Raw genomic sequence first — 54,410 nt, forward strand, 5'->3', positions numbered from 1 at the left:
CGATGCCGCCGGTGGCAACGGCGCCCGTGCCGCCCATGCCGCCCGGATCAATGCAGGCGGGAGCCGCGCTCAGCGGCGTCGAGGCGAGCAGCAAGGGTCCGCATAGGAAAGCGATCGCGTACAGGAGGCGAGAAGCAGTGCTCATGACGAACTGGCCTTGGTCGGTGGGACGCCTGGCGGCGGGCTGGGTTCAGTGTAGAAATACAGGCCGATGGTGATGCGCTGCCGGGCGTCCGGGGCCGGAGCGTCCCGCTCCTCCAGTTCGGCGGCCAACTGGTTGAAGCCGATCAGCACCTGCATGCCTTCGGCCTGAACGGCTTCGCGCAGTTGGCAAACCGCGGCGGGGGACAGGCTGTCGTAGTGGACGCTGCGCTCGAAGAAGGGCGCCCCGCTCTCTGTCAGGTTGTGCACGGCGGCGCAGGCATGGTCGTGCAGGTTGTGTTGGAAGTAGGCGGCCTTCTCGTCAAACCCCTTTTGTGGGATGAACGCCTTGGTCTCCAGGTGGACGCGGTCCTGGTCGTCCAATCGCACGACGCCCAGGCGCAGCCACTCGTCGAGCACGACGCGGGCACGAATATCCTTGCTGACTTGAGCCACCAGCGCGTCGAACGAGCACTGGTCATTCGTGCTGGCCAGGCGCGCCAGGGGCAGCGGACTGCCGGGTCGCTCGCAGAAGGGTGTGCTGTTCAACCAGACACTGACCAGGTGGGCCCCGAACGAGATGATTTCGGGCAGCGCAACGTCCGGCTCGTCCGCCTTGGCCCGCAGGCGCCGGACATCCTTGCGATGCACGCCGGTCAGCAGGCTGACCCGGCTGTCGGTCGGGGGCTTGTCGTCGAGACGAAACTCGCGCTCGGCAACATCGACGAATATCGCCTTGAGCAACTCGGCAAAGCCGTTATAGGTGACCCCCTTCTTGAGCATCAGCCTCACCAATGGGCGCATCACGTGTTGCAGCGCCGGCAGCAGAGAAGGGGGCAGAGTGGGCATTCGCATGTACGGCTTACCTTGGGACATTGGTGTGCGGGGAGGCTTTCTGAGCGCCCGGGCCGCGGTTTCGCTTTGCCATTTTCCGCGCCTGCACCTTCATCGCCTAGGGTGTTGCAGCCATTTGGGTCAGCGGCCCGGTTGCTCGTGTGCGGATCAGGGTTTTGCTGCACACCACTGGAGAGTAAGGTGCCACGGCCTCCGATACGCCGTGTCGCGCGACGCGACTCGGCCCTCAAACGCCCCGGTACCGCTCCATCAGTGGGCCAGCGAACTCATTCCAGAGCGCGCTGGCCCAGCTGCCCTGCCTCGGCCAGGTCGACATCCGGTGCCTTGGGGCGCCGCCTGATTCCGCCGTCAAACGACGACTCCGCCGCTCGCCCGAGGGGGCTTAGTTGCTGGTCGGGGCCGCCGCACTCGACGCGCTCACCAGGTCTTCGAGTGCTTCTCTGGCTGCGTCGGCTGCGTCCTCAGCCGCTTCTCTGGCTGCGTCGGCAGCGTCTTCGGCAGCCTCCCGGGCTGCGTCGTCGGCGTCGTCGTCAGGCCCTCTGGCCGCATCTGCCTCGGCCTTGGCGGCGTCCCGGGCCGCATCAGCCTCGGCCTTGGCGGCGTCCCTGACAGCATTTGCCTGGGCTTTGGCAGCATCCCGCGCGGCATCTGCCTCGGCTTCCGGTACGCCAGCCGCTCGGGCAGCGTCCCGGTCTGCGTCTGCGGCATCTCTGGCGGCGTCCCTGGCTGCATCCGCGGCATCTCTGGCCGCGTCTCGGGCTGCATCTGCGGCGTCTCTGGCGGCTTCCCGGGCTCCATCACGGTCATGTCCATGCCCATGACCGTGGCCATCGCCCGAGCCTCCGTGGCCGCTGCCACTATGTCCGCCTCCTCCGTGTCCGCTGCTTCCCGAGCCTCCACTGCCGCCGCTTCCGCTACCTCCGCTTCCGGAGCCGCCGCTTCCAGAGCCACCGCCTCCACCGCCGGAGCCGCCGCTTCCGCTACCTCCACTACCGGATCCACCGCCACTGCCGCCATCCTTGGCGTAGACGCTGGAGAAACCGCCAATGTAATCGGGAACCAGAACCGTTGATGCCGATAGGACTCCGCCAATGGCCAGGGCCAACAAACATTTCTTGAGCAGCATGATGAACCTCCGCTTTGCGTTGCCTGGTTACGTCCGTATCGAAGTCAGCAACCAGTTAATTTCCCGCCGCCCATCGGGCGGTCCGCCAACCAGCGCGGCCAACTATCTGCAGTGAATGGCGACTGCGGTCTCCGCAAGATCCTTCTGAGCCAGCTAGCATCATGGTGTGGGAAATTTTCCCACACCATGAGATTAGACCTGTCAGTCCGAGTGTCAACGACCGATCATCAGGACTCCCCGCGTTGGGGGCTTTCTAGTGCCAGCCCACCACCTCGGGTGGGTTGACCGCGGCAGCCGGTTGCGCGCAGGCGCGATTTTGCCTGGCCTGCTGCCTTGTTGAGGGGGAGGGATGCCGCAGGGTTGAATCAGATGATCAAGATGCAGAAATCGAGCAATAAAAAAGCCGGCTTGTGGCCGGCTTTTAGGGGGTGGTCAGGGCTTATTTTTGGTAAGCCGCGACCGCCTTGTTGATCAGGCCGCGGGCCTCTTCGGCGCCGCCCCAGCCTTCGACCTTGACCCACTTGCCCTTCTCCAGATCCTTGTAGTTCTCGAAGAAGTGCTTGATCTGCTCGATCAGCAGGGCCGGCAGGTCGGTGTATTCCTGAACGTCCTTGTACAGCACGGTCAGCTTGTCGTGCGGTACGGCGACCAGCTTGGCGTCGCCGCCGGCTTCGTCGCTCATGTGCAGCACGCCGACCGGGCGGGCGCGGATCACCGAGCCCGGCGCCACCGGGTAAGGGGTGACCACCAGCACGTCGAGCGGATCGCCGTCGTCGGCCAGGGTGTGGGGGATGTAACCGTAGTTGGCCGGGTAGAACATCGGGGTGGCCATGAAGCGGTCGACCATCAGGCAATCGGTCTCGTGGTCGATCTCGTATTTGATCGGCGCATGGTTGGCCGGGATCTCGATGGCGACGTAGATGTCGTTCGGCAGGTCTTTGCCTGCTGGAATCTTGCTGTAGCTCATGGGGCGACTCCCGGGGATGGGCCAAAAAAGTGGCGCGATTATAGGCACATTCCCCGGCGCTGGCTATGCCGGGCTGTCTAGCCATTGGTGGCGGTCGGCGTCTCTTTGGCGTGGCTACGGTAGTCCGGGTGAGTTTCTTGCAGGCGCTGCAGGCGCGTCAGCGGGTCCTGCCGGTAGAACTGCGCGAGTTGCGCGTAGACCGCCGGAAAGGCCTGGTGCAGGAGGTCCGGGGCGCTGAAGAAGTATTCGCTGGTGACGGCAAAGAACTCCGTCGGGTCTTCGGCGGCATAGGGGTCGATGGCAGTGCTGGCATGGGGATCGGCATCCAGCTGGGTGTTGAGTCGGTCGTAGGCGTCCTGCATGGCGCCGGCCCAGTCCTGGATGCGCATGTCGCGGTGCAGCGGTGGCAGGCCGTTGGCATCGCCGCCGAGCATGTCCAGCTTGTGCGCCAGTTCGTGGATCACCAGGTTGTAGGCGTCCCAGCCGCCACTGGCCTGCACACCGGGCCAGGCAAGAATCACCGGGCCCTGCTGCCAGGCCTCGCCGCTGTGCTCGCCATCCCACTCGTGGACCACGCCGCTGGCGTCGCGGTGGCGCTGCGGGCTGACGAAGTCGTCCGGGTACAGGACGATCTCGTGAAAGCCCTGGTACCAGTTCAGTTCTTCCAGATGCAGCAGCGGCAAGGCTGCCTGGGCGGCCAGGGCCAGGCGATCGACCGTGTCCAGCTCGACGCCGGGCAGGGCGCTGAGGTGCTTGTCATGCAAAAACAGCACGGCGCGCTCTTGCAGCAGGCGGATTTCGTCCTCGCTGAGCCCGTCGAGTATCGGCAGGCGGTGGGTCACGGCGACCCAGGTGTCGGGTTCGACCGGATGACGGGCAAGGATGCGCCGGCGGCGCCAGGCGCGATAGGACCACATGCAGAAACGGCTCGGGTTGGCTGATGGGCCCACCTTAAGCGGCGCCCGGATGGGCGGCAAGTGGCGGCGCGTCGGCACAAAGGCTGCAACGGACTGAGCGACTATGACCGCGAGGAGGACTGGCGATGTCGATAGAACGCCTGGATCATCCTGTCGCGAGCCTGGTGCACGGCCCTGGCATCGACCTGCCGGGCCAGGCCGCGCGGGTGCGCGCGATGTGGCTGGACGGACGCGAGGGGCGTGCGCCGGTGCTGCTGGTGGCCCTGCTCTGGGCGCGCGAGTGCGCCGAAGTGGTGCAAAGCCTGGAGCATTATCTGGATGCGCTGTTCGCCGATTTCCGCTGTACGCCGCAAGGCTGGAGCGAGGCGCAGGCTGCGCGGCAGGTGCTGGCGGCGCTCAACCAGCAGCTGTTTCGCCGGCAGCGCAGTGGTCAGCGGATTCCACAGCTCAATGCCGGGGTGCTGTTGCTGCAAGCAGGCGACGCGCACTTTCTCCAGGCCGGGGCCATTGGTTTGCTGCGCGATCAGGACGGCGTCCTGCATAGCCTGGTCGGGCGCGACGGCCTGCAGCTGGGCGCGCAGGCCGAGCTGGCGCTGGTGCAGCACCGCCTGCCGCTGAGCCCGGGGCAGGTGCTCTTGCTGGCGCCGCAACCGCTGCTCGCGGTAGGCGACCTGCAGGGTTTTCGTGACGGCTGCGTGGCGCTGTCCGGCGAGGGGTTGGCGGCGTTGCTGGCGCCCTGGTTGGGTGCGCCCGGTGCGGCAATGTGCTTGCTGTCCGGCGCTGTGGACAACTCGGCGCCGGCGACTGTTCGGGAGCAGTGGCCGGCGGTGCCGGCGACGGTGGGAATGCGGCTGGATGGCTGGACCCTGCTGGAGGCGTGCCCGTACGGTCCGCCCGGGCGACTCTACCGCGCCCGTGAGGACGGCGGTCGCGAGGGGCTGCTGTGGCTTGCCGAGCAGGCGGCCGATGAGGCCTTCTGGCAGCGCGAATGGGCGCTGCGCCGCAGCCCGGTGGTCAGCCTGCCGCAGGTGCTGTCGCCGCACCAGCCGCGTCGCCATGCCTTTCTCCTGCTCGAGGCGCCGCCTGCCGACGTACAGAGCCTGAGCGACTGGAGCGCCGCCCATGGCAGCCCGGAGGCAACGGCGCTGCTGGTCCTGCTCGATCAGCTGATCGCCGCGGTGCGCGCCCTGCAGCGGCGCGGCATGCAGGGCCTGTGGCTGGACCCGAGGTGCATTCTGGTCAATCCCCAGGGGCAACTGCTGTTGCTGCCGGAGCAGGCCGCGCTGCTGCCCGGGGTGCCCCGTCAGCGCCTGCCGGTCGAGGCGATACCGCTGGCGCCGGAGCTGCGCGGATCGGGCGCGGTGGACGGGCGTGCCGATCAATTCGCCCTGGCCGCGCTGGTCTATTGGCTGTTGGGCGGCCGCTGGCCGGAGGTGGCCTGTGCAGGCACGGGTGAATCGACGCGTTATGTGCCCCTGGCGAGCTTTATGGCCGGGCTGCCGGCGGGGTGGGACGGGGTGCTGGCGCGGGCCCTGGCGCCGCAGCCGGCGGCACGCTTCACGGCGCTGTCCGAATGGCGTCAGGCCTTGCATCAACCCCTGGGGCTGAAACCTGTCGCGCGCGCTCAGGCGCCCCGGCAGGCCTGGCGTCTGGCGCTGGTGGGGGCTCTATTGCTGCAAGTCGGACTGGGTTTGTGGTTCAGCCTGCTGGGCGGGCCTTAGAACGCCTGAGGCCGCACCGGCCCTTGGCCGCATCCCTGCGGCGCTGGCGCAAGCCGAGCGGACGGCTCAGTCGCCGTTGATCGGCAGTACGTAGTTCTTGAACTGAGTGTCTTCGTGGAAGCCGATGGACTCGTAGACTTTCTGTGCCACCTCGTTGTCGCTGCTGGTGGATACACGCATGCGCACGGCGTTGGTCTCCTTGGCCATCTTCTTGGCGGTCTGGATCAGGCGGTCGGCGACCAGCTGGCGGCGGGCATCTTCGGCGACGTAGATGTCGTTGAGAATCCACACGCGCTTGAGCAGCAGCGAAGAGTAGCTGGGGTAGAGCTGGCAAAAGCCGAGCAAACGGTCGTCATCGTCGGCCAGGGCCAGATAGATCACCGACTCCTTGCGGCGCAGGCGGGTCTCCAGGAACTTGCGCGAGGAGTCCGGGTAGGGCAGTTCGCCGTAGAATTCGCGGTACTTGACGAACAGCGGGGTCAGCAGGTCCAGGTGCTCCAGGGTGGCTGGGACTATGCGCATGGCGGCCTCGACTTCAGGGGATTGGGCAGGTGCCGGCAGTGCTGGTGCGATGCCGGTGAACGTGGCGATGCTGCCTAAGGCTTTTTGAAAGCGCAATCTAAGCAAGCGTTTGATCTATGTGCTGAAGGTCGGAGCATAAGGCGAGTGCCTGCCGGCCCGGAGGTGATGTTCGAGGTGGTCGCTGCCGGCCTGGGGGGCATCGAGTCGGCGGCGGAGTTCGGCAGCAGTCGCCCCATGTGAGATCTGCCCATCGTCGATTGTCCGCGGTACATGACCGAGGCCCTGGTGTGCCTGCGCGAGCGGGGCGCGCGGCGGCTGATTGCGACCTTTCTCGAACTGTTGCGGTCTCAGTTGGGCGGCTGAGCCAGGGGCCGCCTCGGCGGCCGCTGTGCTAACCTGCGGCGAGTTTCTACCGGGCCCGATCGGGCCTGTTTCAGGGGTTATCCATGCATATCCATATTCTCGGCATCTGCGGCACCTTCATGGGGTCGCTGGCCGTCCTGGCCAAGGAGCTGGGCCACCGGGTCACCGGTTCCGACGCCAATGTCTACCCGCCGATGAGCACCCAGCTCGAGGCCCAGGGCATCGAGCTGACCCAGGGCTACGACCCGGCGCAGCTGAGCCCGGCGCCGGACCTGGTGGTGATCGGCAACGCGCTGTCGCGCGGCAACCCGGCGGTCGAATATGTGCTCAACCAGGGCCTGCCCTACGTCAGCGGGCCGCAGTGGCTGGCCGACCATGTGCTGCAGGGGCGTTGGGTGCTGGCGGTGGCTGGCACCCACGGCAAGACCAGCAGCTCGAGCATGCTCGCCTGGGTGCTGGAGCATGCCGGCATGAGTCCGGGCTTCCTGATCGGCGGGGTGCCGCAGAACTTCGGCGTGTCCGCACGCCTGGGCGGCACGCCGTTCTTCGTGGTCGAGGCCGACGAGTACGACAGCGCCTTCTTCGACAAGCGCAGCAAGTTCGTCCACTACCGCCCGCGCACCGCCATCCTCAATAACCTCGAGTTCGATCATGCGGATATTTTCCCTGATCTGGCGGCTATCGAGCGGCAGTTCCACCACCTGGTGCGGACCATTCCGGGAGACGGCCTGATTATCCATCCGCGCAGCGAAGCGGCGCTTGCCCGGGTCATCGACATGGGCTGCTGGACCCCGGTGCAGACTACTGGCGAGGACGGTCAGTGGCAGGCGCGCCTGCTCAGCGAGGACGCTTCGCGCTTCGAGGTGCTGTTCGAGGGCAAGCCCGCCGGCATGGTCGACTGGCCGCTGACCGGCCGCCACAACGTCGCCAACGCCCTGGCGGTGCTGGCCGCGGCGCGCCACGTCGGCGTGCTGCCGGAGCTGGGCTGCGCGGCCCTGTGCCTGTTCAAGAACGCCAAGCGGCGCATGGAGAAGGTCGCCGAGGTCCGTGGCGTGACCCTCTACGACGACTTCGCCCATCACCCCACGGCCATCGCCACCACCCTCGACGGGCTGCGCAAGCGCATCGGCGACGGCAAGCTGATCGCCGTCATCGAGCCGCGCTCCAACTCGATGAAGCTCGGTGCCCACCGCGATGGCTTGCCGGCCTCGGTGACCCAGGCCGACTCGGTGTACTGGTACGCGCCGCCCAACCTCGGCTGGGACCTGGCGGCGACCGTCGCATCGAGTTCGGTGCCGACCCAGGTCTGCGACTCCCTGGAGGCGATCATCAAAGGGGTCACGGCCGAGGCCGCGCCCGGCACCCAGGTGGTGATCATGAGCAATGGCGGCTTCGGCGGCCTGCACGGCAAGCTGGCCGCGGCACTGGAGGCATAGGATGAGCGGACCCGAGCGCGTCACCCTGGCGATGACCGGCGCCTCCGGCGCCCAGTACGGCCTGCGCCTGCTCGACTGCCTGGTGCAGGAGGATCGCGAGGTGCACTTCCTGATCTCCAAGGCGGCGCAGCTGGTCATGGCCACCGAAACCGACGTCAGCCTGCCGGCCAAGCCCCAGGCCATGCAGGCCTTTCTCAGCGAATACACCGGCGCCGCCCCCGGGCAGATTCGGGTCTACGGCAAGGAGGACTGGATGGCCCCGGTGGCTTCCGGCTCCGGCGCGCCCGGCGCGATGGTGGTGGTGCCGTGCTCGACCGGCACCTTGTCGGCCATCGCCACGGGGGCCTGCAACAACCTGATCGAGCGTGCCGCCGACGTGGTGCTGAAGGAGCGTCGCCAGCTGATCCTGGTGCCGCGCGAGGCGCCGCTGTCCAGCATCCACCTGGAGAACATGCTCAAGTTATCGAATCTGGGCGTGACCATACTGCCGGCGGCGCCGGGCTTCTATCACCAGCCGCAGACCATCGATGACCTGATCGATTTCGTGGTGGCGCGCATCCTCAACTGCCTGAACATTCCCCAGGACATGCTGCCGCGCTGGGGCGAGCACCATCAGGTCAGCGGCGATGACTGAGCGGGCCGGCCGAGCAGCCCTGGTGCTGCTGGCCATGGCCGTGCTGGGCGGTTGCGCCAGCGTGCGCACCCTGGATGCGGCCAAGCCCGGCGCCCCGGTGATCTACGCCGGCACCCGCCTGGACTGGTATGCGCTCAACGGTGGTTGCTGTCCGGTGGATCGCTTCGGCGCAGAGGCGCCGCCCTATGCTGGCCTCGACCTGCCGGCCAGCGCCCTGCTGGACACCCTGTTGTTGCCCTTCTCCCTGGCCGTCGAGCTGGGCGTGAGCTTGGGTGTCAGTGGCGGCCTGTAGCCGCGCTCACCAGTGTTTCAGCCAGCGGTTCCAGCGGTACAGGCCGCGGGCAAAGCCGTTGTAGCCCCAGCGCGCCAGCAGGTGGACGCCGGGCAGGCGCAGCAGTCGACCGAGCCAGCGTTGGCCACGGGTGCGCTGGAACAGTTCGGCGAAGGCATCCACGCCGACCGCGACGTGCCCTGACTCGTCCTTGAGGTAGAGGCGTTCGCGCACCTGCTCCAGCCCACTGTCCAGCTCCTCGACGGCTTCTGGCCGCTGGTGCACGTCGATCCAGTCGATGGCGCAGCTGGCGCCGCGTGCCATGCGCGCACGCTGGTCCTCGATACCGGCTTTGCAGACCGGGCAGGCGCCGTTGTAGAAAACCCTGAGTTTGCTCATGGAGTTACCCGCCAAACGCAGTTGTCGCAGCCATCAGCCTGGCACGGATCGGCGCCTCAGGCATCCTGCCGCCGGACGAGGAGCAGGACGCGTTGCCCGGGGTTAGGGTTCGATCGCGTCCGGGGTGAGCGGCGGGGCGCCGCCTAGCCGCGCTGCGCTCGACCAGTCCTGCAGGTGTCCCACCACACGGGGTGCGCCAAACAGATAACCCTGGAACCTGTGGCATCCCAGCTGCAGCAGGGCATCGCGCTGCTCCGGCGTCTCCACCCCTTCGGCGATCACCGCCAGCTCCAGGCTGTTGGCCAGGGCAATGATGGTGCGCACGATGATCGCGTCGTTGCTCGACAGCTGCAGGTCATGCACGAAGGAACGGTCGATCTTCAGCTGGTTCAGGGGCAGGCGCTTGAGCTGGCTGAGTGAGGAGTAGCCGGTGCCGAAGTCGTCCAGGGAGAACTGTATGCCCTTGTTCTTGAGCTGGTTCATCTTGACGATCAGGGCGTCGACGTCTTCGACCAGCAGGCTCTCGGTCAGCTCGAGCTCCAGGCGCAGCGGGTTGGCGCCGGTCTCCTCCAGCACGGCCAGTACCTCGTTGACGAAGTCGGGGTGATGAAACTGCCGCGCGCTGACGTTGACGGCCAGGCTCAGTCCCGCCCATTCGGGGTTGCGGGCCCAGGCCGCCAGCTGCTGGCAGGCGCTGCGCAGGACCCACTGGCCCAGGGGCAGGATCAGGCCGCAGCGTTCGGCCGCCGGGATGAACTCCATCGGCGGCACCAGGCCTCGGCTCGGGTGTTGCCAGCGCACCAGCACCTCGGCGCCCAGCAGGCGTCCCCTATGGTCCACCTGGGGTTGATAGTGCAGGACGAAGTCGTTGTGCTGGAGGCCCTTGCGCAGTTCGCTTTCCAGCGTGGTGCGCACGGTGATCCGCGCCTGCATCTCCGGGTTGAAGAACCTGAGGGTATTGCGTCCCGCCGACTTGGCTTCGTACATGGCGAGGTCGGCCCGCTTGAGCAGATCTTCCACCGAGCTGCGGGACTCTGAGAGCAGGGCGATGCCCAGGCTGGCGGTGCAGATATGTTGGCGGCCGAGCAGGGTGTAAGGCTCGGCCAGCGCCTGAAGCGTCTTGCTGGCCACATTCTCGATCTGCGCCAGGGCCTCGTCCGGGCGGGCGCTCAGGTCCTCGATCATCACCACGAACTCGTCGCCGCCCAGGCGTGCGACGGTGTCCTCGGTGCGCGCCTGGCCGCCCAGGCGTTGGGCGACCAGCTGGAGCAGCTGATCGCCGACGTCGTGGCCGAAGGTGTCGTTGAGGTCCTTGAAGTTATCCAGGTCGATGAACAGCAAGGCGCCTTCGCCGCAGCGCCGCGAGCGGCGCACCAGGGCGTGCTGCAGACGATCGAGCAGCAGGCGCCTGTTGGCCAGGCCGGTAAGCGGGTCGTAGAACGCCAGGCGGTGGATTTCGTCGCGGTTCCTCTTGTGCTCGGTGATGTCGGTGGAAATACCGCACAGGGCGTAGATGCTTCCATCAGGATGGCGCAGGGGCAGCTTCACGGAGAGGAAGGTCCGCTCGCCGTCGGTCTTCAGGTTGTGGTTGGTTTCCTCTTTCTCGACCCGTTCGCCGAGCTCCAGCACGCGTCGATCATTGTTCTGCAGGTTGTGGGCGGTGGCCGCGTCGAAAAACTCCTCGTCGGTGTGTCCGACCACTTCCTCCGGGCGCTTGCCGAACAGCTCGCAGACCTTGCGGTTGGCATACTGGTAGCGCAGCTGCTGATCCTTGATGTAGATGTAGGCCTCGACGCTATCGAGGATGGTGTTCAGGCGAGCCTCGCTGGCCCGCAGGTGCCAGGTCTTTTCGGCGACCTGGCGGCGCAACAGCATGGCCCCGCCGAAGGTCGTCAGCAGCAAGGCGATCAGGCCCGCCAGCCCCCACCAGATAGCGGGCGGAACCTGCGTGCGCAAACCTTCCGGTTTCCAGCGCTGCAGGGTCTGGCGGTAGAACGAATCGGGCGCCTGTTCCCAGGCCCGCAACTGCTGGTCGATGGCGCCCAGCAGGTCGGCGTTCGCGCCCTTGCGCGTGGCGTAGAACATGCGCAGCGGCGGGAACATGAGCGGCGTGCCGAACAGACCGTACTCGCCGGCGTAGCGGTCGCCGAACTGCTTGTTGGCCACCGCCGCGTCGGCCAGGCCGCTGCTCACCAGGGCAAAGCCCTGGTCGAGACTGGCGACCGGCAGCAGGGTGGCCCGCAGGTCGCTGCTGGGCAGGAAGCCCAGGAGGTAGTCCTGCTGGATGGAGCCTTCGAGCACGGCGATGCGGCGGTCCTTGAGATCCTCGGGTGACAGCAGCTCGAGGTTCTTGCGGCTGTAGAGCTGCGACCAGCTGTACAGGGCGGGTATGTGGTGGAAGTCGAACCGCTTTGCGCGCTCTTCGCTGTAGGCCACATCGGGCAGCAAATCCAGTTCGCCACGTTGGAGCAGGCTCAGGCAGGTCTGCCAGTCGCAGGGCACGACCCGCAGGCGCCAGTCTTGCTGGCGCGCCATCTCCACCAGCAACTCGCCGAAAATACCGGAAGGCTGGCCGTCGTGGCTCAGGGCGATCTTGGGCAGGTTGTCATAGACCCCGACCCGGACGTCTCGGGGTTGCGCCCAGAGGTCGCAGGCGAGTGCGGACAGCAGGCTCAGGGTACTGGCGATGGCAAGGCGACGGGCGCGGTGGGACAGCATAGGCCGCCTCTCTGAGAATCGCCCATGGTTTAGGGGGTTATCGCATGAGACGATCGAAATAGCAGTAGTGTCAAGTGGCCAAGCTGCTGCGGCCTATTGCGCCCAGCCGGAATACACGTAGGTCATCGGCCTGGGGCCTTTCAGGTAGCGCGTCTGCAACGCCCCGACGTGAAAGCCGCCGGCGGCGATCAGCGCCGGGATATCGCGATCCAGGTGGCAGCCTCCCGCCAGAGGTTTCCAATAAGGCGTCAGACGCTGCTGCCAGCGGACCACGCCGGCGTCCGGCGCCAGGCCGTGTTCGCAGAACAGCAGGCGGCCGCCAGGCTTGAGCACCCGGCGCATTTCCCGCAGCGCGGCCACGGCATCGGGGATGGTGCACAGGGTAAAGGTGCAGACGATGCTGTCGAAGCTGGCGTCGGCGGCCTGGATCTGCCCCAGCTCCAGGGCAATCATTTCCACTGGTATGGCGATCTGCGCGGCGCGCTGTCTGGCCAGCTTCTGCATGGCCGCGCTGGGGTCGACGCCGACGATGGCGCTGACTTGCCGCCCATCGTAGAAGGCCAGGTTGAGGCCGCTGCCGATGCCGATCTCCAGCACCCGGCCATGGGCCTGGGGCACGATCTGCGCGCGCGTCTGCATGACCTCGCCCAGGCCACAGGCGAAGTCGATCAGGTGCGGCAGTAGATAGCGGTCATACAGCTGCATGGCCTTGCCAGCAGCCATCAGACGTCTTCGCCCGGCTCGGGCTCGCCCTCGTCGTGCTCGTTGTCGCCGCTGATGGCGGCGAGACACTTGACCAGATGGCGCTCGTCGCCTTCGCTCAGGCTCCAGCTGTCGTGTTCGGCATCGAAGCTGGCGGCCATCACCGCGCCCAGGGAGAACTGCCAGTGGCGGAGGGTGCGACCGTCCAGGCCTTCGGCCTTGAGCAAGGGTTTGCGCTGACTGTCGGCGCCGGCCGAGCCGGCGCTGACCTGGGCCAGCAATTCGTTGTCCAGGCTGAACTGCCAGGCATACAGGCCGTCGACTTCAAGCATGTCGGCGGCTTGCAGGGCATCGATCAGGCTGCTGTGGGGTGTGCTCATGTCGGGGCTCTTTTCCAGTTCGGGAGGGGCCTAGCGGCCGAGGCGGCGCAGGCGGTCGGACTCGATCACCCGCACGCCGTCGTCTTCTTCCAGGGCCAGGCGCCAGAGGGCGCGGGCCAGCACGGTGGCCTCGATGCCGCCGTACTTGCCGGGCAACCAGCGCAGCAGCGGCGCGGCAAGGCGTTCGCCGAGGCGGAATTCGCGGCGTGGGCCGAGCAGCAGGGACGGCCGCACCAGGGTCAGCTGCGGCCAGTCCTGCGCCATCAGGGCCTGCTCCATTTCACCCTTGATCCGGTTGTAGAACACCGAGGACTGCGGGTCCGCGCCCAGGGCGCTGATCACCAGCAGGTGGCGGGCACCCAGCTCGCGGGCGCGCTCGGCGAAGGCCAGCACCAGGTCATGGTCGACGGCGCGAAAGGCTTCCTGTGACCCGGCCTGCCTGATCGTGCTGCCCAGGCAACAGAACGCCGTGTCGATAGGGCCGCTGAGTTGCGGCAGCGACTCGAGCAGTTCGCCGACCGGGTTGTCCAGGTGCGGGTGCTCGGCCAACGGCCGCCGGCTCGGCGCCAGCACGCGTTCCACCGTGGGCTCGCTGAGCAGGCGGTCCAGCAGGTGCTCGCCGGTCAGTCCGGTGGCGCCGGCGAGAAGGATGCGCTGGGGCGTCAAATACATAGAGTTCGGATCTCCGCTGGTTATCGCTCAGCTTAGTGGCTGCTCGTCGATTTGTCGGTGGGCGCCGCGCCCAAGGCGGGCTTGGCCTGCTGCCGGCGGTACTCACGCCAGTGCGCAAGGACCGCTTCGGGGGCCCAGATCTGCGGCTCGGAGGGCTCGAAGCCGTCGGCCTCCTCACGCACCGCGACCTGCGCCTTGGCCAGTTCGAAGGCCTGCTGCAGGTCATCGGTCTGCTGTAGCGCCTCGGCGAACAGCGCCCGGCCGAAATAGGTGAAGTCGTTCTCCTCCGAGCAGCCGAAGGACACCCGGTCGGCACGGGCGGCGGTCATGACCAGGGTCTTGTCGTCCTTTAGCTTGGGAATGAAGCCGCCGGAGTAGCAGGCCGAGATCACCAGCACCTTGTGTCGCTCGCGCAACGGCTGCAGCAGGGTGGCCAGCTCGTCGGCGGGCAGGTCGGCCAGCTGCAGGCGCGGCTGGTAGAGGTTCAGCTCGTGCTGGCGCGAGCCGTGACTGGTCAGGTAGATGAATACCAGGTCTTCCGGGCCGCTACGTTCGGCCAGGGCCTGCACCGCACGGCGCAGGCTCTCGCGGGTGGCCAGTGGGCGGTCGGCGAGGTGGTCGCGGTGGTTGGCCAGGGTCAGGCTGCCGTAGGCGGCGAAGCGCTCGCCGAGCAGGCGGGCGACGTAATCGGCCTCGCGCAGGAACACGCTCTGTTTGCCGTCGCCGGCCAGGGTCAGGGCGTAGAGTTCGATCCGCGCAGTGGAGAGGGGCAGCGCGGCGATGGCCTCCTCGAGCAGGCGGCCCTGTTCCAGCAGGCCCAGCTCCAGCGCGTCGGGCAGGCGGCGTCCCTGCTCGTCGCGCACCCAGCGGCCGCGCTGCCAGCTGCCGGCCTGCGTGCTGCCATCGGCAAGGGTCAGGGTGCCGGTGCCGGCGTATTCGCCATGGGCAAACTCACCCTCGTAGTGGCTGCCGTCGGGTAGGCGCAAGTGCCCCTGGCCGTGATAGCTCCAGTTGCCGAACTGGCCTCGGTAATGCTCGCCGTCGGCGCCCTGGAACTGGCCGGCACCGCTCAGGGCGCCGTCGACGAAGTGCCCGCTCCAGGCATCGCCGCTGGCGCTCTGGTAGCGGCCTTTGCCGTGGAACTGGCTGTTGCGGAACGCGCCGCTGTAGAGGTCGCCGTCGGCGCCCTGATAGCTGCCCTGGCCGTGCAGCTGTCCGCTCTTGAATTCGCCGCTGAAGCGGCTGCCGTAGGCGTCGCGGCGCAGGCCATGGCCGTGGGGCTGGCCCTTGCGGAACTGGCCCTGGTAGCTGCTGCCATCGGCCCATTCGAGGCTGCCCTCGCCGTCGAACAGGCCGCGCTTGAACTCGCCGCGATAGACCTGGCCGTTGTGCTCGAGGGAGCCCTCGCCGGCGAATCGACCCTCGACGAAGCCGCCCTGGTAGTGGCTGCCGTCGCGCTGGCGCAGGTTGCCCTGGCCATGAAAGGTGCCGAAGCGGAAGTCGCCGACATACTGCTCGCCATTGGGCCCGCGCCATTCGCCGGCGCCGTGCAGTTGGCCATCCTTGAAGGTGCCGCTGAACCAGCTGCCGTTGCGGTAGTCGAGTCGCCCGGGGCCCTGCAGCAAACCGTCGACCACCGCGCCGCGGTAGCGCCCGCCGTCGGGCAGGATGGCGTCCGGCGGCAGCAGCGGCTCCCCGTCGCCGCAGGCGGCGAGCAGCAGGGCGAAGCTGAAGGGAGCCAGGTTGGCGAGCAGGCGCATGTCGAGCATCCGGTTCTAAGCGATGACGGCAGTATGCCGCAAAGTGCGGCGCGCGCGGTGCTGTGCTGCACAGGGCGGAGGTGTGACGAGGTGCTCGCGGCCAGGCGCGAGCACCCCGACGGGGTCACGGGTTCAGACGAAGCAGAGGGTCAGCGGTTCGGCGATATAGGCCGGTTTTTCCTGGCCCTCGATCTCCAGTACGACGCGGGCCTTGAGCAGCCACTGGCCGGGGTTCTTCTCGTTGGCATCGGTCAGGCTGACTGCCAGGCGCACCCGGGAACCGACCTTGACCGGCTGGATGAAGCGCACGCTGTCGAGGCCGTAGTTGACCGCCATCTTCAGGCCCTGGGGCATGATCATGAGGCCTTCCATCAGCTTGGGGATCAGCGACAGGGAGAGGAAACCGTGAGCGATGGTGCCGCCGAACGGTGTCTGCCTGGCCTTCTCCGGATCGACGTGGATGAACTGGTGGTCGCCGGTGCATTCGGCGAATTGGTTGATGCGATCCTGGTCGATGGTCAACCAGTCGGAGCGTCCGAGCTCCTTGCCTACATAGTCTTTGAGTTGTGCGACGGGTACTGACGACATACGTCCTCCATGATGAGAAGGGCGCCTGGTTCTACAGAATAGAAACGCCCGTACCAAGATCACCATGGCGCAGGCGCCGGGTCAAGCGCAGCGCTTCGTCGAATGGCAGGGTATAGAGCGACCGAGGGGCGGCCTATAATGGCCGCGTTTTTGCCCGGGAGCCGCTGCTGTCAGGCATTGCCCTTTACGCTCCTTGTCTGCGCCCGCCCGCGGCGGGCCGACCCCGGTTTCGGAGAATTTTCATGCTGTTACGCGGCCTGTCCTGGCTGGTGTTGTGCCAGTTGCTCGGCACTGCGCTGAATGTCCTGCTGCTGCCAATGCTGCCGGGGCCCATCATCGGCATGCTGCTGCTGCTGGTTTTTCTGCTGTTGCGCGGCGAGGTCGGCGAGCCGGTGCAGCTGGCGGCCGGCAGTCTGCTCAAGTACCTGCCGTTGTTGCTGGTGCCGCCGGCCGTTGGCGTGATGGCCTATGCCGAGGCGATAGTCGCCGACTTCTGGGCGGTGGTCGGGGCGCTGGTGTTGTCGCTGGTGCTGTCGGTGGTGTTCGCCGGCTGGGTGATGCAGAAGCTGATCGAGCGCCAGACGCGCCGTCGGGAGGACGCATGACGGCCGACTGGTATGGCGCCTGGCAGGCGGTGACTCATCACCCGTTGTTCGGCGCGGGGGTGACCCTGGGTGCCTATCAGCTGGCCGCCGCGGCCTACGAGAAGACCCGCTGGGTGTTCCTGCAGCCGGTGCTGGTGTCGATGCTGATCGTCATCGCCGTGCTCCTGTTGTGCGGCTTGAGTTTTGCCGAGTACCGGGCGAGTGCCGAGGCGGTCAGCCTGTTCCTCGGCCCGGCCACGGTGGCCCTGGCCGTGCCGCTGTACCTCAACCTGCGGCGCATCCGTCAGTTGTTCTGGCCGATCATGCTGACCCTGCTGATCGCCGGCGTGGTGGCCACCGCACTCGGGGTTGCCTTGGCCTGGGTGTTCGGCGCCGAGCGGATCATGCTGATGAGCATGGCGCCGAAGTCGGTGACGTCGCCGATCGCCATGCTGGTGGCCGAGCAGGTTGGCGGCATTGCCGCGCTGGCTGCGGTGTTCGTGATGATCACCGGGGTGCTGGGGGCGATCTTCGGCCCTTCGTTGCTGCGCCTGGCCGGGGTGCGCCACCCTGCGGCGCTGGGCATGGCGCTGGGCATGACCGCCCATGCCGTGGGCACGGCGCAGGCGATGCAGGTGAGCGAGGAATGCGGCGCCTTCGCCGCGTTGGCCATGAGCCTGATGGGCATGCTCACCGCGGTATTGTTACCCTTGGCGGTAGTGCTGCTGGCGTAAGGAGGCCCGATGAACCTATCCCTGTTCCCCTTGAATACCGTGCTGTTTCCGGGCTGCCTGCTCGACTTGCAGATCTTCGAGGCGCGCTACCTGGACATGATCAGCCGCTGCATGAAACAGGGCGAAGGCTTCGGCGTGGTGTGCATCGTCGAGGGCGAGGAGGTCGGTGAAGCCGCCAGCCAGTTCGCCGCGATCGGTTGCGAGGCGCTGATCCGTGATTTCCAACAGCGGCCCAATGGCTTGCTGGGGATTCGCGTCGAGGGCGGCCGGCGCTTTCGCGTGCAGCGCGCCCAGGTGCTGCCGGACCAGCTGACGCTGGGCGAGGTGGACTGGCTGGAGGACGGCCCACAGCGCCCCCTGCTCGCCGAGCACGCCGACCTGGCGGCGCTGCTCAGCGCCCTGGCCGAGCACCCGCTGGTCGAGGGGCTCGGCATGGGCGGCGCGGTCGATGATCAGTCCGCCCTGGCCAATCAGTTGGCCTACCTGCTGCCGTTGTCCGCCGAGCAGAAACTGCAGCTGCTTTCCCTCGACGAGCCCCAGGCGCGCCTGCAGCTGTTGCAGGTGGCGCTCGACCAGCTGCAAGGCGAGCTGGGCGCCTGAGCGCCGGGCCCATCCAGCAGGCGGGCTCAGTAGCGGTACAGCAACAGGCCTTCCGACAGGTGCCAGGTGGCGACGGTGCCGAGCAGCGCCAGGCAGGCCGGCAGGATCAGCCACCAGACCCGCGCCGGCAGCGCCGGCAGCGGTGAGCGCCACTCCACCAGACCCAGCGTCAGGCCGCAGAGGCCCGCGGCCAGCAGCGCGCCGGCGATGATGTCGCTCGGCCAATGAACCCCCAGATAGACCCGCGAGAGGGCAATCGCCAGCGCCGGCAGGCCGGCCAGCAGCAGCCAGGCCAGGCGCAGGCGTGCCGGCTGGCCACGGCCGGCGAGAATGCCCAGTAGCAGGAACAGTGCGAATGCCGCCGAGCTGTGCCCGCTGGGAAAGCTGAAGCTGCCCAGGGGCTCCAGCAGCACGTCCGGGCGATGGCGGGCGAACAGGTTCTTCAGTGCGCTGTTGGCCAGCGCCGTGGCGAGCAGGGCGGTGCCGGCGAGCAGAGCCGGGCGCCATTGTCGGGCGAGCAGCAGCAGCAGGCAGAGCAGCAGGCCGGTGGCCAGTTGGGTGGCGAAGTCGCCGAGGCGGGTGACCAGCACCATCAGCTCGTCCAGGCTGGCGCCGCGCTGTTCCTGGAGCAGGGCCAGCAGGCCCTGGTCGAGCTGGCCCAGGCGCGGCCAGCCGATGATCAGGCCGAGCAGCAACAGCAGGCTCAGTCCCGCCGCCAGCAGGCTGCTGTGCTTATAGCCGCTCAGGCTGCTGTGCGCGCTGACCACCAGCAACAGCGCCAGGCCGCCGGCGAGCAGCAGGGCCTGCCCCCAGAACCCGGGCGGCAGCGGCAGGCGCAAGGCCGCGCCGGTGGCCCAGCCCGGCAGCAGGTAGGCCACTGCCCAGCCTGCCGCGGCGACCAGGCTGACCGCGGCGAAGCGTCCGACCGGCATGTTGAACATGCCGGCCACCATTGGCAGCATCGGTCGCAGCGGGCCGATATAGCGGCCGACCAGCAGGCTGGCGACGCCGTAGCGCCGAAAGTAGTGCTCCGCCCCGGTCAGCCATTGCGGGTGGTGGCGCAGCCCGGGCAGGCGGCGGATGTCCTGGTGGAAGTAGCGCCCGGCGGCATAGGACAGGGCATCGCCGAGCAGGCCGCCGCAGTAGGCCAGGGCCAGGGTCTGCCACAGGCCCAGGGCGCCGCCGCCGGCCAGCACGGCGACGGCGAACAGCAGCACGGTGCCCGGCACGATGATCCCGGCGATGGCCAGGCACTCGACGCAGGCGATCAGGAACACCGCCAGCCCCAGCCACTGCGGGTGAGCCCCGAGCCAGCCGGTCACGGCATCGAGCCACTGGCTCATGGCGCGGCCTCCGGGCTGGCGAGCCGCCAGTAGTCGCGGCCTTCGAGCTGGCCCCGGCGCAGCGGATTGCGGGTGCAGAAGCGGGCGAAGGCGGCATCGACGAAACGGTAGGGCAGGTGCTCGTCGCGTCCGGCAGGAATGCCCAGGCGCGTGGACTGGATGATCTGCGCGGGACGCTCGCCGACATCCTCGACGAACAGGCGCAACGGGTCGAAGCGCTGGGCATCCCAGTCCGGCACCTTCAGACCAAGCGCACGGCACAGCAGGGTCTGGCCGGCGCAAAGGCGCTCCGGCGGCCTTGGCCGGCCCTGGGCGTCCGGGTTGTTGGTCTGCATCCGCGCCAGGCTGGCGGCGCCCGAGTGGTGGTCGAGCCAGGGCCGGGCCGACTTGATCAGCACCGCATTGCCCGGCCCCTGGGCGCTGAAGTTCAGCGAGTCGCCGCCGCGCGCGTAATACATGTAGATGTGCCCGCCGTCGGCAAACAGCGCACGGCGCTTCTCGGTGTAGCCCAGGGAGGCGTGGCTGCCTTTCTCCGCGCAGTAGTACGCCTCGGTCTCGATGATTTGCGCGCTCAGCCAGAGCCCGTCGACCCGGTGGCGGATCACCTTGCCGAGCAGTTCGCGGGCCAGGGTCTGGGCATCACGGTCGAAGAAGGCGTCGCGCAACGGCTGGGCGTCGGGCCAGGGCAGCGAGAGGGCAGCGTTGTCGGGCATGCGGTCGGCGGATCCACGGGAGCAGGTGCCCGACATGATAATGAGTAAGTCCGCCTATGGGCGCGGCCAATGCCTGAAAAGTGCGGTCGCGGCCCCTCTGCTACGCGTCAGGTCACTTTGCGCAGGAGCACCTCTTCGATCCTGTCGGCGCGATCGGCTGGGGGCTCGCCGGTCAGTTCGCTGATCAGTTCCCAGTGCTGATCGAGTTCGTGGCTCAGCGACTCCAGCCGAGCGATCATGCGCGAGCCGGCGCCGCGCACGCCAGGGTCCGAGCTGCGCAGCAGGTCGAAGGACAGCGAGGTCATCGCCGCGGTCATGTGGGTCAGGCTGCGAGAGGTGAGGGTGAGGAGTTCGGTGAGCTGCTGTTCTTTTCGAGTCATGTCGGTCTTCCTTGGCCGGTATGGTCAGAGCGGTGGCGGTGCGGCGAGCCAGGCGGCGAAATGGCTGAGCGCCATCAATAGAGAGGCGATAACCACGACTTTCTGCCGCATGGGCGAGTTCGCTTTCGCGAGTCATGCACATCCGTGTATGGCTCGATGCTATCACGGCGTGCCGTGAAACCGCGCGCTCTTCTGGGCACCTATCCGTCAGCGGCGGACGGGCCCGCAAGACGCTCCGTCTGCTATCTGCCCGGTGCCGCTGTGCGTGGACCTGCTGCGCGGCTATAATCAGCGGCTTTTCCTACTGCCAGGCCCCCCGAGACCATGACAGAGTCCGTGCTCGACTATATGACCCGTCTGGGCCGCGCGGCCCGCGAAGCCTCGCGGGTAGTCGCCCGTGCCAGTACCGCCCAGAAGAATCGCGCCCTGATCGCGACCGCCGAGGCCCTCGACGCCGCTCGTGGCGAGCTGGCCGAAGCCAACGGCCAGGACCTCGCCGCCGGCCGCGCCAATGGCCTGGACGCCGCGTTGCTGGACCGCCTGGCTCTGACCCCGGCACGGATCGACGGCATGATCGAGGGCCTGCGCCAGATCGCCGGTCTGGCCGATCCGGTCGGCGCCATTCGCGATATGAGCTACCGTCCGTCGGGTATCCAGGTCGGCAAGATGCGCGTGCCCCTGGGGGTGATCGGCATCATCTACGAGTCGCGGCCCAATGTGACCATCGACGCCGCCAGCCTGTGCCTGAAGTCCGGCAACGCCACGATCCTGCGCGGCGGCTCCGAGGCCATTCACTCCAACCGCGCCATCGCCGCCTGCATCCAGCGCGGCCTGGCGGCGGCCGGGCTGCCGGCCGCCGTGGTGCAGGTGGTGGAAACCACCGATCGCGCGGCGGTGGGTGAGCTGATCGCCATGCCCGAGTTCGTCGACGTGATCGTGCCGCGTGGCGGCAAGGGGCTGATCGAGCGCATCAGCCGCGACGCGCGAGTGCCGGTGATCAAGCACCTGGACGGCATCTGCCATGTCTATGTCGATGCCCTGGCCGATATCGGCAAGGCGCAGCAGGTCGCGTTCAACGCCAAGACCTACCGCTACGGCATCTGCGGCGCCATGGAGACCCTGCTGGTCGACCAGGCCGTCGCGGCTGCCTTCCTGCCGGGCATGGCGCAGATGTTCGCCGAGAAGGGCGTCGAGTTACGAGGCTGCGAACGCACACGTGCGCTGATCGAGGCCAAGCCGGCCACGGAAGAAGACTGGAACACCGAATACCTGGCGGCGATCCTGTCGATTCGCGTGGTCGACGGCCTCGAGCAGGCCATCGAGCACATCAATCGCTACGGCTCGCACCACACCGACAGCATCGTCACCGAGCATCAGGGACATGCCCGGCGTTTCCTCGCCGAAGTCGACTCCAGTTCGGTGATGCTCAACACGCCGACTTGCTTCGCCGACGGCTTCGAGTACGGCCTGGGCGCGGAAATCGGCATCTCCACCGACAAGCTGCACGCCCGCGGCCCGGTCGGCCTGGAAGGCCTGACCTGCGAGAAATATGTGGTGATCGGCGACGGTCAACTGCGCGGGCAGAATGCCTAAGCGTAGCGACCCCCGGCGCATTGGGATCTTCGGCGGCACCTTCGATCCGGTGCATATCGGCCACCTGCGCAGCGCCCTGGAGGTGGCCGAGTTCATGGCCCTCGACGAGCTGCGCCTGGTGCCCAGCGCACGGCCGCCGCACCGCGGCGCGCCGCAGGTGTCGGCCCAGGATCGTCTGGCCATGGTGCAGCTGGCCGTGGCGGACCTGTCGCCGCTGTGCGTCGATGACCGGGAGCTCGGGCGCGACAAGCCGTCCTACAGCATCGATACCCTGGAGTCGCTGCGCGCCGAGTTGGCCGTCGACGATCAGCTGTTTCTGGTGCTGGGCTGGGATGCCTTCTGCGGCCTGCCGAGCTGGCATCGCTGGGAGGCGTTGCTGGACCACTGCCACATCCTGGTGCTGCAACGCCCGGATGCCGACAGTGAACCGTCGGAGGCGCTGCGCAACCTGATCGCGGCGCGCAGCATCAGCGACCCGCTGACCCTGAACGGGCCGGGCGGGCAGATTTCCTTTGTCTGGCAGGCGCCCCTGGCGGTGTCGGCCACGCAGATCCGCGGGCTGCTGGCGAGCGGCAAGTCGGTGCGTTATCTGGTGCCCGACGCGGTACTGACCTATATCCACGCGCACGGGCTGTACCGTGCGGTGAACTGAACACGAGGCATACGAGTTACCTATGAAGAATCAAGTAATGCGCAGCGAAGACCTGGTCAAACTGGCGATCGCCGCCCTGGAAGAGATCAAGGCCCAGGACATCACCACCATCGATGTGCGGGAGAAGACCAGCATCACCGACTACATGGTGATCGCCAGCGGCACCTCCAGCCGTCACGTCAAGTCGCTGGTCGACAACGTGCTGGAAAAGGTCAAGGAACAGGGCGTGCGCCCGATCGGCAGCGAAGGTCTGGACAGCGGGGAGTGGGCCCTGCTCGACCTCGGCGACATCGTCGTGCACGTGATGCTGCCGACCGCGCGCCAGTTCTATGACCTCGAGCGTCTGTGGCAGGGCGCCGAGCAGAGCCGCGCGCAGCATGGCGTGGATCACGAGTAAGGACCGCCCGCGGTGCGCATCAAACTGATCGCCGTCGGCTCGCGCATGCCGCGCTGGGTGGAGGAGGGCTGGCAGGAATACGCCAAGCGCATGCCCGCCGAGCTGGCCCTGGAACTGGTGGAGATTCCCCTGACCACCCGGGGCAAGAATGCCGACGTGGCGCGGATGATCCGGCAGGAGGGCGAAGCCATGCTGGCCAAGGTGCAGCCCGGGGAACGCATCGTCACCCTGGAGGTCGAAGGGCGGCCGTGGAGCACCGAGCAACTGGCCGTCGAGCTGGACAAGTGGCGCCTGGATGCGCGCACCGTCAACCTTATGGTCGGCGGGCCGGAAGGCCTGGCGCCGGAGGTGCAGGCGCGCAGCGAGCAACGTTGGTCGCTGTCGCCACTGACCCTGCCACACCCGCTGGTGCGCATCCTCATCGGCGAACAGATCTACCGCGCCTGGACCGTGTTGTCCGGTCACCCTTACCACAAGTAACAGCAGTCGCCGATGCCCCAGCCGATCCGCCTCAAGGACCACGAAAAAGACGCGCGCCTGATCCGTGCGCGTGCGTTCGTCGGTGCTCTGTTGGTGGTGCTGCTCACCGCGGTTCTGGTTGCCCGTCTCTACTACCTGCAGGTGGTGCAGTACGAGTACCACTCGACCCTGTCGGAAAACAACCGGGTGCACGTGCAGCCGATCCCGCCCAACCGCGGGCTGATCTTCGACCGCAACGGGGCGATCATCGCCGACAACCGGCCCAGCTTCAGCCTGACCCTGACCCGCGAGCGGGCCGGCGACTGGGAGCAGGTGCTGGATGTGATCGTCGAGGTGCTGGGGCTGAGCGAGGACGAGCGCGCGCTGTTCGAGAAACGCGTGCGCCAGGGGCGCCGACCGTTCGAGCCGGTGCCGGTGCTGTTCGAGCTGTCCGAGGAGCAGATCGCCCGCGTCGCCATCAACCAGTTCCGCCTGCCCGGCGTCGAAGTGGTCGCCCGTCTGGTGCGCCACTATCCGCTGGGCGAGCACTTCGCCCATTCGGTGGGCTATGTCGGTCGGATCAACGAGAAGGAACTGAAGGAGCTCGACCCGGTGGCGTACAGCGGTACCCACCATATCGGCAAGACCGGCATCGAGCGCTTCTATGAAGACCAGCTGCACGGCGAGGTGGGCTACGAGGAAGTCGAGACCAATGCCCGCGGTCGCGTGTTGCGGGTGCTCAAGCGCACCGACCCGTTGCCGGGCACCGATATCGTGCTGACCCTCGATGCCCAGCTGCAGAAGGCCGCAGAGGAGGCCCTGGGCGGCCGCCGTGGCGCCGTCGTGGCGATCCAGCCGGCCACCGGTGAGGTGCTGGCCATGGTCAGTCAGCCGAGCTTCGACCCCAATCCGTTCGTCACGGGCATCAGCTTCAAGGCCTATGCCGACCTGCGCGACTCGATCGACCGTCCCCTGTACAACCGGGTGCTGCGCGGCCTCTATCCGCCGGGCTCGACCATCAAGCCGATGATGGCGGTGGCCGGCCTCGACGCCGGGGTGGTGACGCCCACGTCGCGGGTGTTCGACCCGGGCTTCTACCAGTTGCCCGGCCATACCCACAAGTATCGCAACTGGAACCGCAGCGGCGATGGCTGGGTGAGCATGGAAATGGCCATCGCCCGTTCCAACGACACCTACTTCTACGACCTGGCCCACAAGATGGGCATCGATCGCATGCACGACTACATGACCCGCTTCGGCCTGGGGCAGCGGGTGTCGCTGGACATGTTCGAGGAGACCGCCGGTCTGATGCCCTCGCGCGACTGGAAGCGCGCGCGCTATCGCCAGCCCTGGTACCCGGGCGAGACCCTGATTCTCGGTATCGGCCAGGGCTACATGCAGACCACGCCACTGCAGCTGGCCCAGGCCGTGACCCTGATGGCCAACCGTGGCAAATGGATTCGTCCGCACCTGGCCAAGAGCATCGAGGGGCGCCAGCCGGTCGACAGCGAACCCATGCCGGATATCGTCCTGCGTGACCCCAAGGCCTGGGATCATGCCAACTTCGGCATGGTGCAGGTGATGCACGGCGCCCGCGGCACCGCCAAGAAGGTCGGCGACAGCGCGGTCTATCGCATCGCCGGCAAGAGCGGCACGGCCCAGGTGGTGGCGATCAAGCAAGGCGAGAAATACGACCGCAGCAAGGTGCAGGAACGGCACCGTGACCACGCCCTGTTCGTTGCCTTTGCCCCGGTGGAGAACCCGCAGATCGCCGTGGCGGTGATGGTGGAGAACGGCGAGTCCGGCTCCGGGGTGGCGGCGCCGGTGGTCAAGCAGGTGATGGATGCCTGGCTGCTGGATGAAAACGGCCAGTTGAAGGCCGAATATGCGCCGCCCCTGAGCGCCGAGGTCAGTGAACGATGAACAGCAGTTTCGATCGCACCCTGTCCAGCGAGGACGTCCTGCGTCGCCGCGCCAGCCTGCTGCAGCGCCTGCACATCGACGGCCTGCTGTTGTTGCTGCTGCTGACCCTGGCGGCCGGCAGCCTGTTCATTCTCTATTCGGCCAGCGGCAAGAACGTCGATCTGCTGATCAAGCAGGCCACTTCCTTCGGCATCGGCCTGGTCGGCATGTTCATCATCGCCCAGTTCGAGCCGCGCTTCATGGCGCGCTGGGTGCCGCTGGCCTACGTCGGCGGCGTCGGCCTGCTGGTGGTGGTCGACGTCATGGGCCACAACGCCATGGGCGCGACCCGCTGGATCAATATCCCCGGGGTGATCCGCTTCCAGCCTTCGGAGTTCATGAAGATCATCATGCCGGCGACCATCGCCTGGTACCTGTCGAGCCGCAGCCTGCCGCCGAGCCTGAAGCACATCGTCATCAGCCTGTCGCTGATCGTCGTGCCCTTCGTGCTGATCCTCTTGCAGCCGGACCTGGGCACCTCGCTGCTGGTGATCACCTCGGGCGCCTTCGTGCTGTTCATGGCCGGTCTGCAATGGCGCTGGATCATCGGCGCGGCGGCGGCTGTGGTGCCGATCGCGGTGGGCATGTGGTACTTCGTTTTGCGCGAGTACCAGAAGCAGCGGGTGCTAACCTTCCTCAATCCGGAGAGTGATCCGCTGGGCAGCGGCTGGAACATCATCCAGTCGAAGGCGGCGATCGGTTCCGGTGGCGTGTTGGGCAAGGGCTGGCTGCTCGGCACCCAGTCCCATCTGGACTTTTTGCCGGAAAGCCACACGGACTTTATCATCGCCGTGCTGGCCGAGGAGTTCGGCCTGGTCGGGGTGTGCCTGCTGCTGCTGCTCTACGTGCTGTTAATCGCCCGCGGCCTGGTGATTACCGTGCAAGCGCAGACGCTGTTCGGTAAGCTTTTGGCCGGGGCGTTGACCATGACGTTCTTCGTCTACGTATTCGTCAATATCGGCATGGTCAGCGGGCTGTTGCCGGTGGTGGGGGTGCCACTGCCGTTTATCAGCTACGGCGGTACTTCGCTGATCACGCTGCTCTCTGGATTTGGAATTTTGATGTCGATCCACACCCATCGTAAGTGGATCGCTCAGGTTTGATTGGGGTGACTATTTCAATGCACACACTGCGCGGCTGGGCTGCACGACACGCACCCTGGCTAGGATTGGCCGGGCTGTTCGGACTCGCTCAGCCGGCGCTTGCCGGCGACTACGAAGACTCGCCGCAGGTGGCCGAGTTCGTCGCCGAGATGACCCGCGACTACGGCTTCGCCGGCGAGAAGCTCGAGCAGCTGTTCGCCCAGGTGGAGCGCAAGCAGTCGATTATCGACGCCATCTCCCGTCCCGCGGAGAAGGTCAAGCCTTGGAGCGCCTACCGGCCGATCTTCATCACCGAGGCCCGCGTGGCCCGGGGTGTCGAGTTCTGGAAGCAGCACCAGGCGACCTTGGACCGCGCCGAGCAGGAGTACGGCGTGCCGCCCCAGGTGATAGTGGCGATCATCGGCGTGGAAACCTTCTACGGTGGCAATACCGGTGGTTACCGGGTGGCCGATGCGCTGTTCACCCTGGCCTTCGACTACCCGCCCCGGGCGCCCTTCTTCCGCAAGGAGCTGCGCGAATTCCTCATGCTGGCGCGCGAGGAGCAGGTCGACCCGCTCAGTGTCACCGGCTCCTATGCCGGCGCCATGGGCCTGCCGCAGTTCATGCCGAGCAGCTTCCGCGCCTACGCGGTGGACTTCGACGGCGACGGCAAGGTGAATATCTGGAGCAACCCGGTGGACGCCATCGGCAGCGTGGCCAGCTACTTCAAACGCCACGGCTGGCAGCCTGGAGAAACGGTGGCGAGCCGCGCCAGCGTCACGGGCGAGTCGGTCGAGCAAGGCCTGAGTCCGGGGCTCGACCCGGTGCACAATGTCGGCGAACTGCGCCGCTTCGGCTGGTCCAGCGCCGAGACCCTGAGCGACGAACTGCCGGTCACCGCGTTCCGCCTCGACGGCGCCGAAGGGGCCGAGCACTGGCTGGGCCTGCCGAACTTCTTCGTCATCACGCGCTACAACCGCAGCGTCATGTATGCCATGGCGGTCAATCAGCTGGCTGAGTTGCTGGTCGACGCCCAGGGGGAGCAATGATGCGCACACGGCCCATCAAGCTTGCCGCCTGGGGCGCCCTGGCGCTGTTGCTGGCGAGCTGTACGAGCACCCGCGCGCCGCAGCCGGTGGCACCGCTCAAGCCCGGCGCAGCGATTTCCGGGCCCGGCGACTACAACCGCCCGCACAAGGACGGCGCCCCCTGGTGGGACATCGACGTCTCGCGCATCCAGGACGCCGTGCCGATGCCTCACTACGGTCCGGTCAAGGCCAGTCCCTACACGGTATTCGGCAAGCAGTACTACCCGATCAGCGACGCCCGTCGCTACACCGCCGTGGGCACGGCCTCCTGGTACGGCACCAAGTTCCATGGCCAGGCCACCGCCAACGGCGAGGCCTACGACCTGTACGGCATGACCGCGGCGCACAAGACCCTGCCGCTGCCCAGCTACGTGCGGGTCACCAACCTGGATAACCAGCGCAGCGTGATCCTGCGGGTCAACGACCGCGGGCCGTTCTATTCCGACCGCATCATCGACCTGTCCTTCGCGGCGGCGAAGAAGCTCGGCTATGCCGAGAGCGGTACGGCGCGGGTCAAGGTCGAGGGGATCGACCCCCATGAGTGGTGGGCGCAACAGGGCCGACCGGTGCCGCTGGTGCTCGCCGCGCCAAAGCAGGCGGCCGCGCCCAAGGTGATGCCGCAGCCGGTGGCCGAGCCGCTGGAGCAGTATTCGCCACCGCTGCAGCAGCACGCCGCCGCCGTCCTGCCGGTGCAGATCGACGCAAAAAAAAACGCTTCAGTCGGAGCCTCTGGCCTGTATCTCCAGGTGGGAGCCTTCGCCAATCCGGACGCTGCGGAGCTGCTCAAGGCCAAGCTGAGCGATACCGTGGCTGCCCCGGTGTTCATCAGCTCAGTGGTGCGCAACCAGCAGATCCTGCATCGGGTGCGCCTGGGGCCGATCGCCAGCCGGGGCGAGGCTGAGCAGCTGCAGGACAGCGTGCGCCTGGCCAACCTGGGCCAGCCGACGCTGGTCAAGGCGGATTGATACGGCACTAATCGACTGCCAGCCTGACTAAGCACTGAGCCGCAGCCGGTCACCGGCGCCGACGCGGCTCAACCATTTTGCCCTCGCGGGCCTGTTCCACCCCTTAGCAATCTCGAGAGACGGATGAAAACCACCAGCTTTGCGCAACGCATTTTCCTGTCACTTCTGCTGCTCACCGCGCCGGCCGCCTGGGCCGCGCAGATGGTGATTCCGGCGCCGCCGCAGCTGGCCGCCAAGTCCTATGTGCTGATGGATGCCGCCAGCGGCAATGTGCTGATCGAGCACAACGCCGACGAGCGCCTGCCGCCGGCCAGCCTGACCAAACTGATGACCGCCTACCTGGCGACCCTGGACATCAACCGCGGTCAGATCAAGGGCAGCGACCTGGTGCGCATCAGCGAGAAGGCCTGGCGCATGGGCGGTTCGAAGATGTTCATCGAGGTCGGCAACGAGGTCGCGGTCGACGACCTGCTGCGCGGCATCATCATCCAGTCCGGCAACGACGCCAGCGTGGCCATCGCCGAGCACATCGCCGGCAGCGAAGAGGCCTTCGCCGACATGATGAATGCCACCGCCGAGCGCCTGGGCCTGGACAACAGCCAGTTCCGCAACGCCACCGGCTGGCCGGATCCGGAGCACTATTCCTCGGCCAAGGACATGGCCAAGCTGGCGCGTGCGATCATCTACGAGGATCCCCAGCACTACGCGATCTATGCGCAGAAGGAGTTCCTCTGGAACGGCATCAAGCAGCCCAACCGCAACCTGCTGCTGTGGCGCGACAAGACGGTCGACGGCCTGAAGACCGGTCACACCGAAGAGGCCGGCTACTGCCTGGTGTCGTCCGCGGTGCGTGACGGCATGCGCCTGATCTCCGTGGTGTTCGGCACCAACAGCGAACAGGCCCGCGCGGCGGAAACCCAGAAGCTGCTGACCTACGGCTTCCGCTTCTTCGAGACCCGCACCTTCTACCAGAAGGGCGCCGAGCTGGCCCAGGCCCAGGTGTGGAAGGGTACCGCTCGTCAGGTCAAGGCCGGTCTGGCCGGCGACCTGACCCTGACCCTGCCGAAGGGCCAGCTGGACAAGCTGCAGGCCGGCATGACCCTCAACCCGCAGCTGATGGCGCCCATCGAGCAGGGCGCGGTGATCGGCAAGGTCGAGGTCAAGCTGGGTGAGGAGGTGGTGCACAGCGCCGACCTGGTGGCCCTGGAGTCGGTCGACGAGGGTGGCCTCTTCCGCCGCCTGTGGGATAGCATTCGCCTGTTCTTCTACGGACTGTTCAACTGATTTCGCCCATGGACGCCCCGGTACCCGGGGCGTCCTGCTTTGGACGGGCCACAAGCCCGCTGACCCTATGACCGATACTGACGTTCAAGCTCCGAAAATCGAGTTCCCCTGCCCGCGCTACCCGATCAAGGTGATCGGTGAGGCCGGCGAGGGTTTCGCCGACCTGGTGGTGGAGGTGGTCCAGCGCCACGCCCCCGACCTCGACGCCTCCACCATGGTGGTGCGCGACAGCCGCAACGGCCGCTTTCTCTCCGTGCAGCTGCTGATCACCGCGACCAGCGTGGATCAGCTGCAGGCCATTCATGTGGATCTGCGCGCCACCGGCCGCGTGCACATGGTGCTGTAGTGGCGGCAGCCGAACTGGTCGTACGCCATCTTGGCGTCGTGGACTATCTGCCGACCCTGGAGGCGATGCGCCGGCTGACGGCTGAGCGCGACGAGTCGACGCCCGACGAAATCTGGCTGTTGCAGCACCCCCGGGTGTTCACCCAGGGCCAGGCCGGCAAGCCCGAGCATCTGCTGTCGCCGGGCGACATTCCGGTGATTCAGGTGGAGCGCGGCGGGCAGGTCACCTACCACGGGCCGGGCCAGCTGGTGGCCTACCTGATGCTGGATCTGCGCCGTCTGGACCTGGGCGTGCGCGAGCTGGTGACGGCGATGGAGCAGAGCCTGGTGGATGTGCTGGCCAGCTACTCCGTGGTGGCGGCACCCAAGGCCGATGCGCCGGGCGTCTACGTCGAAGGCGCGAAGATCGCCTCCCTCGGCCTGCGCATCCGCAACGGCCGCTCTTTCCATGGCTTGGCGCTGAACGTGGACATGGACATGTCGCCGTTCTGGCGGATCAACCCCTGCGGTTACGCAGGGTTGAAGATGGTGCAGCTGAGGGATCTGCTCGACGCGCCGCCCGCGCTCGACGAGGTAACGCAACGCCTCGAGCAGGCCCTACGCCGACGGCTGGGCTACGCGACCCCCTAGCCGCTGGGGTGGAGGGCGGTTTACCCAGCCACCGTGTCGGACTTCGTGGCGGATGAAAAAGCACCATCCGCCCTGCGACGGCACTAGTTCAGGTTGAGCGCCGGGATGATGCTCGGGTCGGCGTCCTGACCCGGTACCGGGATCGGTGCGGCCAGGGCCAGGCCCAGGTTGTTCTTCTCGAACACCTTGTCGGCGCGATAGCTGGAGCGTACCAGCGGGCCGGCGGCCACTTCCATGAAGCCCTTCTGCAGGCCGATCTCGCGGAACCGATTGAACTCTTCCGGGCTGACCCAGCGCTGCACCTTCAGGTGGTTGCGTGTCGGTTGCAGGTACTGGCCGAGGGTGAGGATGTCGACGTTGATGGCGCGCAGGTCATCCATGGTCTGCAGGATTTCCTCGTCGGTCTCGCCCAGACCCAGCATCAGGCTGGTCTTGGTCAGCACATCCGGGCGGTGGCGCTTGGCGTGGGCCAGTACGCGTAGGGTCTTGTCATAGCCGGCACGTGGGTCGCGCACCTCATGGGTCAGGCGCTTGACCGTCTCGACGTTCTGCGCGAACACCTCGAGGCCGGAATCCACCACGCGCTCGATGGCCTGCAGGTCGCCGTCGAAGTCCGGGGTCAGGGCTTCCACCACCACCTGTGGGGTGTTGTCCTTGATCGCTCGTACGCAGGCGGCGTAGTGGCTGGCGCCGCCGTCATCCAGGTCGTCGCGATCCACCGAGGTCAGCACGATATAGCGCAACGCCATCAGCTCCACCGACTTGGCAGTGTTCTGCGGCTCCTCCAGGTCCAGCCAGCCGTTGGGGTTGCCGGTGTCCACCGCGCAGAAGCGGCAGGCACGGGTACAGACCGAGCCCATCAGCATGATCGTGGCGGTGCCGTTGGACCAGCATTCGCCCATGTTCGGGCAGTGCGATTCCTGGCACACGGTGCTCAGGCGGTGTTCGCCGACATTGCGCTTGACCGCTTCGAAGCGGCTGCCGCCGGGGGCCTTGACCCGCAGCCATTTGGGCTTGGGTTCAAACACCTGGGGCTCGGCCGAGGCACGGCGCTTCTGGCCATCCTTGATCGCGGTAATGCCCTGAACGGTGCGGAATTTGTCGCCGCTGGCAACGGGTTTTGGCGAGGACGTGTCTGACATCGGAAATCTGGACTCCGGTAGAGGCTCCATTGGCGAGAGGCTTGTGGCCGCCGCGCAGTCTATCACACTAGGTATTTTTACAAGCCGGCGGCCGTCTGACGGCTGGTGTGTTGTGCCACGCGCGGCCAGTGCCGAATGGTGAACCGATCCGGCCTGAGGGGTAAACAGCTTCCGTGGGCCGCGTATCATCAACGGCGTCCGGCCGGGATTGCCGTTTACCGAACACTGCCTGCAATCGTCGCGGAGTCATCTGACGGAGCGGCGGCTCGTCTTGCGATGCCGATCCGAGGGGGCGAGGAGGTCGTCTGGCTTGCCGCTGATTGAAAAAAGGCGACCCGCGGGTCGCCGTGTTTCTGCCTTGCGCTCAGCGCTGGCGCAGCTGTTGCAACAGCTCGTAGCTGGGGTAGCCGTCCGCCGGCTGGCCGAGGCGCTGCTGGAGGGCGCGTACGGCCTTGCGCGTGTTGGCACCGATGATGCCGTCCGCCGGTCCCGGCTCCAGGCCGTTGCGGGCCAGCAGCTCCTGCAGCTCGACACGCTCGCTGCGTCCCAGTTGGCGGTCGGAGCGGGGCCAGGCGGCTTGTACGCCGGGCTGACCGTCCAGGGCATCGGAGAGCAGGCCGATGGCCAGGGCGTAGGCGGTGGAGTTGTTGTACTTGAGGATGCTGCGGAAGTTATTGAGCAACAGGAACGCAGGCCCCCGGTGCCCGGCGGGCAGGAGCAGGCTGGCCATGTTGTCTTCGCGGGCATCGACCGGATTGACCGGGGTGACGCCGAGCGCGCGCCATTGCGTGAGGGTGCGGCGTACTTCCGGGTCGGCCAGGGCATAATCGAACGACGGCGGCAGGCTGACCTCGAAGCCCCAGGGCTGGCCATTGTCCCAGCCCGAGTTGTGCAGGTAGTGAGCGGCGGAGGCCAGTGCATCGGCTGTGGAGTGCCAGAGGTCGCGGCGGCCGTCGCCGTCGAAGTCCACTGCGTACTGATTGAAGGTGGTCGGCATGAATTGGGTCTGACCCATGGCCCCGGCCCAGGAACCTACCAGCTGCTGGGTTGGGCTGTCGCCGGCCTGGAGGATCTGCAGGGCCGCCAGCAACTGGCTGCGCCAGAACACCTGGCGACGCCCGTCGTAGGCGAGGGTGGCGAGCGAGCGGATCACGTTGTTGCTGCCGATGTTGCCGCCGAAGTTGCTCTCCAGTCCCCAGATGGCGATCAGCACTTCATGGTCGACGGCGTAGGCGCTGCGGATGGCCTTGAGGGTGGGGCGGTGCTGGACCTTGAGCAGGCGGCCCTGGGCCACGCGGGCGGTGGAAACGGCGCCATCGATGTAGTCCCAGATCGGGCGGCTGAACTCGGGCTGATTGCTGTCGGCGGCTATGACCCTGGGGTCGAGCGTGACGCCGGCGAAGGCCCGGTCGAACAGCTCACCTTCAATACCGGCGGCGATGGCATCGCTGCGCAGCAGGCTGCGCCACTCGTCGAAACTGAGCAGTGGGGCGGCGACCGTCTCTGTCGGGTTGATGGCGGTGGTCATTGCCGCTGCAGTGGTGGGCGCCAGGGGTTGCGCGGGAACTTCGGCGCAGGCGCTGAGCAGGACGAGCAGGCAGGCCGTGGCGGTATGACTCAGGCCGCGAAGGAGCAGGTAGGGCATGGTGGTCTCGGGGCGTTTTGCAGGCGCTTACCTTAGCATGGATGAGCACCGATTCGGGCTGTGGCGGGCCTTTCAGGCGGCCACAAAGAACGAAGCCTCCCAGTTTGGCTGGGAGGCTTCGCGGCGATAACTGCCTTTGCCCTTGCGTGGTCTTTCCTGGCGACAGCGAAACAGCGGCTGGGCGATCAGTGACTTGGCCTTGTTCGGGCCGTGGGTGTTTTGCTTGCTCATGGGCGGACCTCTTCGTTAGCCCGGCGTTGGCGGGCGTGCCGATGATGCAGCCTGGTCCAGGCGAAGTCCAGCCAGCGGCCGGGCGGAGGGGTCAGCGGCCCGGGTCGGCGGGAATGGCCAGGCGCTGGCCGCAGAGCGTCAGGGTCAGCAGGTTCAGCCCGTTCCAGGGATCGCCGGGCGCCTGCCCCTTGATCTGTGCGTCGATGCGCTGGGCATCCTGCAGCAACTGGCCCCAGCGCGCCGCCGAATGGCGTTGCAGCGCCTTGCTCACCAGCGGCCGGCGTTTGTCCCAGACCGGCGGGCGGGCCGCGCTGAAGGCCTTGTCCAGAGGCATGCCCTGGGCGTATTGCTGGGCGATGGTGGCGAGCAGGCGCATTTCGCGGGCCAGGGCCCAGAGAATCACCGGCGGCTCGACCCCCTCGCCGCGCAGGCCCTCGAGCATGCGCAGGGCATGGGCCGATTCGCCGTTGAGTGCCGCGTCGATCAGACCGAACACGTCGTAGCGGGCGCTGTCGGCCACCGCCGCGTGCACGGTGCTGGCGTCAACCTGGGCGCCGTCGGCGAGCAGCTTGAGCTTCTCGATTTCCTGGGCGGCGGCCAGCAGGTTGCCTTCGACCCGCGCGGCGATCATCTCCACCGCTTCCTGGCTGGCGCTGAGTCCGGCCTGGGCCAGGCGCTGGCGGATCCATTGCGGCAGCTGGGCGGCATCGACCGGCCAGATCTGCACGAACTGGGTCTGGGCGCCGTCGATCAGGGCCTTGGCCCACTTGGTCTTCTGCGTGCTGCCATCGAGCTTCGGCAGGCTGACCAGTAGCACGGTGTCCTCGGCCGGCCGCGCCAGGTACTCGAGGAGCGCGGCCGCCCCCTTGTCGCCGGGCTTGCCGTTGGGGATGCGCAATTCCAGCAGGCGTTTCTCGGCGAACAGCGACAGGCTGGCACCGGCCTGGAGCAAGCTGCCCCAGTCGAAATTGCTCTCGGCGTTGAATACCTGGCGCTCGCCGAAGCCCTGCTGGCGGGTCGCGGCGCGAATGGCGTCGCCGGCCTCCTGGCACAGCAGGGCCTCGTCGCCACTGACGACATACACCGCTGCCAGGGGCCCCTGGAGGTGCTTGCTGAGTTGTGCGGGGCTGAGCTTCATCGGCTAGGCGATGCGGGGCCGTCGAAACGGCCCCGCGGGCGGGTCAGGGATAGGTCGGCAGCGACAGGGGCGACTGCTGGGGCTGGGCGGCCTGGCGCTGGCGGGCCGCCTCCAGGGCTTCGGCTTCCGCCTTGGCCTTGGCTTCGGCCTGCTGCTGCAGCTGGTCGAGCTGGGCCGGGCTGATCTGTCCCAGGCGCTGCACCAGCTGCTGCACCAGGTCGCGGCGCATCTCGCTACGCAGTTGCCCGGCTTCCTGGGCGGAGCCGGTCAGGTTGTTGCTGTCCTGTACGTAGAAGGTCTGCGCCTCGAGGCTGTTGCTCAGCAGCAGCAGGTTGCGCGCACCGCGGATTTCGTAGTCGAGGGTGGTGGTCAGTTCGTACTCGGCGCTGCGGGCCGCGCCGGTGTAGCTGGCGGCGCGCTGCTCTTCGCGCTCGTTGCTCAGCACCAGGCGGTAGGGCGCACCGGGATAGACCCGCACGTCGTTGCTCTCCAGCACCTGGCGCACCTGCTTGAGTGTGTCGCCGTAGGCGTTGCGCCCACTGACGTCGAGCTCCTTGAGGGCGAACTGGACGTCGCCGGTGCCGCGCAACTGGAAGCCACACGCGCTCAGGAGCGCGGCCAGGCCGATTACCAACAGGTTCTGTTTCAGCATCTTTGTATCCCCTTGTCGAGCATCCCGGCGCGCCGCCTGGCGGTCACGCCGAGCTTAATCAGTTGGCGACGATATTGACCAGCTTGCCGGGCACCACGATGACCTTGCGAATGCTCAGGCCGTCGGTGAAGCGCAGCACGTTCTCGTTGACCCGCGCCGCCGCCTCGATTTCCTCGCGGCTGGCGCTGGCCGGCATTTCGATCTGGCCGCGCAGCTTGCCGTTGACCTGCACCACCAGGGTCAGGCTGTCCTGCACCAGGGCCGATTCGTCCAGGGCCGGCCAGGGCGCGTCGATGGCCGCCTCGGCATGGCCCAGGTCCAGCCACAGCTGGTGGCTGATGTGCGGGGTGATCGGCGCCAGCAGCAGGACCACGGTTTCCAGGCCTTCCTGGAGCAGGGCGCGATCCTGGGCGCTGGCCTGGGGGGCCTTCTCCAGCACGTTCATCAGGGTCATCACCGCGGCGATGGCGGTGTTGAACTTGTGGTGCTGGCCAATATCCTGGCTGGCCTGCTTGATGGCCAGGTGGATGGCGCGGCGGATTTCCTTCTGGCTGTCGCTCAGGCTGGCCTTGTCCAGTGCCGTCGGCAGGCCCTGGCTGATATGGCCGTGGGCCAGGCGCCAGACGCGGCGCAGGAAGCGGCTGCCGCCCTCGACGCCGGAGTCGGACCATTCCAGGCTCATGTCCGGCGGCGAGGCGAACATCATGAACAGGCGGCAGGTGTCGGCGCCGTAGGCATCGATCATGGCCTGGGGGTCGACGCCGTTGTTCTTCGACTTGGACATCTTCTCGGTGCCGCCGATTTCCACCGGCAGGCCGTCGCTGGCAAGCCGGGCGGCGATGACCTTGCCCTTGGCGTCGCGCTCGATTTCCACATCGGCCGGATTGAACCAGTCCTTGCCGCCGTTCTCCGCCACCCGGTAGTAGGTGTCGGCGACGACCATGCCCTGGGTCAGCAGGTTCTTGAACGGCTCGTTGGAGGACAGCAGGCCTTCGTCGCGCATCAGCTTTTGGAAGAAGCGCGCGTACAGCAGGTGCAGGATGGCGTGTTCGATGCCGCCGATGTACTGGTCGACCGGCAGCCAGTGGTTGGCCGCCTGCGGGTCGACCATGCCGCCGGTGTATTGCGGCGAGGCATAGCGGGCGAAGTACCAGGACGACTCGACGAAGGTGTCCATGGTGTCGGTTTCACGCTTGGCCGGCGCGCCGCACTTCGGGCAGCTGCATTCGTAGAACGCCGGCATGCGCGCCAGCGGGCTGCCGGCGCCGTCCGGCACCACGTCCTCGGGCAACACCACCGGCAGCTGGTCTTCAGGTACCGGCACGTCGCCACAGCTGTCGCAATGGATGATCGGGATCGGGCAGCCCCAGTAGCGCTGGCGGCTGATGCCCCAGTCGCGCAGGCGGAACTGGGTGCGCGCCTGGCCGAGCGACTTCTTGCGCAGGGCCACTTCGATGGCGTCGAAGGCGCCCTCGTAGTCCAGGCCGTCGAATTCGCCGGAGTTGATCAGCTGGCCGTGCTCGGCATAGGCGTCCTGCCAGGGGGCCGGGGTCTCGTCGCCGGCGCTGGTGCGCACCACCGGCTGAATCGGCAGCTCGTACTTGTGGGCGAAGGCGAAGTCGCGCTCGTCGTGGGCCGGCACGGCCATGACCGCGCCGTCGCCGTAGTGGATCAGCACGTAGTTGGCGACCCACACCGGCAGCTTCTCGCCGGTCAGCGGGTGGACGACGAACAGGCCGGTGGGCAGGCCCTTCTTTTCCTGGGTGGCGATGTCCGCTTCGGCCACGCCGCCACGCTTGCACTCGTCGATGAAGGCCTGCAGCTCGGGGTTGTCCTGGGCGGCGATGCTCGCCAGGTGATGCTCGGCGGCCACGGCGACGTAGGTAGCGCCCATGAGGGTGTCCGGGCGGGTGGTGAAGACCTTCAGTGCGCCGCTCTCGCCGATGCTGTCGGCGTCGAAGGGGAAGCTGACTTCCATGCCGCGGGACTTGCCGATCCAGTTGCGCTGCATGGTCTTGACCTGCTCGGGCCAGCCATCCAGTTCGTCCAGGCTGCTCAGCAGTTCATCCGCGTAGGCGGTGATCTTGAAGTAGTACATGGGGATTTCGCGCTTCTCGATCAGCGCGCCGCTGCGCCAGCCGCGGCCGTCGATGACCTGCTCGTTGGCCAGCACGGTCTGGTCCACCGGGTCCCAGTTGACGGTGCCGTTCTTGCGATAGATCACGCCTTTCTCGAACAGGCGGGTGAACAGCCACTGCTCCCAGCGGTAGTAGTCCGGCTTGCAGGTGGTGACTTCGCGCGACCAGTCGATGGCCAGGCCAAGGCTCTTGAGCTGGGTCTTCATGTAGTCGATGTTTTCGTAGGTCCACTTGGCCGGGGCGACCTTGTTCTTCATCGCGGCGTTTTCCGCCGGCATGCCGAAGGCGTCCCAGCCCATGGGCTGCAGCACGTTCTTGCCCTGCATACGCTGGTAGCGGGCGATCACGTCGCCGATGGTGTAGTTGCGCACGTGGCCCATGTGCAGCTTGCCGCTCGGGTAGGGGAACATCGACAGGCAATAGAAGGTGTCCTTGCCCGGCTGTTCACTCACTACAAAGGATTTCTGCGCGTCCCAGTGGGACTGCGCGGCGGCTTCGATTTCGCGTGGCTGATACTGTTCGTGCATGGCTACTGGCGCTAGGGAATGGAGGCTTGCGGGAAACGCCGTAGCATACATGACCCCCCTTGACTGAGGGAAACCTTGATTGCTTGGGCCGGGTACAGCGTCTGCCGTTGGTCGCCAGGCGGCTCCGGCTGGGGGGCGGCCGCTAAGCTTGTTGTAGGGCTGTTCAATAAAGCCCAGCGTGAGGTGAGTGGATGGGCGAGTTGAGGCGAACGCATGGAGGCGGGGGTTTGTACGAGCGGCTATTGCAACGCCTCGCCCTAGCGCTGGATGAGGCCGAGAGCGTAGGGCGGGTCTCCGCCGAGGCCCCGGGCGAACTGGAGTTGCACGGCCTGACCGAGGCTGAACTGGAGTTGATTCGCGCCTATCTGGATCATGACCTGAACTGGCTGCGCGGCTGGCACGCCGCGGCGGCGGAGCTGGCGCAGATCGAGCAGCTGCCGGTGCGTGCGGCCAAGGCCGGACGCCCCCTGGAAAACGCGGTCAGCCGCGCCCTCGACAGGAGTCAGGGCTCCGCCAAGCAGCAGGTCCAGCTTTGCTGCGCCCTCTGCGGCGAGGATGTCGACTGGGGCCCTGGTCAGGGGGTTCAGGCCTGTAGGGCGTGCGGCTCGCAGCTGTTTCGCGCGCGCGACCGCTATCAATAGTCTGTTCTCCGACGACTTGCGCGTTCCCGGATCCGGCTCGGGTCGTTGGTCGTCGAACTGCTGGTAGGCTTGGCGTCCCAGTGGAGGGTGGCCCATGCCGATTCGCTATTTCCTGAAACAACTGCTTATGCCGCCAGGCGTGTTGCTGCTCCTGTTGCTGGCGGGCTGGTGGCTGCGTCGGCGCTGGCCGCGAACCGCGACCGGCTGCTTTGTCCTTGGCTTTGCCGGGCTGTGGTTGATGTCCCTGCCAGTCACCGTGGAGTGGTCGGCGCGTCTGCTGGAGCGTGAGCCCGCGCTGGCCGAGGCGCACTGGCCTGAGTTGGCGCAGCAGGCCGAGGCCATTGTCGTGCTGGGTGGTGGTCGCGAGCGGGATGACCCGGCCTGGGGCGGCGATCAGCCGGCCTCCACGGCGCTGGAGCGCCTGCGCTATGCCGCGCGCCTGGCCAAGGCCTCGGGCCTGCCGGTACTGACCAGCGGCGGGCTGCATTTTGACCAGCCGCCCAGCGAAGCCGCGCTGATGGCGCAGGTGATGGCACGGGATCACGGCGTGGTCGTGCGCTGGCAGGAGGGCGGGAGTCGCACCACCTGGGAGAATGCCACCCATAGCGCCGACCTGTTGCGCCAGGCGGGCATCACCCGGGTGGTGCTGGTCACCCAGGCCTGGCACATGCCCAGGGCGCGCTGGTGTTTCGAGCAGCAGGGGCTGCAGGTGCGAGCGGCGCCGGTGGGCTTTCTCGGGGTGGCCGGCGACCGCCCCGGTGGCGGCTGGCTGCCCGAGGGCAAGGCGCTGTGGCAGAGCACGCAGCTGCTCAACGAGGCGATCGGGTTGCTCGCCTACCCCATGTTCTACGGCCAGGCCGCCAGCGAGTGACGGCCTAGACCGTCCTGGCCATGCGGCTGGCCAGCAGCGCCCAGCCCAGCAGCAGGGCGCAGAGGATCACCAGGGGCCAGGCGCGCCACTGCAGGTAGGGCGTCAACTGCTGCATCGGCTGCACTTCGCCATAGAGCACGCCGCGCTCGAACTGTGGCAGTTGGGCGCTGATCCGGCCGAAGGGGTCGATCAGCACGGTCATGCCGTTGTTGGTCGCGCGGATCATCCAGCGGCCCGCCTCGAGGGCGCGCATCTGCGCCATCTGCAGGTGCTGCAGGGGGCCGATCGAGCTGCCGAACCAGGCATCGTTGCTCACCGTCAGCAGCAGCTCGCTGCGGGCGGCCAGGCTGGCCGCGAACTCCGGATAGACCACCTCGTAGCAGATATAGGTGGCGATGCTGTGGCCCTTGGCCTGCAGCAGCGGTTGTTCGGCCGAGCCGCGGGCAAAGTCGGACATCGGCAAGTCGAAGAAGGCGATCAGCCCGCGCAGCAGTTCCTGCAGGGGCACGTATTCGCCGAAGGGCACCAGCTTCTGCTTCAGGTAATCGCCGCTGCCGTCGCCGACCACGCTGACCGCGTTGTAGTAGCGCGGCTCGCCGCGCGCGTTGGCCTGGCGGATCGGCACGCCGGTGATCAGCGCGGCGCCCCGCTCGCGGGCGAAGCGATCCATCACGCCGAGATAGCCAACCGCCTGCTCCTTGAGCACGGGTACGGCGGTTTCCGGCCAGACGATAAGGTCGGTGGGGCGGGCAGTGAAACTCAGGTCACGGTAAAGCGCCAGTTGGGCGTTGAGCTGGGCCGGATCCCATTTCAGGTTCTGCGGCACGTTGCCCTGCATGGCGGCGACCTTGAGCGGCTCGCCGGTTGCCCTGGTCCAGGCGCGGTCCTTGAGTGCGGCGCCGGCGATCCAGGGGCCGACCAGCAGCACCAGGCCGGCGACCAGCAAGGGCGCGCGGCCACGCAGCCGGATCAGGTTGACCAGCAGCGCGGCGGACAGCGCCAGGACGAAGGACACCAGCCAGACACCGCCCAGCGGGGCGAGGCCGGCCAGCGGTGCGTCGAGTTGGCTGTAGCCGGCATAGAGCCAGGGGAAGCCGGTGAGGAACCAGCCGCGAAAGGCTTCCTGGGCCAGCCACAGGGCGGCGAAGGCCAGGGCGTCGGCCAGGGGCGCCTCGACGCGGCGCAGCCAGCGCGCCCACAACCAGGCGGCGAGGGCGAAGAACAGGCCCAGGCCGGCGACGAAGCCCAGGGTTAGCAGTGCGGCCAGGGGCGGCGAGGCGGCGCCGTAGTCGTGGATGCTGACGTAGACCCAGCTGGTGCCGGCGGCGAACAGGCCGAAGCCGTAGCACCAGCCGCGCCAGGCGGCCTGGCGCGAGTGCAGGTCGCGCAGGCCGAGGTAGAACAGGGCGATGGACAGGATCGCCAGGGGCCACAGGTCGAAGGGGGCGAGGGCCAGAGGCGTGATGGCGCCGGCGGCCAGGGCGATCAGGTTGCCCGGCCAGCCGGGGCGAGTTATCCAGTGCATCGCGTGCAGGTCCTTGGATTGGGGTCGGGCAAGGGTAGAGCGGAACGCGGGAGGGGGGAAGCAGGGCGGGCGATGCCGCTCCTGTCGGCCGGTGGTGGGGCGGCGACAGGAGCGTAGCCTGAGCCTCAGCGCATCAACGGCGTCAAACGCAGCAGGTGGATGCGCCGGCTGTCGGCATTGAGCACGCGGAAGCGGAATTCGCCGATCTCGGTCACCTCGTTGCGCTTGGGCAGGTGGCCGAAGGCGCTCATCACCAGGCCGCCGACGGTGTCGAACTCGTCATCGGAGAACTGCGTCTCGAAGGCTTCGTTGAAGTTGTCGATCGGGGTCAGTGCCTTGACCAGGAAGTCGCCGCTGGGCAGCGGTTTGACGTAGCTGTCTTCCTCGACATCGTGCTCGTCCTCGATGTCGCCGACGATCTGCTCGAGCACGTCCTCGATGGTCACCAGGCCGGCGACACCGCCGTATTCGTCGATCACCACCGCCATGTGGTTGTGATTGGCGCGGAATTCGCGCAGCAGCACGTTGAGGCGCTTGGACTCGGGGACGAAGGTCGCCGGGCGCAGCAGGTCCTTGATGTTGAAGTTGGACTGCTCGTCCTGCAGCACCAGGGGCAGCAGGTCCTTGGCCAGCAAAATGCCGATCACGTCGTCGAGGCTTTCGCCGATCACCGGGTAGCGCGAGTGAGCCGCGTCGATGATCGACGGCAAAAACTCCTTGGGCGTCTGGCTGGCCTTGATGCTGATCATCTGCGAGCGGGGGACCATGATGTCGCGAACCTGCAGGTCCGCCACCTGGATGGCGCCTTCGACGATGGCCAGGGCCTCGCTGTCGAGCAGCTTGTTCTGGTGTGCGTCGCGCAGCACTTCCAGCAGTTCCTGACGGTTTTTCGGCTCATGAGCAAAAGCCTGGGTCAGCTTGTTCAGCCAGGACTTCTGCTCGTTGCTCGATCGATCTTCGCTCATTTGGGGTACTCGGGATCCTTGCTCGTGGGCAATCAGTCGTCGCCGGCGTAGGGGTCGGGGTGACCCAGCTCGGCGAGCAGTGTACGTTCCAGCGCTTCCATTTCCTCGGCTTCGGCTTCGTCGATGTGGTCGTAGCCGAGCAGGTGCAGGCAGCCGTGAATCACCAGGTGGGCCCAGTGCGCCTCCAGGGTCTTGTCCTGTTCGCCGGCCTCGCGTTCGACCACCGGCGCGCAGATCACCAGATCGCCGAGCAGCGGGATGTCGAGCATCTCGTCGGGCACGTCGGCGGGGAAGGACAGCACATTGGTCGCGTAGTCCTTGTGCCGGTAGCTGTGGTTCAGCTCGCGGCCCTCGGCCTCGTCGACCAGGCGGATGGTCAGCTCGGAGTCGGCGCTGCGCTGGCGCAGGGCCAGTTCGCACCAGCGGCGAAACTGCGCCTCGCTGGGCAGCGCGGTGGCCTGGCTGGCGATCTGCAGATCCAGTTCAACCATCGCTGTTGTCCTGATCGTCGTCGAGCTTGCCGTGCAGGCGGTTGTCGTGCCGTTCGTAGGCCTCGACGATGCGCTGCACCAGGGGGTGGCGCACCACGTCCTTGGGCTTGAAATGGGTGAAGCTGATGCCCGGCACCTCGTGCAGCACGTCGATCACGTGGGTCAGGCCGGAGCGGGTGCCGCGCGGCAGGTCGACCTGGGTGATGTCGCCGGTGATCACCGCGGTGGAGCCGAAGCCGATGCGGGTGAGGAACATCTTCATCTGTTCCAGGGTGGTGTTCTGGCTTTCGTCGAGAATGATGAAGCTGTTGTTCAGGGTGCGCCCGCGCATGTAGGCCAGGGGGGCGATCTCGATCACCTGGCGTTCGATCAGCTTGGCCACCTGCTCGAAGCCGAGCATCTCGTACAGCGCGTCGTACAGCGGGCGCAGGTAGGGGTCGATCTTCTGCGCCAGGTCGCCGGGGAGGAAGCCGAGCTTCTCGCCGGCCTCCACCGCCGGACGCACCAGGAGAATGCGCCGCACCTGCTCGCGCTCCAGGGCGTCCACCGCACAGGCCACGGCCAGGTAGGTCTTGCCGGTACCGGCCGGGCCGATGCCGAAGTTGATGTCGTTGTCGAGGATCGCCTTGACGTAGCGCTGCTGGTTGGCGCCGCGCGGGCGAATGCTGCCCTTGCGCGTGCGCAGGGTCACCCCGACTTCGCTCTTGTCGGCCACCGTTTCCATGGCCGATTCCTGCAGGAACAGGTGCACCAGGTCCGGCGACAGCTCGGTGCTCTTGGTCTCGCGATACAGGCGGCGCAGCAGCTGTTCGGCGGCGGCGGTCTGTTCCGGCGGGCCGATCAGCTCGAACTGGTTGCCACGGTTGCGGATTTCGATCGCCAGGCGCTGCTCGATCAGGCGCAGGTGTTCGTCGAACTGCCCGCAGAGGTTGGCGAAGCGGCGAGCCTCGAAGGGCTCGAGGATGAAGCGATGGGGTTCTATGGGTGCGTTCAAGGTCGTAGATGGCCGCCAGTCGGCAGGGGTTGTGAGGCGAAGAATAGCGCTAGGCGTCGAAGGGGGGAAGCTCGCTCGACTGCGGCTTTAGCCGCATGCAGGCTGGACGGCTGTCCACCCTGCATGCGCCGGTTAGCGCGCGACCTGCGCCGCCAACAGGCTGCCGCGCAGCGAGTGGGGCAGGGCGTCGTCGATATGCACGTCGACGAACTGGCCGATCAGGCGCGGATTGTCGCAGCGGAAGTTGACGATGCGGTTGTTCTCGGTGCGGCCCTGGAGCATGCCCGGGTCCTTCTTCGAGTAGTCGCTGACCAGGATGCGCTGCACGCTGCCGACCATGCGCCGGCTGTTCTCGAAGCCCTGCTGGTTGATGCGGTTCTGCAGGATCTGCAGGCGCTGCTTCTTCAGCTCGTCCGGAGTCTCGTCGACCAGGTCGGCCGCCGGCGTGCCCGGGCGGGCGCTGTAGACGAAGGAGTAGGAGAAGTCGAAGCCGACGTCCTCGACCAGCTTCATGGTCTGTTCGAAGTCTTTCTCGGTCTCGCCGGGGAAGCCGATGATGAAGTCCGAGCTGATCAGGATGTCCGGTACCGCGGCCTTCAGCTTGCGGATGCGCGACTTGTACTCCAGCGCGGTGTGGTTGCGCTTCATCGCCGCGAGGATGCGGTCGGAGCCCGACTGCACGGGCAGGTGCAGGTATTTGACCAGCTCGGGGATCTGCGCGTGGGCTTCGATCAGGGCGTCGGAAAACTCCAGCGGGTGGCTGGTGGTGTAGCGAATGCGATCGATGCCGTCGATGGCTGCCACCGCGTAGAGCAGTTCGGCGAAATCGGCGATCTGGCCGCCCGGGGTCTCGCCGCGGTAGCCGTTGACGTTCTGGCCGAGCAGGGTCACTTCACGCACGCCGTTCTCGGCCAGGTGGAGGATCTCCGCGAGCACGTCTGCCAGCGGGCGACTGACCTCTTCGCCGCGGGTGTAGGGCACCACGCAGAAGGTGCAGTACTTGCTGCAGCCTTCCATCACCGATACGAAGGCGCTGGGGCCGTCGACCCGGGGCTCGGGCAGGCGGTCGAACTTCTCGATCTCGGGGAAGGAGATGTCCACCTGGGGCTTCTTGGTGCTGCGCGCCGCGTCGATCATTTCCGGCAGGCGGTGCAGGGTCTGCGGGCCGAATACCACGTCGACGTAGGGTGCGCGGTCGCGAATCGCCGCGCCTTCCTGGCTGGCCACGCAGCCGCCCACGCCGATCACCAGGTCGGGCTTCTCCAGCTTCAGTTCGCGCCAGCGGCCGAGCTGGGAAAACACCTTGTCCTGGGCCTTCTCGCGGATCGAGCAGGTGTTGAGCAGGATGACGTCGGCGTCTTCCGCGCGCTCGGTGACTTCCAGGGCTTGATGTTCGCCCAGCAGGTCGACCATGCGCGAGCTGTCGTACTCGTTCATCTGGCAACCGTGGGTTTCGATATAAAGCTTCTTGGTCATGCGGGCTCAACGGGCTGTTCGAAGGACCGCGCATTATAGTGCTCGGACGCCCGGCTTCCTAGCATTGCCTGCCGGGTGGCTGTGCTATGATTTGCGCCCTTCATTTTTCATCAGTCTAAACTGCCATCCATGAGCAAGCGCGAGCCTATCTACAAGATCATTTTCCTCAACCAGGGTCAGGTCTACGAGATGTATGCCAAGCAGATCTTCCAGAGTGATCTGTGGGGCTTTCTCGAGGTCGAGGAGTTCGTCTTCGGCGAGCGCACGCAGGTCGTAGTCGACCCCAGCGAGGAAAAGCTCAAGGCGCAGTTCGATGGCGTGGTGCGCAGCTTTGTGCCGATGCACGCGATCATCCGCATCGACGAGGTGGAGCGCCTGGGCACGCCGAAGATCAGCGAGGCCAAGGGTGGCGGCAATATCATGCCGTTCCCCATGCCGATGCCCGACAAGTAAGGCGCGCGGCTGAATCGTGTTCCCAGGGTATTTCTCGTTTTTTGCATCCGCCGCGGTAGGTGGTGCCTAGCGCCGCGCGGTGCAATGCCCTTGGCGGCGGTTCAGTCTAAGGCAGGGGGGCGAACGGCGACGGGCTCTCGGCGGTCTGCAGTTCCATCAGGTAATTGCGGAATATCTGCCCCAGCACCTGGCTGGCGATTTCCAGTTCTTCGCTCTGCATCTGCTCGGATACCAGGTCGGCGCTGTCCATGGCGTCGTCCGAGCCGTTAACCGCCGCCATTTTCAGCACGATGTAGGCCTGCACGTTGTTCGCCGGCACCCCTTCACCGCGGAAGAACATCATCCCCAGGCGGTATTGCGCTTCGGCGTGGCCCTGCAATGAGGCCTGCTCGAACCAGTTCAGGGCTTGGGCAAGGTCGCGTGGCGAGCGCTGGCCGTCGTAATAGAACTCACCCAGTTCGAACTCGGCCTGGGCGTCGCCGTTGCGCGCCGCCTGCTGGCAGGCGGCCAGGGCATCCGGCAGGTCCGCCGGGGCGGTGTTCAGCGAGCAGCTCCCGGTTGCGGGAATCAGGAGCGAGTTGCCGCCGGCGCAGGCCAGCAGCGGCAAAAGAAGCAACAGGCAGCCCAGGGTCAGGGTGCGGCCGGTGCAGTTCATGGAAATCCGTGTACCTCAGGGTGCGGGGCGGGCCGTGTGCCCGGCCAACGAAACGCGTCGGCGATCACATTATGAAATAAGCCATGGGGTTCTTACAAAGTCTTTACCGGCTTTTCTGTGCGCGCAGGGCTGCCGGGCAGGGTCAGGAGCAGCCAGGCCAGCAAGCCATAGGCCGGAACTTGCAGCAGGTGCTGCAGGTCGACCGGGCCCAGGGGGCCAAGTGCACTGGCGCTGCCGGCGAGCTGCTCGGCCAGCAGGAGCAGGCCGCTCGCGCCCAGCGCGGCCAGTAGCGGTTGGCGTCGCGGCCATTGCACGGCGCCGACGTAGAGCAGCAGCAGCAGGGTCGCCAGGCTGAGCAGCAGGCGATAATCGTCGAGCAGGTGCAGCTGGCGGAACAGCTCGAAGAAGGCGCACAGCCCCAGCAGCAGCCGCCCCCAGTTGGGCCGGCTCCAGACCCAGCCGCGGGCGAGGGTCAGGGCGGCGGCGCCGAGCAGCGGCAGGGCCAGGTAGTCGCTGGCTTGGCTCAGCCACAGCTGGGCGGCCTGCCAGTCGGGGCCGAGGCCCTGGCCTGGCGCCGTGGTGGCGGCAGCCGCCGCCGGCAGCAGGAAGCCCAGCAACGCGCAGAACAGCGCGGGCTGATCGCCTTCGCCGTAGCCTGTGCGGGCCCGGCCGACCGCGACGGCGCACGCCAGGCAGGTCAGGGCCAGCAGCGCGGCGGAAAAGACGGCACCTTGCTGCATCAGGCGTCTTTCAGGCGGGCGAAGGCGCGCTCGGCGGCATCCAGGGTGATCTGCAGTTCGGCCTCGCCGTGGGCGATGGAGGTGAAGCCGGCCTCGAACGCGCTCGGCGCCAGATAGACCCCGCCCTCCAGCATCAGGTGGAAGAAGCGCTTGAAGCGCGCGGTGTCGCTGGCCATCACGTCGTCGAAGGTGACGATGGCGTCGGCGCCGCTGAAGTACAGGCCGAACATGCCGCCGGCCTGGGTGGTGACGAAGGGGATGCCGGCGGCATCGGCGCGGTCCTGCAAGCCCTGCAGCATGCGACTGGTGTAGTCGCTCAGCTCGGTGTGAAAGCCGGGGCGGCTGATCAGCTTCAGGGTGGTCAGGCCGGCGGCCATGGCCAGCGGGTTGCCCGACAGGGTGCCGGCCTGGTAGACCGGGCCCAGGGGGGCGATGCAGTCCATGATCGCGCGCTTGCCGCCGAAGCAGCCGACCGGCATGCCTCCACCGATGATCTTGCCGAAGGTGGACAGGTCCGGGGTCACGCCGTAGTGCGCCTGGGCGCCACCGAGGGCGACGCGGAAGCCGGTCATCACCTCGTCGAAGATCAGCACCACGCCATGTTTGTCGCACTGCTCGCGCAGGCCCTCGAGGAAGCCGGGCGCCGGCGGCACGCAGTTCATGTTGCCGGCCACCGGCTCGACGATGATGCACGCCACCTCCTGGCCAACCTCGCCGAGCATCCGCTCGACAGCCTTGAGGTCATTGAACGGCAGGGTCAGGGTGTGCTTGGCGAAGGCCGCCGGTACCCCGGCCGAGCTCGGCACACCCTGGGTCAGGGCGCCGGAGCCGGCCTTGACCAGCAGGCTGTCGGAGTGGCCGTGGTAGCAGCCTTCGAACTTGATGATGCTGTCGCGCCCGGTGAAACCGCGGGCCAGGCGGATGGCGCTCATGGTCGCTTCGGTGCCGGAACTGACCATGCGCACCATTTCCATGGACGGCACCAGGCTGCACACCAGTTCGGCCATCTCGGTTTCCATCGCGGTCGGCGCGCCGAACGACAGGCCGTGTTCCAATTGCCGGCGCACCGCATCGAGCACATCAGGATGGCTGTGGCCGAGGATCATCGGCCCCCAGGAACCGACGTAGTCGACATAGCGCTTGTCGTCCTCGTCGGTAACATAGGCGCCGGCGGCGTGCTTGAAGAACAGTGGGGTGCCGCCGACGCTCTTGAAGGCGCGTACCGGCGAGTTGACCCCGCCCGGGATGTGCTTCTGCGCGTTGGTGAACAAGATTTCGGAACGGGACATGGCAGACCTCATTAGTAATCGTCTCGGGCGAGCCGGCTCGCCCGGAAAAATAATCAGTGGTGGGCGAACAGGGTGCTGAAGGCACGGGCGCGGCGCTCGACCTCGGCGGCCGAGTCGGCGGCGAACAGGGCGTGAATCACCGCAATCATGCTGGCGCCGTGTTCGATCAGCCGGGGCGCGCTGTCCAGGGTCACGCCGCCGATGGCGACCACCGGCAGCTGCAGGTGTTGCCTGGCCTGGTCCAGCAGTTCGACCGTGGCCGTCGGCGTGCCCGGCTTGGTATGGGACTCGAAGAAGCGGCCGAAGGCGACGTAGCTGGCGCCTTCCTTGGCGGCCTGCTCGGCCAGCTCGAAGCGGGCGTGGCAGGTGCCGCCGATGACTGCCCCGCCGCCGAGCAGGGCGCGGGCGGCCGCCAGGGAGCCGTCGCCCTGGCCGAGGTGTACGCCGACGCCGAGGCGCGCGGCCAGTTCGGCGTCGTCGTTGATGATCAGCGTCGCGCCGTAGCGCTGGCACAGCTCAAGCAGGGATTCGGCTTCGCGCTGGTGGCGACCGTCGTCGGTCGACTTGTCACGATACTGCAGCAGCCGGGCGCCGCCGTTCAGGGCGGCTTCGACATAGGGCAGCAGCTTGCCGCCGGCCAGCAACTGGCTGTCGGTGATGGCGTAGAGGCCACTCAGGGTCATGGCGGAGGCTCCTTCAGTAAAGGTCCAGCGGCAGGCGGCGGGGAATGTACTGACCGTGGCCGGGTTGCTCGGCGTCGCGCAGGGTGCGCCAGGTGTAGTCCAGGGCCGAGCGCACGGCGCTGACCAGCTCCTCGCCCAGGGCCAGGCGTCCGGTCAGGGCGCTGGCCAGGGTGCAGCCGGAGCCGTGGTAGCTGCCGGGCAGGCGCTGGCAGGTAAAGGTGTGGTGGCTGCCGTCGCGGCTGTACAGGCGATTGTGCACTTGCTGCTCGTCGCCGTGACCGCCGGTAATCAGCAGGTGGCGGATATAGGGCAGCAGCTTTTCCGCACACTGGTCGGCGCTGCCTTCCGGCAGTTCGGCGAGGATGCGCGCCTCCGGCAGGTTCGGTGTGGCGATGCTGGACACCGGGAACAGCCGCTCGCGCATGGCGTAGCCGACCTCGTCCTTGCCCAGGGCGCCACCGCCGCCGGCCCGCAGCACGGGGTCGCAGACCAGCGGCACGTCCGGCAGCTGCTGGCGCAGTTGCAACACGGTGTCGACCATCTCCACCGAGCCGAGCATGCCCAGCTTGATCGCGGCCACCGGCAGGTCGGCGAGCACGGCGCGGGCCTGGGCCAGTACCCAGTCGCGGTCGAGCACGCGGAAGTCGGCGACATCGACTGTGTCCTGCACGGTGAGCGCGGTCACGGTGGGGGCGGCGTGGCAGCCTTGCGCGAGCAGGGCTTCGATATCGGCTTGCAGGCCGGCACCACCACTGGGGTCGTGGCCGGACAGGCAGAGCACTACGGGGCGGGAAGTGGGTGTTTTCATGGTGCGCGAGCTTAGCATTATTCGACCGATTTGGGCCGTGGCGGGGCGCCGCAGAGGGCTGCGTCGGGGCCGCGCCCGGTCAGGTTGGCCGGCCCGCCAATCGCTCACATCCACAACTGGGCGGCGTTGCAGGCCCTGCTGTAGAGGCCTGGCGAGCGTGACTCGACGGTCGATGCGGACGGCTTTTCGGCCTGGGGCTGTGCTAGAGTTTTGGGCAATCGTCTGACCAGGCCATGCGAGGCGGCGCCACATCGGGGGTGGGGCTCTGCGGCGGACACCGACATTGCCTTTGTGGGGCCTCATGCGTTACATCCTGATCCTTCTGTTCGGCCTGTGGCCGCTATTGGCCGGCGCGGTGACGTTCGACGAGCGTACCCGCGCCTTGCCGCTCGGCGAGGCCATTGATGTATTCGAGGACGTGCGCGGCGATGCGAGCATTGCCGACATCACCTCGCTAGCGCTGCAGGGCAGTTTCCGCCGCCACGACAAGGCGGTGCTGAACGCCGGTTACTCGCACTCGGTGTTCTGGTTGCGCCTGGACCTGGAGTATCTGCCAACGAGCGCCGAGGGGCGGCGGTCCTGGTTGCTGGAGCTGGCCTACCCGCCGCTGGACCGCCTGGAACTCTATCTGGACGACGGCCGAGGCGGTTTCCGCCTGGCCGAGCGCACGGGCGATGCCCTGCCGTTCAGCAACCGGCAGATCAAGCAGAACAATTACCTGTTCGAACTCGACTTTCAGCCGAATCAGGCGCGGCGCATCTACCTGCGCCTGCAGAGCCAGGGGTCCATCCAGGCGCCGCTGACCCTCTGGTCGCCGACGGCGTACATGGAAGAGCAGCCGGGGCGCATCTATGTGCTCGGGATCATCTACGGCGTGCTGCTGGGGATGTTGGTTTACAACCTGTTCATCTACCTGAGCGTGCGCGACACCAGCTACCTGTATTACATCCTCTATATCGCCTCGTTCGGCCTCTACCAGGTCTCGGTGAACGGTGCCGGCATCGAGTACTTCTGGCCCGACAGCCCCTGGTGGGCGAACGCCGCCACGCCCTTCCTGGTCGGCGCGACGGGGCTGTTCGGTTGTCAGTTCGCCCGCAGTTTTCTGCACACCGGCGAGCACAGTCCCTGGGTCGACCGCGGCCTGTTGTTGCTGATGGCCGCCGGGGGCGCGGTGATGGTGCTGGCGCTGACCGCCAGTTACGCGCTGTCGCTGCGCCTGGCGACCTATCTGGCACTGGCGTTCAGCGTGCAGATTTTCGCCGCCGGGATCATTGCCTGGCTGCGCGGTCTGCGCGTGGCGCGCTACTTCATCATCGCCTGGACCGCGTTCCTGGCGGGCGGGGTGATCAACACCCTGATGGTGCTCGGCTATCTGCCCAACGTGTTCCTGACCATGTACGCCAGCCAGATCGGCTCGGCCCTCGAGGTCGGCCTGCTGTCCCTGGCCCTGGCCGACCGCATCAACGCGATGAAGGAGGAGCGCAACCGCATCCTCCAGGACAGCAGCCACAAGCTGGAGGCGCTCAACCAGGAACTGGCCAACAGCAACCGCTTGAAGGATGAGTTCCTCGCCACCGTCACCCATGAGCTGCGCACCCCGATGAACGGGGTGATCGGTTCCCTGGAACTGATGCAGACGCTCAAGCTGGACACCGAGCTGGCCCAGTATCAGCAGACCGCCGCCGGCTCGGCGCGGGACATGATGCGCATGGTCAACGACATCCTGGCGCTGACCGAGCTGCAGGCCGGCAAGCTCTACCCGCGACGCGAGCCCTTCAGCCTGCGCGGGCTGTTCGACGGGCTGCTGGCGCAGTACGCGCCGCGAGCCGAGGACAAGGGCCTGCGTTTCACCTTGGAGCTGGACGAGAGCCTGCCGGATACCCTGGAGGGCGATGCCGGCAAGCTGGGCCAGAGTCTCGGTTACCTGCTCGACAATGCCATCAAGTTCACCGCTGCCGGCGAGGTCAGCCTGCGGGTCGGACGCGGCGCTGAGCCGGGCGAAGGGCTGCCGTTGAGCATCGAGGTGCGCGATACCGGCGTGGGCTTCGGCGAGTCCCAGGATGCGACCCTTTATCAGAGCTTCCAGCAGCTGGATGGCTCGATGACCCGCGAATATGGCGGCCTGGGCATCGGCCTGGCGATCTGCCGGCAGCTGGTCGAGCTGCTCGGCGGGCGCCTCAGGCATGAGTCGCAGCCCGGCCTGGGCAGTCGTTTCCGTCTCGACCTGGAGCTGGCCCTGCCGGTGCAGCGGGCTGCGCAGGCGAGCCCGCTGCGGCGCCTCAACGCCCAGGCCGTGCGCCGCCCCGAGCAGTGCACCGTGCTGGTGGTGGAGGACAACGCGATCAACCAGCTGGTGACCCGCGGCATGCTGCTCAAGCTCGGTTACCGGGTGCGCACCGCCGACAACGGCGCCGAGGCCCTCGAGGTGTTGCGCCGCGAAACCGTGGATGCGCTGCTGCTCGATTGCCAGATGCCGGTGATGGACGGATTCGCCACCTGTCGGGCGCTGCGCGCCCTTCCGGGCTGTGCCGAGCTGCCGGTGCTGGCGATCACCGCCCACAGCCACAGCGGCGACCGCGAGCGCTGCCTGGCCGCCGGCATGAACGACTACCTGGCCAAGCCGGTGAAGTTCGAGGCGCTGCGCCTGCTGTTGCATGAGTGGGTCCTCAGCCGACGGCCGGAATCGGAGGCGGAAGCCGCCAGCAGGGCGCAGTCGTCCTGACGGTTTTGCCGGCTGTTTTGCCGTAGATCCCCCTTTTTTACCGGATTGAATCCTGATTCACTGGATGCATCGTGAATCAGGATTCAGGCCATGAGCGACCCTGCCGCCGTATTGACCCTCGAGCGCAACCAGGCGCTGCGCGAGCGCATTCTCGCCTGCGCCCTGGCGCGCGTCAGCGCCGGCGGTTTCGCCGCCCTGACCATGCAGGCCCTGGCCGAGGACGTGGGCATCGCCACTGGCAGCCTGTACCGCCACTTTCGCAGCAAGGGTGAGCTGGCCGTCGAGGTGTTCGCCGCCGCCAGCCAGCGCGAATTGGATGCCCTGGCCGCCGTCCTGGCCGGCCCCGGCCGGCCGAGCGCGCGGCTGGCCGCCGGCCTGCGCCAGTTTGCCGGCCGCGCCTGGAACAGCCGCCGTCTGGCCTTCGCCCTGATTGCCGAACCGGTCGATCCGCAGGTCGACGAGCAACGCCTGCTCTACCGCGAGGCCTATGCCGAGTTGTTCGTCGGTCTGCTGGAAGAGGGCATGGCCACCGGTGAGTTCCGCCTGACCGATGCCGGCCTGGTCGCCGCCTGCCTGGTCGGCGCCATCGCCGAGTCCCTGGTCGGGCCGCTGTCGCCGCCGGCCCGGGCGGCCCGCGAGGCCGGACGCCTTACTCAGGACCTGGGCGACGTCAGCCAGAGCCTGGTCACCTTCTGCCTGCGCGCCGTCGGCGCCGAGGAGCCACAACCGTGAAGCCGAACCTGCTTGCCGAAACCCATGAGGTGCTCAACCAGGTACCGCCGCTGGACGGCGTCAACCTCTACCGTATCGACCAGCCGTTGCAGGAGTGGACGCGTCACTATCAGGGCGGCTGGGCCGAGGCGCGGATCGACGCCTACGGCGCCCTGGCCGGCGGCGAGCTGATGGCCGCGGGTTTTCTCGCCAACGAGAACAAGCCGGTGTTCAAGAGTCATGACCGCTACGGCCATCGTATCGACCTGATCGAGTTCCACCCGGCCTACCATCAGCTGATGCGCGCCGCCATCGAGCACGGCATACCCTCCATGCCCTGGACCGAACCGCGCGCCGGGGCCCAGGTGGCGCGCGCGGCCATGAGTTACCTGCACAGCCAGGCCGAAGCGGGCAGCGGTTGCCCGCTGACCATGACCTTCGCCAGCGTGCCGGCGTTGCGGCTGCAGCCGGATCTGGCCGATGCCTGGCTGCCGAAGATCCTCTCGACCCGCTACGACCCGCGCAACCTGCCGATCGAGCAGAAGGGCGGGGCGACCATCGGCATGGCCATGACCGAGAAGCAGGGCGGCACCGACGTGCGCGCCAACACCACCAGGGCCTACCCGGTCGGTGCCGGCGGTCCGGGCCAGGCCTACGAGCTGGTTGGCCACAAGTGGTTCTGTTCGGCGCCGATGTGCGACGCCTTCCTCACCCTGGCCTACACCGACAAGGGCCTGACCTGCTTCCTGCTGCCGCGCCACCGTCCGGACGGCACGCGCAACGCGTTCTACATCCAGCGCCTGAAGAACAAGCTGGGCAACTGGTCCAACGCCTCCAGCGAGGTGGAGTACCGCGGCGCCCTGGCCTGGATGGTCGGTGAAGAGGGCCGCGGCGTGCCGACCATCATCGAGATGGTGGCGCTGACCCGCT

The 54,410-nt window shown here is 67.2% G+C and carries 56 protein-coding genes (2 of these 56 running past the window's edge); 24 read left to right on the plus strand and 32 right to left on the minus strand.

The features are described from left to right. The 5 genes from KDW96_RS15385 to KDW96_RS15405 form a co-directional block, all read right to left on the minus strand. Positions 1-145, minus strand: the start of a protein-coding gene (locus tag KDW96_RS15385; RefSeq protein WP_255837103.1) for a DUF5666 domain-containing protein. 1,241 nt of this gene lie to the left of the window's left edge; the window shows 145 of its 1,386 coding nt (coding positions 1-145); the start codon lies at positions 143-145; the stop codon falls past the left edge of the window. Further along, the gene (locus KDW96_RS15390; protein WP_255837104.1) at positions 142-996 is read right to left on the minus strand and encodes a DUF6502 family protein; all 855 of its coding nucleotides are present in this window, start codon (positions 994-996) and stop codon (positions 142-144) included. The genes KDW96_RS15385 and KDW96_RS15390 overlap by 4 nt, the downstream gene beginning before the upstream one ends. A 417-nt stretch (positions 997-1,413) precedes the next feature. Continuing rightward, on the minus strand, positions 1,414-2,004 hold the full coding sequence (locus KDW96_RS15395; RefSeq protein WP_370295115.1) for a hypothetical protein: 591 nt from the start codon (positions 2,002-2,004) through the stop codon (positions 1,414-1,416). Between the two features lie 557 nt (positions 2,005-2,561). Continuing rightward, positions 2,562-3,089 carry an inorganic diphosphatase gene (gene ppa, locus KDW96_RS15400; RefSeq protein WP_255837106.1) on the minus strand — a complete coding sequence of 176 codons (528 nt, stop codon included), beginning with the start codon at positions 3,087-3,089 and terminating at the stop codon, positions 2,562-2,564. A 77-nt stretch (positions 3,090-3,166) separates the two neighbouring features. Beyond that, positions 3,167-4,006, minus strand: coding sequence for a M90 family metallopeptidase (locus KDW96_RS15405; RefSeq protein ID WP_255837107.1), 840 nt, complete (start codon positions 4,004-4,006; stop codon positions 3,167-3,169). 125 nt (positions 4,007-4,131) lie between these two features. On the opposite strand from KDW96_RS15405, the gene KDW96_RS15410 reads away from it, so the two are divergent. Continuing rightward, complete coding sequence (locus tag KDW96_RS15410; RefSeq protein ID WP_255837108.1) at positions 4,132-5,727, plus strand: protein kinase family protein; 1,596 nt, start codon at positions 4,132-4,134, stop codon at positions 5,725-5,727. 66 nt (positions 5,728-5,793) lie between these two features. On the opposite strand, the gene KDW96_RS15415 is transcribed toward KDW96_RS15410, so the two are convergent. Next, on the minus strand, positions 5,794-6,249 hold the full coding sequence (locus KDW96_RS15415) for a GNAT family N-acetyltransferase (protein WP_255837109.1): 456 nt from the start codon (positions 6,247-6,249) through the stop codon (positions 5,794-5,796). Between the two features lie 446 nt (positions 6,250-6,695). Here KDW96_RS15415 and mpl point away from each other — a divergent pair, with 446 nt between their 5' ends. Genes mpl through KDW96_RS15430 form a run of 3 tightly spaced genes read left to right on the plus strand, consistent with a single transcriptional unit; the run spans position 6,696 to position 8,974 of the window. Continuing rightward, entirely contained in the window at positions 6,696-8,048 is a 1,353-nt protein-coding gene (mpl, locus tag KDW96_RS15420; RefSeq protein ID WP_255837110.1) for a UDP-N-acetylmuramate:L-alanyl-gamma-D-glutamyl-meso-diaminopimelate ligase, read from the plus strand. A 1-nt stretch (position 8,049) separates the two neighbouring features. Further along, on the plus strand, positions 8,050-8,682 hold the full coding sequence (ubiX, locus tag KDW96_RS15425) for a flavin prenyltransferase UbiX (RefSeq protein WP_255837111.1): 633 nt from the start codon (positions 8,050-8,052) through the stop codon (positions 8,680-8,682). Beyond that, positions 8,675-8,974, plus strand: coding sequence for a YceK/YidQ family lipoprotein (locus KDW96_RS15430; RefSeq protein ID WP_255837112.1), 300 nt, complete (start codon positions 8,675-8,677; stop codon positions 8,972-8,974). The genes ubiX and KDW96_RS15430 overlap by 8 nt, the downstream gene beginning before the upstream one ends. Positions 8,975-8,980: 6 nt before the next feature. Here the strand turns inward: KDW96_RS15430 and KDW96_RS15435 are convergent, their stop codons facing one another. From KDW96_RS15435 to KDW96_RS15465, 7 genes are all read right to left on the minus strand, one after another. Continuing rightward, positions 8,981-9,352: a thiol-disulfide oxidoreductase DCC family protein gene (locus KDW96_RS15435; RefSeq protein WP_255837113.1), complete on the minus strand. Its 372-nt coding sequence runs from the start codon at positions 9,350-9,352 to the stop codon at positions 8,981-8,983. A 102-nt stretch (positions 9,353-9,454) separates the two neighbouring features. After that, complete coding sequence (locus KDW96_RS15440; RefSeq protein WP_255837114.1) at positions 9,455-12,070, minus strand: EAL domain-containing protein; 2,616 nt, start codon at positions 12,068-12,070, stop codon at positions 9,455-9,457. A gap of 93 nt (positions 12,071-12,163) precedes the next feature. Next, positions 12,164-12,775 carry a class I SAM-dependent methyltransferase gene (locus KDW96_RS15445; protein ID WP_255840537.1) on the minus strand — a complete coding sequence of 204 codons (612 nt, stop codon included), beginning with the start codon at positions 12,773-12,775 and terminating at the stop codon, positions 12,164-12,166. A 17-nt stretch (positions 12,776-12,792) separates the two neighbouring features. After that, entirely contained in the window at positions 12,793-13,152 is a 360-nt protein-coding gene (locus KDW96_RS15450) for a DUF5629 family protein (protein ID WP_255837115.1), read from the minus strand. A gap of 30 nt (positions 13,153-13,182) precedes the next feature. Then, positions 13,183-13,824 carry an oxidoreductase gene (locus tag KDW96_RS15455; RefSeq protein WP_255837116.1) on the minus strand — a complete coding sequence of 214 codons (642 nt, stop codon included), beginning with the start codon at positions 13,822-13,824 and terminating at the stop codon, positions 13,183-13,185. Between the two features lie 32 nt (positions 13,825-13,856). Continuing rightward, positions 13,857-15,584 (minus strand): C13 family peptidase, encoded by a 1,728-nt coding sequence (locus KDW96_RS15460; protein ID WP_255837117.1) that lies wholly within the window; start codon positions 15,582-15,584, stop codon positions 13,857-13,859. 132 nt (positions 15,585-15,716) lie between these two features. Then, positions 15,717-16,172, minus strand: a complete 456-nt coding sequence (locus KDW96_RS15465; RefSeq protein WP_255837118.1) for a MaoC family dehydratase — start codon at positions 16,170-16,172, stop codon at positions 15,717-15,719. A gap of 242 nt (positions 16,173-16,414) precedes the next feature. Here KDW96_RS15465 and KDW96_RS15470 point away from each other — a divergent pair, with 242 nt between their 5' ends. The 3 genes from KDW96_RS15470 to KDW96_RS15480 are packed head-to-tail and all read left to right on the plus strand — an operon-like array spanning position 16,415 to position 18,090. Continuing rightward, positions 16,415-16,777, plus strand: a complete 363-nt coding sequence (locus KDW96_RS15470; RefSeq protein WP_255837119.1) for a CidA/LrgA family protein — start codon at positions 16,415-16,417, stop codon at positions 16,775-16,777. Next, positions 16,774-17,490 carry an LrgB family protein gene (locus KDW96_RS15475; RefSeq protein WP_255837120.1) on the plus strand — a complete coding sequence of 239 codons (717 nt, stop codon included), beginning with the start codon at positions 16,774-16,776 and terminating at the stop codon, positions 17,488-17,490. The genes KDW96_RS15470 and KDW96_RS15475 overlap by 4 nt, the downstream gene beginning before the upstream one ends. Before the next feature lie 9 nt (positions 17,491-17,499). Further along, a complete protein-coding gene (locus tag KDW96_RS15480; protein ID WP_255837121.1) occupies positions 17,500-18,090 on the plus strand; it encodes an LON peptidase substrate-binding domain-containing protein in 591 nt (196 codons plus the stop codon). Positions 18,091-18,116: 26 nt separating this feature from the next. Here the strand turns inward: KDW96_RS15480 and KDW96_RS15485 are convergent, their stop codons facing one another. The 3 genes from KDW96_RS15485 to plzR form a co-directional block, all read right to left on the minus strand. Beyond that, entirely contained in the window at positions 18,117-19,433 is a 1,317-nt protein-coding gene (locus KDW96_RS15485) for a bifunctional DedA family/phosphatase PAP2 family protein (protein ID WP_255837122.1), read from the minus strand. Further along, positions 19,430-20,146, minus strand: coding sequence for a DNA-3-methyladenine glycosylase (locus KDW96_RS15490; protein WP_255837123.1), 717 nt, complete (start codon positions 20,144-20,146; stop codon positions 19,430-19,432). Before KDW96_RS15490 ends, KDW96_RS15485 begins: the two co-directional genes overlap by 4 nt. A gap of 107 nt (positions 20,147-20,253) precedes the next feature. After that, on the minus strand, positions 20,254-20,526 hold the full coding sequence (gene plzR / locus KDW96_RS15495; RefSeq protein ID WP_255837124.1) for a PlzR type 4 pili assembly inhibitor: 273 nt from the start codon (positions 20,524-20,526) through the stop codon (positions 20,254-20,256). A gap of 324 nt (positions 20,527-20,850) precedes the next feature. Here plzR and KDW96_RS15500 point away from each other — a divergent pair, with 324 nt between their 5' ends. The 11 genes from KDW96_RS15500 to lipB all read left to right on the plus strand — a co-directional run bounded on the left by KDW96_RS15500 (position 20,851) and on the right by lipB (position 30,983). Continuing rightward, positions 20,851-22,119: a glutamate-5-semialdehyde dehydrogenase gene (locus KDW96_RS15500; RefSeq protein WP_255837125.1), complete on the plus strand. Its 1,269-nt coding sequence runs from the start codon at positions 20,851-20,853 to the stop codon at positions 22,117-22,119. Next, positions 22,112-22,771 carry a nicotinate-nucleotide adenylyltransferase gene (nadD, locus tag KDW96_RS15505; protein WP_255837126.1) on the plus strand — a complete coding sequence of 220 codons (660 nt, stop codon included), beginning with the start codon at positions 22,112-22,114 and terminating at the stop codon, positions 22,769-22,771. Before KDW96_RS15500 ends, nadD begins: the two co-directional genes overlap by 8 nt. A 37-nt stretch (positions 22,772-22,808) precedes the next feature. Continuing rightward, positions 22,809-23,168: a ribosome silencing factor gene (rsfS, locus tag KDW96_RS15510; protein ID WP_255840538.1), complete on the plus strand. Its 360-nt coding sequence runs from the start codon at positions 22,809-22,811 to the stop codon at positions 23,166-23,168. A gap of 12 nt (positions 23,169-23,180) precedes the next feature. Further along, the gene (gene rlmH, locus KDW96_RS15515; RefSeq protein WP_255837127.1) at positions 23,181-23,648 is read left to right on the plus strand and encodes a 23S rRNA (pseudouridine(1915)-N(3))-methyltransferase RlmH; all 468 of its coding nucleotides are present in this window, start codon (positions 23,181-23,183) and stop codon (positions 23,646-23,648) included. Between the two features lie 12 nt (positions 23,649-23,660). Further along, on the plus strand, positions 23,661-25,550 hold the full coding sequence (gene mrdA / locus KDW96_RS15520; protein WP_255837128.1) for a penicillin-binding protein 2: 1,890 nt from the start codon (positions 23,661-23,663) through the stop codon (positions 25,548-25,550). Between the two features lie 38 nt (positions 25,551-25,588). After that, complete coding sequence (gene rodA / locus KDW96_RS15525) at positions 25,589-26,692, plus strand: rod shape-determining protein RodA (protein WP_255840539.1); 1,104 nt, start codon at positions 25,589-25,591, stop codon at positions 26,690-26,692. Positions 26,693-26,709: 17 nt separating this feature from the next. Beyond that, positions 26,710-27,720 (plus strand): lytic murein transglycosylase B, encoded by a 1,011-nt coding sequence (gene mltB, locus KDW96_RS15530; RefSeq protein ID WP_255837129.1) that lies wholly within the window; start codon positions 26,710-26,712, stop codon positions 27,718-27,720. Then, positions 27,717-28,724: a septal ring lytic transglycosylase RlpA family protein gene (locus KDW96_RS15535; protein ID WP_255837130.1), complete on the plus strand. Its 1,008-nt coding sequence runs from the start codon at positions 27,717-27,719 to the stop codon at positions 28,722-28,724. Before mltB ends, KDW96_RS15535 begins: the two co-directional genes overlap by 4 nt. 123 nt (positions 28,725-28,847) lie before the next feature. Then, a complete protein-coding gene (locus KDW96_RS15540) occupies positions 28,848-30,008 on the plus strand; it encodes a D-alanyl-D-alanine carboxypeptidase family protein (protein WP_255837131.1) in 1,161 nt (386 codons plus the stop codon). 67 nt (positions 30,009-30,075) lie between these two features. After that, positions 30,076-30,354: a DUF493 domain-containing protein gene (locus KDW96_RS15545; protein ID WP_255837132.1), complete on the plus strand. Its 279-nt coding sequence runs from the start codon at positions 30,076-30,078 to the stop codon at positions 30,352-30,354. A gap of 65 nt (positions 30,355-30,419) precedes the next feature. Continuing rightward, entirely contained in the window at positions 30,420-30,983 is a 564-nt protein-coding gene (gene lipB, locus KDW96_RS15550) for a lipoyl(octanoyl) transferase LipB (RefSeq protein ID WP_255840540.1), read from the plus strand. Between the two features lie 83 nt (positions 30,984-31,066). On the opposite strand, the gene lipA is transcribed toward lipB, so the two are convergent. The 6 genes from lipA to leuS form a co-directional block, all read right to left on the minus strand. Further along, positions 31,067-32,125, minus strand: a complete 1,059-nt coding sequence (gene lipA / locus KDW96_RS15555) for a lipoyl synthase (RefSeq protein ID WP_255837133.1) — start codon at positions 32,123-32,125, stop codon at positions 31,067-31,069. A gap of 364 nt (positions 32,126-32,489) precedes the next feature. Further along, a complete protein-coding gene (locus KDW96_RS15560) occupies positions 32,490-33,770 on the minus strand; it encodes a lytic murein transglycosylase (protein ID WP_255837134.1) in 1,281 nt (426 codons plus the stop codon). Positions 33,771-33,842: 72 nt separating this feature from the next. Beyond that, positions 33,843-34,001, minus strand: a complete 159-nt coding sequence (arfA, locus tag KDW96_RS15565; protein WP_255837135.1) for an alternative ribosome rescue factor ArfA — start codon at positions 33,999-34,001, stop codon at positions 33,843-33,845. Between the two features lie 91 nt (positions 34,002-34,092). After that, positions 34,093-35,139: a DNA polymerase III subunit delta gene (gene holA / locus KDW96_RS15570; RefSeq protein ID WP_255837136.1), complete on the minus strand. Its 1,047-nt coding sequence runs from the start codon at positions 35,137-35,139 to the stop codon at positions 34,093-34,095. A gap of 43 nt (positions 35,140-35,182) precedes the next feature. Beyond that, positions 35,183-35,791 (minus strand): LPS-assembly lipoprotein LptE, encoded by a 609-nt coding sequence (locus KDW96_RS15575; RefSeq protein ID WP_255837137.1) that lies wholly within the window; start codon positions 35,789-35,791, stop codon positions 35,183-35,185. Positions 35,792-35,849: 58 nt separating this feature from the next. Beyond that, on the minus strand, positions 35,850-38,456 hold the full coding sequence (leuS, locus tag KDW96_RS15580) for a leucine--tRNA ligase (RefSeq protein ID WP_255837138.1): 2,607 nt from the start codon (positions 38,454-38,456) through the stop codon (positions 35,850-35,852). Positions 38,457-38,647: 191 nt separating this feature from the next. Here leuS and KDW96_RS15585 point away from each other — a divergent pair, with 191 nt between their 5' ends. Together KDW96_RS15585 and KDW96_RS15590 are read left to right on the plus strand one after the other, a co-directional pair. Then, entirely contained in the window at positions 38,648-39,097 is a 450-nt protein-coding gene (locus tag KDW96_RS15585) for a hypothetical protein (protein WP_255837139.1), read from the plus strand. 94 nt (positions 39,098-39,191) lie between these two features. Further along, complete coding sequence (locus KDW96_RS15590) at positions 39,192-39,968, plus strand: YdcF family protein (RefSeq protein WP_255837140.1); 777 nt, start codon at positions 39,192-39,194, stop codon at positions 39,966-39,968. A 4-nt stretch (positions 39,969-39,972) separates the two neighbouring features. Here the strand turns inward: KDW96_RS15590 and lnt are convergent, their stop codons facing one another. The 5 genes from lnt to miaB all read right to left on the minus strand — a co-directional run bounded on the left by lnt (position 39,973) and on the right by miaB (position 45,419). Beyond that, on the minus strand, positions 39,973-41,493 hold the full coding sequence (gene lnt, locus KDW96_RS15595) for an apolipoprotein N-acyltransferase (RefSeq protein WP_255837141.1): 1,521 nt from the start codon (positions 41,491-41,493) through the stop codon (positions 39,973-39,975). A 125-nt stretch (positions 41,494-41,618) separates the two neighbouring features. Beyond that, the gene (locus KDW96_RS15600) at positions 41,619-42,458 is read right to left on the minus strand and encodes a CorC family transporter (protein ID WP_255837142.1); all 840 of its coding nucleotides are present in this window, start codon (positions 42,456-42,458) and stop codon (positions 41,619-41,621) included. A 32-nt stretch (positions 42,459-42,490) separates the two neighbouring features. Then, the gene (gene ybeY, locus KDW96_RS15605) at positions 42,491-42,949 is read right to left on the minus strand and encodes an rRNA maturation RNase YbeY (protein ID WP_255837143.1); all 459 of its coding nucleotides are present in this window, start codon (positions 42,947-42,949) and stop codon (positions 42,491-42,493) included. Continuing rightward, a complete protein-coding gene (locus KDW96_RS15610; RefSeq protein WP_255837144.1) occupies positions 42,942-43,943 on the minus strand; it encodes a PhoH family protein in 1,002 nt (333 codons plus the stop codon). Before KDW96_RS15610 ends, ybeY begins: the two co-directional genes overlap by 8 nt. 132 nt (positions 43,944-44,075) lie before the next feature. Then, the gene (gene miaB, locus KDW96_RS15615) at positions 44,076-45,419 is read right to left on the minus strand and encodes a tRNA (N6-isopentenyl adenosine(37)-C2)-methylthiotransferase MiaB (RefSeq protein ID WP_255837145.1); all 1,344 of its coding nucleotides are present in this window, start codon (positions 45,417-45,419) and stop codon (positions 44,076-44,078) included. A 129-nt stretch (positions 45,420-45,548) separates the two neighbouring features. Between miaB and KDW96_RS15620 the strand changes: the two genes are divergently transcribed. Continuing rightward, positions 45,549-45,872, plus strand: coding sequence for a DUF1820 family protein (locus KDW96_RS15620; RefSeq protein ID WP_213641408.1), 324 nt, complete (start codon positions 45,549-45,551; stop codon positions 45,870-45,872). A gap of 106 nt (positions 45,873-45,978) precedes the next feature. On the opposite strand, the gene KDW96_RS15625 is transcribed toward KDW96_RS15620, so the two are convergent. From KDW96_RS15625 to KDW96_RS15645, 5 genes are all read right to left on the minus strand, one after another. Next, positions 45,979-46,527 carry a tetratricopeptide repeat protein gene (locus KDW96_RS15625; protein ID WP_255837146.1) on the minus strand — a complete coding sequence of 183 codons (549 nt, stop codon included), beginning with the start codon at positions 46,525-46,527 and terminating at the stop codon, positions 45,979-45,981. A gap of 92 nt (positions 46,528-46,619) precedes the next feature. Continuing rightward, positions 46,620-47,267 (minus strand): hypothetical protein, encoded by a 648-nt coding sequence (locus KDW96_RS15630; RefSeq protein ID WP_255837147.1) that lies wholly within the window; start codon positions 47,265-47,267, stop codon positions 46,620-46,622. Beyond that, positions 47,267-48,556, minus strand: a complete 1,290-nt coding sequence (gene hemL, locus KDW96_RS15635; RefSeq protein WP_255837148.1) for a glutamate-1-semialdehyde 2,1-aminomutase — start codon at positions 48,554-48,556, stop codon at positions 47,267-47,269. Before hemL ends, KDW96_RS15630 begins: the two co-directional genes overlap by 1 nt. Positions 48,557-48,609: 53 nt before the next feature. Next, entirely contained in the window at positions 48,610-49,239 is a 630-nt protein-coding gene (gene thiE, locus KDW96_RS15640) for a thiamine phosphate synthase (protein WP_255837149.1), read from the minus strand. Between the two features lie 13 nt (positions 49,240-49,252). Continuing rightward, positions 49,253-50,047: a hydroxymethylpyrimidine/phosphomethylpyrimidine kinase gene (locus KDW96_RS15645; RefSeq protein ID WP_255837150.1), complete on the minus strand. Its 795-nt coding sequence runs from the start codon at positions 50,045-50,047 to the stop codon at positions 49,253-49,255. A gap of 301 nt (positions 50,048-50,348) precedes the next feature. On the opposite strand from KDW96_RS15645, the gene KDW96_RS15650 reads away from it, so the two are divergent. From KDW96_RS15650 to KDW96_RS15660, 3 genes are all read left to right on the plus strand, one after another. Beyond that, positions 50,349-52,769, plus strand: coding sequence for a hybrid sensor histidine kinase/response regulator (locus tag KDW96_RS15650; RefSeq protein ID WP_255837151.1), 2,421 nt, complete (start codon positions 50,349-50,351; stop codon positions 52,767-52,769). Between the two features lie 90 nt (positions 52,770-52,859). Beyond that, a complete protein-coding gene (locus KDW96_RS15655; protein WP_255837152.1) occupies positions 52,860-53,501 on the plus strand; it encodes a TetR/AcrR family transcriptional regulator in 642 nt (213 codons plus the stop codon). Next, on the plus strand, positions 53,498-54,410 hold the 5' portion of the coding sequence (locus KDW96_RS15660; RefSeq protein ID WP_255837153.1) for an acyl-CoA dehydrogenase family protein. 737 nt of this gene lie beyond the right edge of the window; 913 of the gene's 1,650 nt are visible here — the first part of the coding sequence; the start codon lies at positions 53,498-53,500; its stop codon lies off the right edge, out of view. The genes KDW96_RS15655 and KDW96_RS15660 overlap by 4 nt, the downstream gene beginning before the upstream one ends.

It is taken from the genome of Pseudomonas benzenivorans (assembly GCF_024397895.1).
Classification (GTDB): Bacteria; Pseudomonadota; Gammaproteobacteria; order Pseudomonadales; family Pseudomonadaceae; genus Aquipseudomonas; species Aquipseudomonas benzenivorans_A.

Excerpts from the sequence above, each read along its gene's own strand:
- KDW96_RS15390 (WP_255837104.1), bottom strand. The coding sequence starts at position 996 with ATGCGAATGCCCACTCTGCCCCCTTCTCTGCTGCCGGCGCTGCAACAC.
- ppa (WP_255837106.1), bottom strand. The coding sequence starts at position 3,089 with ATGAGCTACAGCAAGATTCCAGCAGGCAAAGACCTGCCGAACGACATC.
- KDW96_RS15405 (WP_255837107.1), bottom strand. The coding sequence starts at position 4,006 with ATGTGGTCCTATCGCGCCTGGCGCCGCCGGCGCATCCTTGCCCGTCAT.
- KDW96_RS15410 (WP_255837108.1), top strand. The coding sequence starts at position 4,132 with ATGTCGATAGAACGCCTGGATCATCCTGTCGCGAGCCTGGTGCACGGC.
- KDW96_RS15415 (WP_255837109.1), bottom strand. The coding sequence starts at position 6,249 with ATGCGCATAGTCCCAGCCACCCTGGAGCACCTGGACCTGCTGACCCCG.
- mpl (WP_255837110.1), top strand. The coding sequence starts at position 6,696 with ATGCATATCCATATTCTCGGCATCTGCGGCACCTTCATGGGGTCGCTG.
- ubiX (WP_255837111.1), top strand. The coding sequence starts at position 8,050 with ATGAGCGGACCCGAGCGCGTCACCCTGGCGATGACCGGCGCCTCCGGC.
- KDW96_RS15430 (WP_255837112.1), top strand. The coding sequence starts at position 8,675 with ATGACTGAGCGGGCCGGCCGAGCAGCCCTGGTGCTGCTGGCCATGGCC.
- KDW96_RS15435 (WP_255837113.1), bottom strand. The coding sequence starts at position 9,352 with ATGAGCAAACTCAGGGTTTTCTACAACGGCGCCTGCCCGGTCTGCAAA.
- KDW96_RS15440 (WP_255837114.1), bottom strand. The coding sequence starts at position 12,070 with ATGCTGTCCCACCGCGCCCGTCGCCTTGCCATCGCCAGTACCCTGAGC.
- KDW96_RS15445 (WP_255840537.1), bottom strand. The coding sequence starts at position 12,775 with ATGCAGCTGTATGACCGCTATCTACTGCCGCACCTGATCGACTTCGCC.
- KDW96_RS15450 (WP_255837115.1), bottom strand. The coding sequence starts at position 13,152 with ATGAGCACACCCCACAGCAGCCTGATCGATGCCCTGCAAGCCGCCGAC.
- KDW96_RS15455 (WP_255837116.1), bottom strand. The coding sequence starts at position 13,824 with ATGTATTTGACGCCCCAGCGCATCCTTCTCGCCGGCGCCACCGGACTG.
- KDW96_RS15460 (WP_255837117.1), bottom strand. The coding sequence starts at position 15,584 with ATGCGCCTGCTCGCCAACCTGGCTCCCTTCAGCTTCGCCCTGCTGCTC.
- KDW96_RS15465 (WP_255837118.1), bottom strand. The coding sequence starts at position 16,172 with ATGTCGTCAGTACCCGTCGCACAACTCAAAGACTATGTAGGCAAGGAG.
- KDW96_RS15470 (WP_255837119.1), top strand. The coding sequence starts at position 16,415 with ATGCTGTTACGCGGCCTGTCCTGGCTGGTGTTGTGCCAGTTGCTCGGC.
- KDW96_RS15475 (WP_255837120.1), top strand. The coding sequence starts at position 16,774 with ATGACGGCCGACTGGTATGGCGCCTGGCAGGCGGTGACTCATCACCCG.
- KDW96_RS15480 (WP_255837121.1), top strand. The coding sequence starts at position 17,500 with ATGAACCTATCCCTGTTCCCCTTGAATACCGTGCTGTTTCCGGGCTGC.
- KDW96_RS15485 (WP_255837122.1), bottom strand. The coding sequence starts at position 19,433 with ATGAGCCAGTGGCTCGATGCCGTGACCGGCTGGCTCGGGGCTCACCCG.
- KDW96_RS15490 (WP_255837123.1), bottom strand. The coding sequence starts at position 20,146 with ATGCCCGACAACGCTGCCCTCTCGCTGCCCTGGCCCGACGCCCAGCCG.
- plzR (WP_255837124.1), bottom strand. The coding sequence starts at position 20,526 with ATGACTCGAAAAGAACAGCAGCTCACCGAACTCCTCACCCTCACCTCT.
- KDW96_RS15500 (WP_255837125.1), top strand. The coding sequence starts at position 20,851 with ATGACAGAGTCCGTGCTCGACTATATGACCCGTCTGGGCCGCGCGGCC.
- nadD (WP_255837126.1), top strand. The coding sequence starts at position 22,112 with ATGCCTAAGCGTAGCGACCCCCGGCGCATTGGGATCTTCGGCGGCACC.
- rsfS (WP_255840538.1), top strand. The coding sequence starts at position 22,809 with ATGCGCAGCGAAGACCTGGTCAAACTGGCGATCGCCGCCCTGGAAGAG.
- mrdA (WP_255837128.1), top strand. The coding sequence starts at position 23,661 with ATGCCCCAGCCGATCCGCCTCAAGGACCACGAAAAAGACGCGCGCCTG.
- mltB (WP_255837129.1), top strand. The coding sequence starts at position 26,710 with ATGCACACACTGCGCGGCTGGGCTGCACGACACGCACCCTGGCTAGGA.
- KDW96_RS15535 (WP_255837130.1), top strand. The coding sequence starts at position 27,717 with ATGATGCGCACACGGCCCATCAAGCTTGCCGCCTGGGGCGCCCTGGCG.
- KDW96_RS15540 (WP_255837131.1), top strand. The coding sequence starts at position 28,848 with ATGAAAACCACCAGCTTTGCGCAACGCATTTTCCTGTCACTTCTGCTG.
- KDW96_RS15545 (WP_255837132.1), top strand. The coding sequence starts at position 30,076 with ATGACCGATACTGACGTTCAAGCTCCGAAAATCGAGTTCCCCTGCCCG.
- lipB (WP_255840540.1), top strand. The coding sequence starts at position 30,420 with ATGCGCCGGCTGACGGCTGAGCGCGACGAGTCGACGCCCGACGAAATC.
- lipA (WP_255837133.1), bottom strand. The coding sequence starts at position 32,125 with ATGTCAGACACGTCCTCGCCAAAACCCGTTGCCAGCGGCGACAAATTC.
- KDW96_RS15560 (WP_255837134.1), bottom strand. The coding sequence starts at position 33,770 with ATGCCCTACCTGCTCCTTCGCGGCCTGAGTCATACCGCCACGGCCTGC.
- arfA (WP_255837135.1), bottom strand. The coding sequence starts at position 34,001 with ATGAGCAAGCAAAACACCCACGGCCCGAACAAGGCCAAGTCACTGATC.
- holA (WP_255837136.1), bottom strand. The coding sequence starts at position 35,139 with ATGAAGCTCAGCCCCGCACAACTCAGCAAGCACCTCCAGGGGCCCCTG.
- KDW96_RS15575 (WP_255837137.1), bottom strand. The coding sequence starts at position 35,791 with ATGCTGAAACAGAACCTGTTGGTAATCGGCCTGGCCGCGCTCCTGAGC.
- leuS (WP_255837138.1), bottom strand. The coding sequence starts at position 38,456 with ATGCACGAACAGTATCAGCCACGCGAAATCGAAGCCGCCGCGCAGTCC.
- KDW96_RS15585 (WP_255837139.1), top strand. The coding sequence starts at position 38,648 with ATGGGCGAGTTGAGGCGAACGCATGGAGGCGGGGGTTTGTACGAGCGG.
- KDW96_RS15590 (WP_255837140.1), top strand. The coding sequence starts at position 39,192 with ATGCCGATTCGCTATTTCCTGAAACAACTGCTTATGCCGCCAGGCGTG.
- lnt (WP_255837141.1), bottom strand. The coding sequence starts at position 41,493 with ATGCACTGGATAACTCGCCCCGGCTGGCCGGGCAACCTGATCGCCCTG.
- KDW96_RS15600 (WP_255837142.1), bottom strand. The coding sequence starts at position 42,458 with ATGAGCGAAGATCGATCGAGCAACGAGCAGAAGTCCTGGCTGAACAAG.
- ybeY (WP_255837143.1), bottom strand. The coding sequence starts at position 42,949 with ATGGTTGAACTGGATCTGCAGATCGCCAGCCAGGCCACCGCGCTGCCC.
- miaB (WP_255837145.1), bottom strand. The coding sequence starts at position 45,419 with ATGACCAAGAAGCTTTATATCGAAACCCACGGTTGCCAGATGAACGAG.
- KDW96_RS15620 (WP_213641408.1), top strand. The coding sequence starts at position 45,549 with ATGAGCAAGCGCGAGCCTATCTACAAGATCATTTTCCTCAACCAGGGT.
- KDW96_RS15625 (WP_255837146.1), bottom strand. The coding sequence starts at position 46,527 with ATGAACTGCACCGGCCGCACCCTGACCCTGGGCTGCCTGTTGCTTCTT.
- KDW96_RS15630 (WP_255837147.1), bottom strand. The coding sequence starts at position 47,267 with ATGCAGCAAGGTGCCGTCTTTTCCGCCGCGCTGCTGGCCCTGACCTGC.
- hemL (WP_255837148.1), bottom strand. The coding sequence starts at position 48,556 with ATGTCCCGTTCCGAAATCTTGTTCACCAACGCGCAGAAGCACATCCCG.
- thiE (WP_255837149.1), bottom strand. The coding sequence starts at position 49,239 with ATGACCCTGAGTGGCCTCTACGCCATCACCGACAGCCAGTTGCTGGCC.
- KDW96_RS15645 (WP_255837150.1), bottom strand. The coding sequence starts at position 50,047 with ATGAAAACACCCACTTCCCGCCCCGTAGTGCTCTGCCTGTCCGGCCAC.
- KDW96_RS15650 (WP_255837151.1), top strand. The coding sequence starts at position 50,349 with ATGCGTTACATCCTGATCCTTCTGTTCGGCCTGTGGCCGCTATTGGCC.
- KDW96_RS15655 (WP_255837152.1), top strand. The coding sequence starts at position 52,860 with ATGAGCGACCCTGCCGCCGTATTGACCCTCGAGCGCAACCAGGCGCTG.